This is a genomic window from Haloarcula salina (assembly GCF_010119195.1).
In the GTDB taxonomy this organism is placed as follows: Archaea; Halobacteriota; Halobacteria; order Halobacteriales; family Haloarculaceae; genus Haloarcula; species Haloarcula salina.
In genome coordinates this window covers 497594-552547 of record NZ_WRXL01000002.1, presented here as the reverse complement: position 1 = coordinate 552547, position 54954 = coordinate 497594, and the positions used below count along the sequence as shown (strand labels likewise).

The following is a 54954-nucleotide window of genomic DNA, read 5'->3' as shown; positions in this document are numbered from 1 at the left end:
GCCGCTGAAGGTCGAATCCCCCGAGCAGGACCAGACCGAGACGATGACGGTCACGTCGAACGTCGACGGGGCCGTCGTCACGATCGACAGAGAGCGCGTCGGGACGACGCCGTGGACCGGAGCGGTTCCGACCGACGTGGGTAGGGACGGCCCGGTCCGCGTCACGGTGGCCGACCGGGGCTATCTCCCGGAGACGCGCCGCATGGCCGAGCCACGTGACATCGATACACGACTGACGAAAATCGAACAACCGATAACGGTCCGCACCGCGGAGCCAGGCGCGACCGTCTTCGTCGATGGCGAAGTCGTTGGCGTGACGCCATGGAGCGGCGAGCGGTGGGTCGAGGGCACCTACGACGTGTTCATCAGTGCCGACGGGAAGGCTCCGAGTCAGTTCACCGATGTCAGAGCCGGTGATACCATCTCGACCGAACTGGTAAACGACAGCCTCATCACGAGTATCGGCGAGCCGTCGCTGGACGACGCGTCGCTCAACGGCTCCACTGATACCTCGTCGAGCGAGACCCCGGATGCCAGTGATTCCGAGTCGGAGCTCCTGCTCACGAACACGGACGTTACCGACGCTCAACTCGAAACGGATCTTCGCCAGATACAGGATGTCCAGCTCGTCGCCTCGCGCTTCGAGGCGAGCGAGACGACCGTTGGCGTCGGCGAACCGGTAACGCTGACGGCAGGGCAGTCCTACAGTCTCCTCGGGAGCATCACGGCCTACGAATGGTCCTTCGGAGACGGCAGCACGACGGGTCGGCTCACAACCGCCAGTCGGACACATACCTACACCAGTCCGGGGACGTATACTGTCGAGCTCACAGTCCGGGACGGGAATGGGAACACCGATACTGCGACGACGACGGTGACCGTCGAAGATAAGCCACCGCAAGCCGTCTTCGCCCCGAGCACGTTCGATGCACAGACGGGCGAGGCGGTGTCGTTCGACGCCCGTGGGTCGACCGATGCCGAAGGCCCCATCAATTCGTATCGCTGGACGTTCGGCGATGGGGCGAGTGCGACCGGAGCAATCCAGACCCACACGTACGCGAGTGGCGGGAGCTACACCGTTCGGCTGACCGTCACCGATGACCGCGGGAACACCGCCGTTCGCGAAAAGAGCATCGACGTTACTGTTCCGAACGCACGGCCGTCCGCCAAGTTTACCTCATCGGTCGACCGTGAAGCCGGTACCGTGACGCTCGACGCACGTGGGTCCACCGACGACGACGGGTCCATCACCCAGTACGTCTGGTCATTCGAGAACGGGACGGTGATGACGGGCGAGCGAGTTACCTACGACGCAGCGGGGACGGCTTCACGCGATGTCGAACTGCTGGTCGTCGACGACGCGGGTGGCTCTGCGACGGTAACCAAGACAGTCAGCGATACCGACGGACTACGAACCGAGACGGCGAAGACGGTTGCTCCCGGCAATGCCAGCGAGACGCCGGCCGAAGCGACTATCACGGAGACTGCGACCGTCTCTGAGGAGTCGGGCGACGGGATACTTGCTGCGCTGGGTGATCTTCTCCAGGGTATCTTCGACGTATTCGGATAGGACTCACTCTGAGCGCGCTCGTTCGACTACCGAACGAAAGCACGACTATTGCGTTCATAAGCTGTATTGACCCCTCGCTGCCTGGCGGTTTGCACGCCCAAAAGCCGCTACAGACGCTGTGGGATTTGAACCGGATGAAGACTCGCTTCGCTCGTCTTCCAGGGTTCAGATCCCGCAGCCGACGCTCCTCAGTGCTCACTGTCGTTCGCGCAGAAATCACGGGCGCTGAGGGATTTGAACCCCCGACGGTTTGGTCCGAAGCCAAGCACTCTGTCCAAGCTGAGCTAAGCGCCCTACGTCCTGTGATAAGTCGACGTTGTGGTTTAAACCATCCGGTTCGGTCCGGCAGTGTCACTGTCTCGGATGGGATCGAGTGTCTCACCAGAGCAGCCGATGGAACGGATAAAATCGTCGTCTATGCGTCGGTCTCGGTGCTCTGGTCGTCGGTTTCGGTCGTCACGTCCTCGACGATCGCCGCCGTGTCGATGTCCTGCTGCTCGGCCAGTGCCTCGATGAGCGCGCGCTGTTCGGCCAGTTCCCGGTCCATCCCGTCGACGCGGTCGTTGGTCGCTTCGACCGTGTCCCGAAGGGCCTCGAGCTGCGCCTTCAGTTCGTTGACCTTCGTGTAGAGTTCGTCGGCGATCTCGGCGACCTTCTGGATCTTTTTCGCGGTCGAGCCCAGTCCCATGTCCCGAGGGTACGGCGAGGCGACATTTCGTCGTTTCGCTCGAACGTCGGTGTTAAGACGCCGCCGGACGGAGCGCCGATATGGACGACTTGCGGCTCGCCCCGACCGTCGGTATCGTCGGCTGCGTTCTGTACCTCGCCGCGCTCGCCGTCCCGTTCGTACTCGTCGAGACGCCGAGCGCCGTCAGTGCCTACTACAACGCCGGGGCGTTCTCCCCGCTCATTCCCGGCGTGTTCGCCCTGGTCAGTATCATCGTCCTCGCGGCCGGTCGAGAGGGACGGTCGGACCCGAGCGTCGCCGCCGGGGCGAGCATCGGCATCGGCGTGTTCATCGTCGCGCTGAGCGCCGTCTGGGCGCTGACCGTGCCGGAGAGCCTCGTCCTCGGGCTGACCGAGTCGACGCTGATGGAACACCACCGCTGGGCGGTCGTCGCCGCCGGCTGTCCCATCCCGCTGGGGTCGGCGTGGTTCGCCCGCGCGCTCGGACTGCTCTGAGCGTCCGCGGGCCGTCACGTCGCGGACTGGCTCGTCGTCCCGCGGTCTGCTGGCGCTTCCGAAAGGCCCTTATGGGGCGGCGGCGGACCTTCAGGTGGACTAGGTCGGGGGGCTAGGCCCCCCTCCTCGCCCGCACTGTGGTCTTGAGCGGGGACCGAACATCGGGGGCGTCCGGTCAGACGGACGTGGACCCCGTGAGCCAACGTGGAAGCCTCGTCCCACGGGGACGGCGGTCCACGTGATCGCACCTGCAGGGGTGCGCTCGCGTGGTTAAACGGCGGCACTCCGTCAGGCACGGAAGTGAGCAGCGGACCGCCGAACACCCGTCGCTCGTGGGGTCGCGGGGTGGAGGAGGCAAACGGGATTACCCGCGCCCGAACGCCGGGCAATCCCGACTGTCCGTCCATTCATACCTCACCACCTTTTTCGACGGGAGGTTCGGCGAGCGCATCAGCGCTCGCCTCAACCCCCGCCCAAAAACCTGGACGAAAAAGAGCCGGACGCGAGCGAAGCGAGCGTCCGGTGAAACGCCTCGCTTCACTCGGCATACACCCCGTTTGGTTGGTTTTCTGTTATTCTAGAGAACGGCTGTCGGAGGAGAATCGGTTGTACCGCTCGCCGATGGCGAGCGGGTTCACCGGAATCGAGGTCGATGGCCAGGATTCCGGCCGTTTTTCCCCAGGTTTCTGCGAGGGGTGGTTCCCACAGGGCCGCCAGCGGCGGCCCGAGGAAACCCGACGAAGTAAAAAGTGGTTAGTCGTCGGCCGGTTCGACGAGGCCCTCGACGTTCGAGAGTTCGAGGCCGCCGCCGATGGTGCGGTTCGGGTAGGGGATGTTGATGTCCTCCTCGTCGAAGCGCTCCTTGACGGCTTTGACGTACTCGGCGCGGGTCTTGACGAAGTCGGCGCGGCTCGGGTCGGCGATCCAGATGCGCGACTGGAGACCGACCGAGGAGTCGCCGAGTTCGACGAGTCGCACGGACGGCGCGGGGTCGTCGAGGATCTCGGGGTGGGCGTCGGCCTCCTCGACGATGATCTCTGTCGCCGTGTCGATGTCGTCCTCGTAGCCGATGCCGAAGACGAACTTCAGGCGGAGCTGGTCCTTGGCGACGGGGTTCTTGATGACGCCGTCGGTCAGTTGCGAGTTCGGGACGGTCAGGAGTTCGTTGTCGAAGGTCCGGACGCGCGAGACGCGCAGGCTGATGTCCTCGACGATGCCGGCCTGGTCGTCCCACTCGATCCAGTCGCCGATCCGGAACGGCTTGTCGGTGTAGATGAACACGCCGGCGACGAAGTTCTTGACCACGTCCTGCATGGCGAAGCCGATGGCGAGCGTGGCCGCGGCGGCGACGGTCGCCAGCGACTGCAGGAAGTTCCCGAACCCGGCCATGCCGAACGCGACGGCGATCGCCGCGAAGACGACGAGGATGCTGACGAGTTTCTTCAGCGGCCTCCGGGCGTGCTCTTCGAGGTTTCTGGACTTGAGCGAGCGGTCGACGACGGGGAGGAGGATCGCCTTGCCGGCGATGTAGATGAGGACGAAGACCACGACGAAGATGGCGGCCGAGACGACCGCCGACGCGACGTTCCCGACCAGATTGGGGAACGGCCCGACCTGCATCATTTCTCGAACACCGCGGTGTGCCCGCGCACCTGTACCACGTCCGCGCCGACGAGGTCGGCGAGGTCGTCGGCCAGTTCCTCGGCCGTCGTGCCGCCGCGGGACGAGCGGAGGAACTTGACCTTCACGAGGTCGGTGTTCTCGAGCTGGGTGTCGAGTTCGTCGGCGACCGACTCGATACCGCTCTTTCCGACGCGCAGCGTCGCGTCGAGATCGTGTATCCGTTGCTGCCTAGAAGCGTCGCTCATACACACCGCGTAACGGCGTCGCGACCTTAAAACCAGCAGTCGTAAAGAAACGCCTACTCGTACGGATAGCGAGACTGTGCCCCGCAGTCGCAGGTGACGACGACGTGGCCAGACTGCGTCCGGGACCGGGCGTTGTACCCGTAGCGGAGGTAGGTGTCGCAGGCGTCGCACGTCGAGCGCTCGAAGGAGCGCGGGAGCCGCAGGCGGTGGCGCTCGGCGACCCGGCGGGCGCGGCGAACGTACGAGCGGGCGCGGTCCTCCTCGTCGGCCGCGACGGCCTCGCGAGCCAGCGACTCGAGGCGCTCGATCCGCTCGCGGGCGATCGTCTCCCCGTCGGCCATCGTCGACACTGGGTCGGCGGGGGGAAAATGCCTTCCGACCGAGCGCCGGGGGAAGTCGGTAGGGTTTTCGGCGCGGCCGGAGGAGCCACCGAACGTGCGCGTCCTGAACTACCTCGAACTGGAGTCCCGGCTGGACCGGTCGGGAATCGGCACGGCCGTCGACCACCAGCGGGCGGCGCTCGCCGACACGGCCGTCGAGGTGGAGACGACGCCGTGGCGCGACGGCCACCCGGGCTGGGCCGTCGGCGGCAACGTCGCCTTCGACGACCCGGTGTTCACCGACTTCGACGTGGCTCACTGCAACATGATCGGACCGGGGTCGGTCGCCGTCACCCGACACGCGGCCCGCGCGGACATCCCGCTTGTCCTCCACGCCCACGTCACGCGGGAGGACTTCCGGGGAAGCTTCCGCGGGTCGAACGTCGTCGCGCCGGCGCTCGGTCGCTACCTGCAGTGGTTCTACTCGCAGGCCGATCTCGTCCTCTGTCCATCCGAGTACACGAAGGGCGTCCTCGAATCGTACCCGGTCGACGCGCCGATCCGGCCGATGACCAACGGGGTCGACATCGACGCGCTCTCCGGCTTCGAGGAGACCCGCGAGGACTACCGCCGGCGCTACGACCTGGACGGCATGGTCGTCTTCGCCGTCGGGAACGTCTTCGAGCGAAAGGGACTGACGACGTTCTGCGAACTCGCACAGCGGACCGACTACGACTTCGCGTGGTTCGGCCCCTACGACGCCGGCCCGCAGGCCTCCAGGACCGTCACGCAGTGGGTGAACGACCCGCCGGAGAACGTCACCTTCACGGGCTGGATCGAGGACATCCGCGGCGCGTTCGGGGCCGGCGACGTGTACCTGTTCCCGACGAAGGCCGAGAACCAGGGCATCGCCGTCCTCGAGGCGATGGCCTGCGGGAAGGCCGTCGTCCTCTCGGACATCCCGGTCTTCCGGGAGTACTACGAGGACGGCCACGACTGCCTCATCTGCGAAGGCGAGGCAGAGTTCGAAGCGGCGCTGTCGCGACTGGCCGAGGACCCCGACCTCCGCGAGCGACTGGGCGAGAACGCCCGCGAGACGGCCCGCGAACACGGGCTGGACCGGGTCGGCCGACGGCTGGTCGAGACGTACGAGGAACTGGGATAGCGCCGGTTTCGCGGTCGAGTCTACTGGACCGAGAGCGATCCGTCGGCGAGCGACGCGGCCGCCGAGCGACGCCAGACGACTGCCACGAGTAGCGCGCCGACGAACACCAGCGCCCCGGCGACGGCGAAGGCGAGCAGGAAGTCGACGCCGCCGAGCCAACCGCCGAGGACGGCCCCGACGCCGTTCGCCAGGCCGGAGATAGCGGTGTAGAGCCCCAGTGCCTCGCCGCGGATGGCCGCGGGCGCGAGGCGCGTGACGAGGCTCGCGGCCGTGACGGCGATGACCGCCCAGGCCACGCCGATGAGGAGAAAGAGGAGGCCGTTGACGGCCGTTCCGGCGAGCGTGGCCGGGAGCCAGAGACCGGCGACGGCGACCGCCGGGTGCAGGCCGGCGCGGGCCAGCAGGCCGCCGACCTGCAGCCCGCTCGGGGAGTACCGCTCCGCGAGCGCGCCGGCGCGGTCGTAGAACAGCGCCGAGCCGACGCTGGAGACGAGGTAGAGCGCGAAGACGACGCCGGACTCGTAGCCGAGCGAACGGGAGAGATACAGCGGGAGCGGCCCCCAGAACACGCCGAAGCCGAGGAACACGGCGACGACGGCGGCAAAGTAGACGGCCAGATTCGGCGAGAACCGGGCCACCACCTCCCTCGGGTGCATCGACCGGGTGAGCCAGTACAGCCGGCCGGGGCCGACGGGGAACGTGGCGCTCCGGACGGGGAGCCGCCGCGAGCGTGCGACGGCCCGGGCGATTCGACTGCCCCGCGGACGGGCGGGTTCCGGCGGATCGGCCGGGAGCCACCCGCCGGCGAGCACCGCGGCCGCGCCGATCGCGAGCGCGCACACCCACAGGAGCGTCTGCTGCGCGAAGAGCGGCCCGAGCGGCCCCGAGAGGAGCGTGGTCCAGAGGAGGCCGAGGACGAGGCCGCCGGCCCAGCCCCACCCCTGATAGCGGTTCAGGAGGGCGAAGCGGGCCGGCCAGTCGCGCTCGACCGTGCCGACGGTCACGAGCAGCGTCAGGACCGGCGCGACGGCCCCAGAGGCGAACCAGAGCAGACCGTTGCCGGCGATGACGAGCCACGCTCGCTCCGTGAGCGAGACGAGGACGAGCGCTGCGGTGGCGAGTCCCAGCGCGAGCAAGACGAGCGATCGACGCTTGCCGGTGCGGTCGGCGACGCGACCGAAGACGAGTGCACCGGGCGCGCCCGCGGCGGCCGCCACGCCCGCGAGGACGCCCAGCATGAGCGTCTCGCCGCCGATAGCGACGAAGTACAGCGGGACGAGCAGCGATGCGGCCCCGAAGGCGACTGACGCGAGCGCCCAGGCGGACAGCCAGCGGGTTCCTGCCATTGTCGATCCCTCGCGCCAGCGCTCAAAAAGGGCCCCGACAGCGGATCGCCACGTTCGGCCTGTCGACGGCGCAATGGCAAGGGTTTACCCACTGGTCGTGTTACGCCGCGGCGATGGCACTGCCGCACGTCGCGACGTTCACCGACACCTACCTGCCGACGGTCAACGGCGTGACCTACACGGTCAAGACGTGGCGGGACCGCTGGCGCGACCGCGGCGGCCGCATGGACGTGGTCTACCCCGAGAGCGACCACGACCCCACCTCGGACGAATATCCCGTCCGGAGCCTCCCGTTCCCGTTCTACGAGGGGTTCCGGCTCGGAATGCCACAGATCCCGGCGGGCGTGCGAAACGCCGGCCTCGTCCACGCCCACACGCCGTTCAGTCTCGGGATGGCCGGCCAGCGCCTCGCCCGCAAGCTGGACGTGCCCCTCGTCGCCTCCTATCACACGCCGACGAGCGAGTACGCCGAGTACGTCTCGTTCAACGGGGCGGTCGAGTCGGCGGTCCGGTCGAGCGCCGAGCACTACGAGCGGTGGTTCCTGGGCCGGGCCGACACCGTCATCGCGCCAAGCGAGCGCGCGGCGACGCACCTCCGGAAATCGGTCGACCTCGACACCGCAGTCACGGTCATCCCGAACGGCGTCGACACGACCGTGTTCGAACCGGTCGACCCGTCGGACTTCCGGGAGCGCTACGACCTGCCCGAGGGCCCCATCGTCGGGTACACCGGTCGACACGGCTACGAGAAGTGCCTCGACGACGTCATCGCAGCCTGTGAGGGGCTCGACGTGACCGTCGTGTTCGGCGGCGACGGTCCGGCCCGCGAGGCGCTCGAACGGAAGGCCGAACACAGCGACGTGGACGTGCGCTTTCTCGGCTTTCTCGACCGCTCGGAGCTGCCAGAACTGTACTCGGCGATCGACGTGTTCGCATTCCCCAGCCCCGTGGAGACCCAGGGGCTCGTCGCACTGGAGGCGAACTGCTGTGGGACGCCCGTCGCCGGCGTCTCCGCGGGCGCGCTCAGCGATACGATCGACGACGGCGAGACGGGATACAGCTACGAGGAGGGCGACATCGACGGCTTCCGGCGGGCCATCGAGCGTGTCCTCGACGAGCACGCTGCGCTCAGAGACACCTGTCTGGCCCGCCGCGAGATAGTGAGCGTCGATCACGCCATCGACCGGCTGATCGACGTGTACGAGAACGTGTTGTAGGGCAGCCCGACACCCAGTCAGGCGCTTCGGAGAGCCATCAGCGAGGGATCGACGAGATTCGCGTCGGCGTCGTACTCCAGAACGCCGTTATCGGCCATCTTCGGGAGATGCGTGTGGTGGAGCGAGACAGCGATGGTCTGGACGGTGCTGTCGTCGTCCGGGTCGGCCTCCGGTTCGAGGGTCGCGACGGATCGGGCCAGGCTGTCGAGCGAGACCTGGCCGGAACGGTTCGCGAGTGCGTCGATCACCGTTCGCCGCCTGGCCGACGACAGCACCTCGTATCTGTTACTGTCGGTCAGTTCAGTCAGTTCGGCTAGCTCGCCCGCATATTCGATGGTCGCGTTGGACATGTGTTGTGGTTCCAGTTTGGCTCGTGGTCGCGTGTCGATACGACTGGCTCCGTCAGCGGCCAGTGTCTATTACGACGAAACGCACCAGCAGGGGTAAGCTACTTGCATAAAGAGTTAGGCACACCCGTCAGGTGCACGGCAACCCGTCCAACACCAGTTCAATTCGTTTAGATTATTTTGAATCCAATTACGTACCAATTCGTCTCGAATATCCCTCCCGGACCCACACTCCGCCGGCGGAGTCTTGATAGGGCTCGGCCGCCGAACGGGACCATGGCCCGCTCTTCGCTGACTGAGACGCTTCGTGAGACGCTCGCGGTCTTCGACGCGTCCGGGACGCCACTGACGACGAGCGAAGTCGCCGACCGGCTCGACCTTGGGCGGCGGAGCACCTACGACCGACTCCAGCGGCTGGCGGAGTACGACCAAGTGGCGACGAAGAAAGTCGGGGCGAGCGCCCGCGTGTGGTGGCGGCCCGCCGTCACGGCGCGAGACGTAGGGGGAGACGCCGCCGCGGCTGAGGGGCTCCTCGTCGCCGATCTGCTCGACGATGTCGGCGTCGTCGTCCTGGACGAAGACGACGCGGTCGTCTGGACGAACGACGCGCTGGAGCGGTTCTTCGGCCCGGCCGCGGCGCGGTCCGTCGGCAGTGGCCACCGCGATTTCCTCGACGCCGTCGTCGCGCCGGCGGTGGCCGACCCCGAGACGGTCGTCGCTGGAGTGCGTGCAGCGACGGCCGACGGGAGCGACGAGCGCGTCGTGTGTCACGTCGAGTGCGATGGCGAGCGCCGGGCCCGCTGGCTCGAACACCAGTGTAAGGCCGTCGATGGAGAGTCGGTCGCGGGCGGATCAGTCCACCTGTACCGCGACGTCACCGAGCATCGGCGGTCGGAACGCTCCAGTCAGACGTTCGATTCGTTCGTCGAGGCGGTCGAGGAGTACGCGATCTTCCGCCTCGACGCGGCGGGCCGGATCAGGACGTGGAACTCGGGCGCGCGAGAGATCAAGGGATACGACGCCGACGAGGCGACCGGCGCCCACGTCTCGCTGTTCTACACCGACGAGGACCGGGCGGCGGGGGTGCCCGACGCGAACCTGGCGACCGCGGCGAGCGACGGGGTCGTCCACACCGAGGGGTGGCGCGTTCGCGCCGACGGGTCGCGGTTCTGGGCGAACGTCACGCTGCGTGCGGTCTACGGGGACGACGGCGAGATACAGGGCTACATCAAGGTCACGCGTGACATGACCGACCAGCGGGCGCGGGAGCGCAAGCTCCGCCACGAGCGCGACCTCACCGAACTGTTCCTCGAAACCGCGCCGATCCGAATGGCGGTCTTTCGCCCGGATGGGACGGCCGATCGAATCAACTCGCGCGCCCGCGCTCAGCTCGGGATCGACGAATCGGCAGTCCCCGGATTTCACGTCTCGGAACTACCGATGCGAGACGAGTCGGGAGAGCCACTCGACCCGGGGGAACACCCAATCGAGACGGCGATCCGAACGGGCGAACCTGTCTCGGACCGGCTCCTCCAGCACGACGGACCGGACGGGGGACAGCACTGGGTACGGGTCAACGCGAGCCCCGTGACGGACGACGAGGGCCGTCTCGAATGCGTCGTCGCAACCGGAGAGGACGTGACCGAACTCCAGCGCAAGACTCGCGCCCTGGAGCGCCGGCGTAACGACCTCGAACGGGAGCTCGACGACGTGTTCGACCGGGTCGACGACGCGTTCTTCGCGCTCGACGACGGCTGGCGGTTCACGTACGTCAACGAGCAGGCGTCGAGTGCCCTGGATCGGTCGGTCGGCGACCTCGTCGGACAGTCCATCTGGGACGCGTTCCCCGAGGCTCGCGACACCACGTTCCAGGAGGAGTACGAGCGAGCGCTCCGGGAGCAGGAGACGGTGTCTTTCGAGGAGTACTTCGCGCCGCTGTCGACGTGGTTCGAAGTCACGGCGTACCCCTCCGAGAGCGGGCTCTCGGTGTACTTCCGCGGGATCAACGAGCGCAAGGAACGCGAGGAGCGACTCAGGCGCTACCGGACGGTCGTCGAGACGATCGACGACGGCGTCTATATCGTCGACGGCGAAAACCGGTTCGTCCTCGTCAACGAGGCGCTGACGGACCTGACCGGCTACGACCGCGAAGAACTGCTGGGGTCACACGCCTCGACGGTCACGACGGAGGACGACCTCAGCCGCGCCGAGGACCGGCGTGACGCCCTCGCGGCGTCGGACGCGACGGCGACGACCATCGAGACGGAACTGGTGACCAGCGGCGGGCAAACGGTCCCGATAGAGACGCGGTTCTCGCTCCTCGATCTCGGCGACGGCGACCCGGCTCGCGTCGGCGTCGTTCGCGACGTGGGCGATCGGAAAGAGCGACAGAAGCAGTTACAGCGCCGGATGCGCCAGCAGGAAGTGATAAGCGATCTCGGCCAGCAGGCGCTGGAGCGTCCCGACCTCGACGCGCTGTTCGCGGCGGCGACGCGACTCGTCGCCGACACGCTCGACATCGAGTACTGCAAGGTGCTCGATCTCGACGCGGACGGCGAATCCCTCCTGCTCCGGGAGGGCGTCGGCTGGCAGCAGGGGCTCGTCGGCGAGGCGACCGTCTCGGCGGTCGAAACGGACTCGCAGGCGGCGTACACGCTCACGGTCGACGAGCCGGTCGTCGTCACCGATCTCACGACGGAGTCGCGATTTAGCGGACCCGACCTGCTCAGGGACCACGACGTTCGCAGTGGAATCAGCACGATCATCGGTCCGCGGACGGAGCCGTGGGGGATCCTCGGTACCCACAGCACCGAGTCTCGGACGTTCTCCGAAGAAGACGCCCGGTTCGTGCAGTCGGTCGCGAACATCCTCGCGACGGCGATCAACCGCCGCGACTACGAGCGGAAACTGCTCGACCAGCGCGAGCAGCTCGCGGCGCTGAATAGCCTCAACGCCGTGATCCAGGAGACGACGAGCGCGGTCATCGAACAGCCGACCCGGGAGACGATCGAGTCGACTGTCTGCGAGTACATCGCCCACTCGCCGTCGTACCTCTTCGCCTGGATCGGCGACGTCGACCCCGAGACGGAGACGGTGAACCTCCGGACCGAGGCCGGTGTCGACGGCTACCTCGACGGAATCACCATCTCGGTCAATCCAGACGACGAGCGCAGCGACGGCCCGACGGGTCGTGCCATCCGGACAGGACGGGTCCAGACGACGCAGGACGTGACGGCCGACTCCAGGCACGACCCGTGGCGCGACCACATCGAGGGCCACGGCGTCCGGTCGTCCGCCGCGATTCCGCTCTCCTACGAGGGGACCACCTACGGCGTGTTGAACGTGTACTCCGACCGCCCGAACGCCTTCGAGGGGAACGAGGGAGACCTCCTCGGGCGGTTCGGCGAGGTCGTCGGCCACGCTATCGCGTCGACCGAGCGAAAACGGGCGCTCCTGAGCGACGAGGTGGTCGAACTGCAGTTCCGCATCGACGACGTGTTCGACAACTTCGGCGTCGAGGCCCGCGCCACCGGCCGGACGACGATGGACCACGTCGTCCCGATCGACGACGACCAGTTCCTCGTGTTCGGAACGGTCGACGCCGACGCCAGAGCTGACCTGGTCGCCCTCGTCGAGACCGTCCCGACCTGGGACAGCGTGTCGTTCCACGACGACGAGGGAGCGACGCGCTACGAGCTCCGCCTCACCGAGCCCCCGGTGCTCTCGGAACTGGCGAGCGTCGGGGGCCTCGTCGACGAAGCGGTCATCGAGGACGGCGACCTCTCGCTGACGATCCACCTCTCGCCGAGCACCGAGACCCGGCACGTCGTCGACGCGATCCAGGAGACCTATCCATCAGTAACGCTCTTGAAACGACGACAGCGATCGGCGACCACCGACGACGCCTGGGACCGGGACCCCCTCGAAGCGCTGACCGACCGCCAGCGGACGACGCTCAGGGCCGCCTACCACTCCGGGTTCTTCGAGTGGCCCCGGGCCGCGACGGGCGAATCTATCGCCGACAGCCTCGGCGTCTCTCCGCCGACGTACCACCAGCACCTCCGTGCGGCCGAGCGGAAGGTCTTCGACTCGCTGCTCGGCGGGAACGCCAACCGGATCGGCAATACCTAAATACCGCCATTTCCCGTTCCTGAGGTCCCTTCCCTGATATTTCCAGCCCGCGCAGCCACCAAACGTTTATCGGTGCAGTCGAAACGCTGACACATGGTCGATGAGCCTTCGTCAGACGACGAGTCGCCCAAGCGCTCGCTCATCAAGCGAGAGGTGGAGCCAGCAGAAGACGAAGCCAACTTCCGCGTCCTCGAAACGATCGCCGACGTGGAGGGCGTCGACGTCACGGCCCTCCCGCCGCTGTACGAGCGCATCGATCACATCCTGGACCACCTCTTCGACACCCCGCCCGCACCCGAGGCGCAGGTCGTCATCACCTTCTCGTATTACGGCTATCGCGTCAGAGTCGATCAGGAGGGGCACATCGAACTGACGCGGCTGAACGGCGCGCCCGAAAGCTGGAACGGGCAGTCGTGACGCGGTCGGTCGTTTGGCTCAGCCCCCTCGCGAGCGCGACCAGCCGATACCGAAGGCGACCCCGTTGATCGTCCCGAGCGCCAGCCCGAGGTAGAAGTCGCCGAGCGTCACCGCGAGCACCAGTCCCACGCCGACGCCAAGCGCCAGGCTCTTTGCCATCGTGGGCCAGTGGACCCAGTCGAGCCGACCGCTCGCTGCCGTCTCGTCGCTCATAACTGCCCTCTGGGGACCGCGGAGTAAACTGTTTCCGACCGTCACCGCGGGCCGCTGTCGGACCGCTCCATCGACGCCTGCTGTTCCCGAAGGGCGTCGATGCGGGCCTCGACGGACGGATGCGACCCGGGGAGGAGTCGCTCGCTCTCCACGCGCCAGCGGCGTGCGAGTCGGTCGCCGCGGGTCGACGGCGCGTCCTCGGTCGGTTCGATCGCGTTCGGAACCACGCACAGTTCGCGGACGCCGGTCTCCGCGGTTCGGATGTCCGTCTCCGGGCGGCGGTCCTCGGTGAGCGTCTCCAGCGCCCCGGCCAGCGCCGCGGGCGCGCCGCAGATGGCGACGCCGCCCGCGTCCGCCGCGTACTCGCGGATGCGCGAGAGCAGTCGATAGCACGCCGTACTGGCGAGGTACAGCGCCGCTGCGACGGGCATGGCGACGGCCGCGAACAGGACGACTGCGATGCTGACCTGTCCGTTTCCGGACCACGAACTGTCGTCGTCCGCGTCGAAGAACCACTGCAGCAGGATCGAACTGCGGACCGCCCGGCCGACCGCGCCGAGGAAGCGGGCGCTCACCGTCGGGAGGAACGCCGCCGCGGTCATCACGAACGCGTCGCCGTTCTTCAGGTGGGCGAGTTCGTGGGCGAGGACGGCGTCCAGTTCGTCGCCGTCGAGGCGCTCGACCAGCGCCGTCGTGGCGAACAGCGTCCGTTCGCCGGGGCGGCTGGCGACGAAGCTGTTGGGCGTCTCGGAGTCCAGCACGGTCACGTCCGGCGGCGTCATGTTCGCCGTGTGCGCCAGCCGGTCGACCCGGGCGCGCAGGCGCTGTGCGGTCTCGCTGCGCTCGATCTTCCCGCGCATCTCCGCGACGCTGTCGGGGTCGGATTCCAGGGTCTCCGCCGAAAGCGCGTCCCGGAGCGTCGTGCGGTAGCCGAAGACGGACTGGCCGACCAGGACCAGCGGCGTTCCGACGAGTATCACGGGCCACAGCGGGACGATATCGAAGCTCATCGACCAGAACAGATGCTCGTACTGGTACGCCATAAGGGGAGCGAGACCGGCGGCGACGTGGGCCAGCACGTAGGCGGCGGCGACGGCGACCGCGTCGAAGGCGACCAGCACCGCCACGAGGGCGACCAGCCGCACGCGACTGCGGGCAGAGGAGTGGAGGGCTGCCATAGTCGCCGCTTCGTCGCACAGTTCAAAAAGCGTGTTGGCGGTGTCAGATTCGCTCTCGTGGTCGGGCGGCAAGAACGGCCAAAGCGCTCACTCGCGTCCCTACGCCAGCGCGCTTCCCGCGCGGATGATCTCGCGCTCGCCGAAGGCCGGCCCGACGAGCTGGAGCCCGACGGGAAGCCCGTCGTCGGTCTCGCCGGCGGGCACCGAGATGGCCGGGAGGTTCGCGAGGTTCACGGGGGTCGTGTTGGCGTCCGCGAGGTACATCGTGAGCGGGTCGTCGAGGCTCTCGCCGCGCTTCATCGGCGGGACGGGCATCGTCGGCGACGCGAGCACGTCGGCGTCCGAAAGCGCCTCGTCGAAGTCCCGTTTGACCCACGCCCGAGCGTCCTGGGCCTTCTTGTAGTACTTGTCGTGGTAGCCGGCCGAGAGCGCGTACGTGCCGAGCAGGACGCGGCGCTTGACCTCCTCGCCGAAGCCCTCCTCGCGGGCGTTCGCGAAGGACTCGTTCCAGTTGCCGTCGTAGCCGCCGGACTTCCCGTATCGAACCCCGTCGAACCGGGCGAGGTTCGAGGACGCCTCGGACATGGCGATGACGTAGTACGCCTCGACGGCGTGCTCGACCGACGGGAGGTCGACCTCGTGGTAGCTCGCGCCCCGCGCTTCGAGGTCGTCCAGCGCCGCCCAGAACGTCTCGACGACGCTCTCGTCGGCCCCGTCGAGCAGTTCTGTCGGGACGCCGATCGAGAGTCCGTCCACGTCGCCGTCGGCGGCGTCGGCGTAGGACTCGTCGGCCTCGGGGGCCTCCTGCGTGGTCGCGTCGCGCTCGTCGGGGCCGGCGATGACCTCGAGGAGCTCGGCCGCCTCCTCGACGCTCGGCGCGATGGGACCGACCTGTTCGAGGCTGTTGGCGTAGGCGACGAGGCCGTATCGGGAGACCAGCCCGTAGGTGGGCTTGATGCCGACGACGCCGCAGAACGCGGCGGGACAGCGGATCGATCCGCCGGTGTCGGTCCCGAGCGCCATGTCGGCGTCGCCGGCGGCGACGACGGCCGCGGAGCCGCCGGAAGAACCGCCCGGCACGCGGCCCTCCGCGACGGGGTTCTCGACGGGGCCGTACGCCGAGGTCTCGGTGGTCGTCCCCATCCCGAACTCGTCCATGTTGGTCTTGCCGGGGATGGTCGCGCCGGCGGCCTTGAGGCGCTCGACGACCGTCGCGTCGTACGGCGGCACGTAGTCGTCGAGCATCGCCGACCCGCAGGTCGTCCGCACGCCCTCGGTCGAGATGTTGTCCTTGACCGCGACGGTCCGGCCGGCGAGGGGGCCGTCGGCCGCGCCCTCGATCTCCTCCTCGGTGACGTAGCCGTTGTACGCCGTCATCTCACGACACCTTCGGCCCCTTGAACTGGCCTTCTTCCGTGTCGCTGGCGTTCCGTAACGCTTCCTCCTGCGAGAGGCTCTCGCGGACCTCGTCGGGTCGCATGACGTTCGAGAGGTCGGCCTCTCGCTCGGTCTCGGGGACGTCGTCCAGCGCCTCGAAGGCGGCGAGTATCTCGCCGAACTGGTCGGTGAAGCGCTCGATCTCGTCGTCCCCGAGGTCCACACGGGCGAGATCGGCGACGTGACGGACCTCCTCGGGATCGACGGCGGGGTCGCTCATGTCCGGCCGGAGTGCTGGCGACGCGGTAAGCGTTTCGAATCCTCGGGACCGAAGCTATGGGGTGTGTTGACGAGCTATGAAGATCTGTAGGGACAGTCGGAAAGTCTCGTTTTGCTATCGGAAAGATAGACTTTCGAATTTGGCAAAAGTTTTAAGTCGGCGTGGACACAACAGTATACTACAATCACGTTTTTCGGGTACGATACCCGGCTGTCCCCCCAACAAAATGACCGATACCAGCATCCGCCGATACTCGAACGAGCGCGAAACAGAGACCGAGCAGACGGCCGACGAGGAGAGCGAGACACTCGTCTGTCCCGAGTGCGGTGGGTCGCTGCACTCCGACAGCGAGCGCGGCGAGACCGTGTGTGAGGACTGCGGCCTCGTCGTCGAGGAGGACGAGATCGACCCCGGGCCCGAGTGGCGCGCGTTCGATTCGAAGGAGAAGGACGAGAAGTCCCGCGTCGGCGCGCCGACGACGAACATGATGCACGACAAGGGCCTGTCCACCAACATCGGCTGGCAGGACAAGGACGCCTACGGCAACTCCCTGTCCTCGCGTCAGCGCGAGAAGATGCAGCGCCTGCGCACCTGGAACGAGCGGTTCCGCACGCGCGACTCCAAGGAGCGAAACCTCAAGCAGGCGCTGGGCGAGATCGACCGCATGGCGAGCGCCCTCGGCCTGCCCGAGAACGTCCGCGAGACCGCCAGCGTCATCTACCGCCGCGCGCTCGACGAGGACCTGCTTCCCGGCCGCTCGATCGAGGGCGTCTCGACCGCGTCGCTGTACGCCGCCGCGCGACAGGCCGGCACGCCCCGCTCGCTCGACGAGATCTCCGCCGTCTCGCGCGTCGAGAAGGACGAGATCGCGCGGACCTACCGCTACGTCGTCCGCGAACTGAGCCTGGAGATCCAGCCCGCCGACCCCGAGAGCTACGTGCCGCGGTTCGCGTCGGACCTCGACCTCTCCGAGGAGGTCGAACGGCGCGCCCGCCAGCTCCTCCAGAACGCCAAGGAAGAGGGCGTCCACTCCGGGAAGTCGCCGGTCGGCCTCGCCGCCGCCGCCGTCTACGCCGCCTCGCTGCTCACCAACGAGAAGGTGACCCAGAGCGAGGTCAGCGAGGTGGCCAACATCTCCGAGGTCACCATCCGCAACCGCTATCACGAACTGCTGGAAGCCGAAGACAACATCCACCCCTGAAGCGGACGCTCGTGCGACCCGTATCGTAACCTAGACGGCCGACGGCGCCCTCCGCGTCGGCATGGAGACCACCCGCCACTTCGTCGCCACAGTGTACGTCGTCAGCGACGGCGCCGTCGCCCTCCACGAACACGACAAGCTGGGTATGTGGCTGCCCGCCGGCGGCCACGTCGACCGCGACGAACTCCCCCACGCCGCCGCCCTGCGCGAGACGCGCGAGGAACTCGGTCTCGACGTGGATCTCGTCGCGCCGCGAGAGGCCATCGAGAGCGAGACCGTCCGGTCGATTCCCCAGCCCCAGCACTTCCTGCTCGAAGACATCAACGTCGACGCGAACGGCGAGGTGGGCCACCAGCACGTCGATTTCATCTTCTACGGCGAAGCGCCGAGTCGCGACATCGACCCGGAACCGGGCGAGCAGCCGGCCGCGGACTGGTCGTGGTTCACGCCCGCCGACCTCCGGGACCGTGCCGAGCAGTTCCCCGCCGACGTGGTCGAGATCGGACGACGGGCGATCGAGACCGTCAGCCGGCGGTAACGGCCGATTACCCGTCGCGTCGCGCTCGTTCGGATCGTCGGTCGGTCGCCCGTATCGCTCGGCTTTCGACCCCATATCTGCATGCTAACTATGCACATTCGTTCCGTACGCTAGCCGTATGTACGAGGTGTTACTCCCGGTCGATTCGAGCGAGGAGCGCGGCCGCGCACAGGTCGACGCCACGACGGCGCTGCCCCACGCCGAGGACTCGGTGAAAGCGACCGTCCTCCACGTCTTCGGCGACGAGGAGACGGCGGAGAAGACCTCGGTCGAGCAGACGCAGGCGGGGAAGGTCGTCGTCGAGGACCTGCGCGAGACGGGCGTCGCGATAGAGACGGAGACCCGTCACGGCGACCCGGAGGAAGTGATCGTGAAGGTCGCAGAGGAGCGGGACGTGGACATGCTCGTCCTCGGCGGCCGCAAGCGTTCGCCGCTGGGTGCCCTCGTCTTCGGGAGCGTCAGCCAGAGCGTCATCCTCGATTCGGAGCGCCCCGTGGCGGTGACCGGCAGCGGCCACGCCGCCGAGTGATCACTCGACCAGCGACTCGACGTACTGGGTGACGTGGTCGTCCATCCGGCGCTTGTAGCCGGCCTGCCGGGCGAGGCGGTCGAGTTCGCGGGCCGCCAGCGAGCCGTACTGCGCGGCCTTCTTGTCCCGGCCCCCGACGGCCTCGGGAAGCGAGTGCCGGGCGGCCGCCCGGAGCGCGACCTTCCGCGTCTCGCCGTCGACGAGCAGGTCGCCGTCCAGTCGCAGGGCGGCCGCGACGACGCGGTCGTGCAACAGCGGCGTCACCGGCTCGACGCCCGCCGCTCGCAACGCGAGCACGTCGCGCTCTAGCTGGTCCGGGAGCGTGGGGATCACCTCGCGCTGTGCGCCCCGGACCGTGTCTGCCTCGACTCGGGGGTCGTTCGGGGCCTTCGCGACCTTCGCGTAGCCGCCGAACAGCTCGTCGGCCCCTTGTCCGAGCGCGAGGCGGTCGAAGCCGTCCGCCGCCACGCGCTCGGCGGCCAGGTACAGCGGGAGCGCGATCTGCACGTCCATCGCGTTCGTCCGCCTCGTGGCGCGGGCGATTTCGGGCACCGCCCGCTCGATGGCGTCGTGAGTGAGTTCTACGACGCGCACGTCGGTCCCCAGCAGGTCCGCGGCCGACCGCGCGGCGTCCACGTCGTGGCTGTCCGGGAAGCCCGCGACGTACAGCGGAGCGTCGAGCCTGGTCGCGAGCAGCGCCGAGTCCACGCCGCCGGAGAAGGCGACGGCGAGGCCGTCGGTGTCCACGGCGTCTATGCTGGTCTCGACGGCGTCGCGGACAGCCTCGACCGCCGCCTCGCGGTCCGGGAACGGATCGGGCGACGGCAGCGTCCAGCGGCGTCTGCGCCCCGCCTCGTCGCGGACGTACCCGGCCGGGAACGACCGCGGGTCGGCCAGCGCCGTCGGGTCGCGGCTCCACTGGTCGGTGTCGAGTCGCTCGTCGTCAGAAGCGTCGCGCTCGACGAACAGCGGGTAGCGACCGAGCACGTCGCGAACGAGCGTCCCGTCGAGGTCGCCGGCGAAACCACCGGTCCCCGGGAGCGGATCACCGGTGTCCAGCGCATCGGCCACGACCGCCGGGTCGGCCCCCTGCATCACTGAAAGAAGTCGGCGATGCCGTTCTTCACGCGTCGCTTCGCCCCGCCGGCGGCCTGTCGGAAGCTGATGCGCCACGGCGTCCGCTTGCCCTCGACGGTGGTTCGACCCTCGCGGATCGCGTCGAGGATCGCCGCTGCCGAGCGCTCGTCCGTGTCGACGTTCGTGACCGCCTGACCGACCATCTCGGCGATGTGGGCGTCGCTCCCGGCTGTCATCGGCAGCCCCTCCCGGCGGGCGAAGCGCTCGGCCTGCCGGTTCGACCGCCCGGTCAGGAGCCGCGAGTTGTACACCTCGATGGCGTCGGCCGTGGCCAGTTCGGCCTTCGAGATGTGTTCTAACACGCCGTGGCGCGACTCCTGAAAGGGATGAGGGACGACGGCGAGGCCGCCCTGGTCGCGGATGCGGTCGAGCGTCTCCCCGAACGGGAGGCCCCGCGGGATCGCCTCGTCGATTCCCAGCGCGAGGACGTGTCCGGCGGCGCAGGTGACCTCCATGCCGGGGATGCCGACGAGGCCGTAGTCCGGGGCCAGTTCGACCGCCCGGAGGCTGGCGTCGATCTCGTCGTGGTCCGTCACCGCCAGCGCGTCGAGGCCGACGGCGCTGGCCTGCTCTAAGAGGAGTTCGACCGGGTCTCGGCCGTCGTGCGACAGCGACGAGTGCGTGTGGAGCTCGACCGACTGCACGGCGACGAATAGCGGGGGGCAGGGCAAAAGCGCCCCGATTCCGTCACCGCGGCTCCTCGTCACTCGAAACAGAGAACGGTTCGACCGCCTGTCCCCAGTGCGGTCGAACGCCCGAATATGCCACCTGTCTGTCCCACGAGACTGGAAGCGAGTCGTTTTCGAACGGCCGTCAGTCGACGGCCGCACGTGAACGGAGACGCCGGACGGGAATGAGCGCCAGCCCCCAGCGTGAGGGGCATTGAAGTGAGCTCAGTCCCGCGGTCGGCGACAGATCAGTCGGCCGACGTGGGCTCGTCGCCCGCGCCGAACGGCGTCGGCCCATCGATCTCGCTGTCCTCCAGGTAGCACTGCGGATCCGGGGCGAAGAGGTCGTCCTCGACGGTGAGCGCGCGCAACCGGGACGCGCCGCGACAGACCTCGGCGTAGCGGCAGTCGGCGCACTTCCCCGAGAGGTGGGCGTCGCGGTTCCGGAGCGCCCGAAGCAGCGGGTTCGACTCGTCTTCCCAGATGTCGCCGAAAGGCCGGTCGCGGACGTTGCCCAGCGAGTAGCCCTGCCAGAACTGCGTCAGGTGGACGTTGCCCTGGTAGTCCACGTCGGCGACGCGCTCACCCGTCGGGTCGCCGCCGTTGACCCGGAGGTACTCGTAGACGCGGCGGGCCTGGGCCTCTCCCACGTGCTCGCGGGCGTACTCCACGAGGTAGGCCGCGTCGGCGTAGTTCCCGACCAGCAGGGTCTCGATCTCCTCGCCCTCGTCGTGGTACTCGCGGGTCATGTCACAGACGCGCTTCACCGCGGTCCGGCGGTCCGCGGGCGTGAGGTCGGCGTCGACGATTTCGGTCCCGCGGCCGCCGTAATCCAGGTGATAGAAGCAGAAGCGGTCGACGCCCACGTCGGTCAGCAGGTCGACGACGCCCTCCAGGTCGGCCGCGTTGCGCTCGGTGATGGTGTAGCGGAGGCCGGTCTTGAGGCCCGCGTCGAGGCAGTTCTCGATGCCCCGGACCGCGCCCTCGAACGCGCCCTCCAGCCCGCGGAAGTCGTCGTTTCGCTCGGGCAGGCCGTCGACGGAGACCCCGGCGTACTTCAGCCCGGCGGCTTTCAGCGACTCGGCGCGTTCCGCGGTGATGAGCGTCCCGTTCGTCGAGAGCACGGGGCGGACGCCCACGTCGTTCGCGTAGGCGATCAGCTCTTCGAGGTCGTTGCGGACGAGCGGTTCGCCCCCGGAGAACAGCACGACCGGCGCGCCGTAGTCGGCCAGGTCGTCGAGCAGCGCCTTCCCCTCGGCCGTCGAGAGTTCGCCGTCGGCGATTTCCGTGTCGGCGGCCGCGTAGCAGTGGTCGCAGTAGAGGTTGCACTGTTTGGTGACGTTCCAGACGACCACGGGCCGTCGCTGCTTCTCGTCGCGGATCTGGCGCTTCGTCGACTCCCCCGCCGCGTCGTACCGGAGGCCGTCGCCCTCCGCGTCGAGGTCACAGAGCAGCTTCGAGACGGAGATCATCCGTCCTCACCCCGAAGCGTCTCCGACTGCATCTCCGCGACCGACATCGTCGCGTCCTCGCCCGCCGCGCCCGCGCCGAGCGTCGCCGCCTCGGCCTGATACCGGCGCGTTTCGTCGGCGGGACACAGCCACAGCGCGACGGCGGTCCGGCCGAACAGCGAGGCCGCCTGTTCGCGGGCCACGTCCGCCGAGGGCGCGCTCACGCTGCCGACGTGCGTGAGCGGGTCCGCGGTGGCTTCCCGGACGAACACCTCCCACTCGCGACTCGTCGCGCCGCGCGGGGCGTCTACTTCGTGGTCGAACTCTCCCATACGGGCTCATTAGTGGCCCCGAAAAAAACGGGTCCAGTGCGTTCTCAGTTGCTGGGAACCACGGCGAACTGAGCGGAGTGTGTCACCGAGACGTGGTTGAAGTATCGGTCAGCGAACGGCCTCACTTCTCAGGAATGGCTCCGCAGGGAGAGCGAATAGATGATGACCCCGATACCGACGATTTTGATGAGATTCCCGACTAACGGCGCGTAGAACGTATAGACGATAAGTTCGAATCCGAGGGGGATCCCGATAGACGGGACGAGGAGCGATACGAGCGGTGAGATGACGGTGATGAGTGCGAGTCCGATAGCGAGAAACAGCATCTGACGCCGGTCACTTCTACGGTATCCCTGGTACGCCTGGTAGACGAGAAACAGCCCCATCGCGGCAGCGAGTAACCCGACCAGGAGGAGAATGAGATAGTACGAGGGAATCAAAGCGGGGTTAAGTTGCATCAGAGTTCCCCCCACATGTTGGTGAAACGGTCCGCCATCTTCTCCGCTGGTCGTTCTTCGATGTCGATCGTGAGTTCATTGTTCTCCAGCTCGATTGTGAGTCGCTTGAGCCGCGCCTTGTAGACGCTGTGGTGGTGTCCCTCGTCTTCGAGTTTGGTTTGCTCTTCGAGGAGTCCGCAGTCGATGAGGCGCTCGGTGCGCCGGTAAATCGTCGGGAGCGACGCATTACACTCGTCACTGAGTTCCTTCGCGGATTTCGCAGTCGTCTCAGTCGACGTGAGGATAGCACGAGCGTATTCGTCGTCGAGGAGGGCGTAAATCTCGCTCGACTGGGTATCCTCACTCACACGTAGTCACTCTCGCAGGCACGCTTGGTATGATTGCTGATTTTCCGGCTCTGAAAAAGTGCTCACGCTATTTCCACACGCCCAGTAGCGACTTGCACAGCAGCCCTCAGTCGCGGTTCAGACACGGGCCTGATGCAGTACCGGCCGAGTGAGTTCGGATACCAGGCCCGACAGCAACGCAGTTTTTCTGGCGTGGAAAATCTGGATTCCCGTTTAATTCCTCACTCTCCATCTGTGCCCTCGTGATACGAGAACCGTTGCAGGACACGCTCTTCGGTCAACAACTACGAGTACGCTGTTTCTGCGGGCTGCGAGCCGGCTCACGGCCATCACAGTCGCACGGGGGGAGACGCAATGGAGCGTAGCAGTATCGCGAGCGTCCTCTTCGTCGCTGTCGTGGTGTCGGTTGCGAGTGGCACTGCCGTCGCCGCCGTGACCGGAAGTCCCGCCATCGAGGTTGGGCTCGCGGACAACACCGTTTCGCCGGGCGAGGAGACGACGCTCGACGTCGTGCTCTCGAACAGCGGTGAACTCGATTCCAGTTCCAGTGCGAACCCGAGTCTGAACAGCGAGGTGACCACCGCCCGTGGATTGACGGTCGACGTCAGGGCCAGCGACGCCCCGATATCGATAACGACCTCGCGGCAACTCACCGGTGATCTCGCCGCGGGCTCATCGCGGACAGTGTCGTTCGACATCAGCGTCGACGACGACGCCAAGTCCGGCTCCTACCGCGTCCCCGTCAGGCTGACGTACGACTACTACAGCTACATCTCCGAAGGGACGAGCGCTCGTGACTCCGAGAGCGGATCCCAAACGAAGTACGTCACCGTCCGAGTGAGCGATGACGCGACCTTCGACGTGGTCGACGTCGACTCCAGCGCGCGGGTCGGCTCGACGGGCGGCGTCGAACTCACCGTCCAGAACACCGGAGAATCCGCCGCCAGCGACGCCGCGGTGACGCTACTGAGCCAGAACAGCGAATTCACCGTCGGCGACGGCGAGCAGAGTTCCCGGTTCGTCGAATCGTGGGCGGTCGGCGAAAACCGCACCTTCCAGTACCGCATCGGCGCGAGCAGCGACGCCGAGCCCGAACCGTACAACTTCGAGCTCTCGGTGGCCTTCGACGACACCGACGGCGTCCGAACGGAGTCGGTCGGAAGCACGGTCGGTATCGCCCCCGCACCCGAACAGTCGTTCGCGGTCGTCAACACCTCCAGCGCGGTGGCCGTCGGCAACACCGGGGAGTACGAACTGACGCTTCGCAACGACGGGCCGGCCACCGTCGACGACGCGACGGTGACGGTCACCGCACAGAGCAGCGACATCACCTTCGGCGAAGCCAGTTCCACCTCGCAGTTCGTCGGGGAGTGGAGTCCCGGCGAGGCTCGAACCGTGACCGTCGACGCGACGGCGAGTTCGAACGCCGAGGCCCGCTCGTACGCGCTGTCGGCGTCGGTCCAGTACGACGACCCCGAGGGCGACGCGGGCACCGACGACACCCTCTCGCTGGGCATAGAGACCGAGCCGAAACAGGAGTTCTCGCTGTCGGACGTTTCCGGGACCCTGCAGGCAGGCGCGGACGGCACGCTCGAAGCCACCCTGGTCAACGACGGCCCCCGGACCGTCGAGAACGCCGTCGTCAACTGGGAGAGCGACCACGCCAGTCTCTCCCCGCAGGGAACGCAGTACGCCGTCGGCACCCTCAAACCCGGTGAATCGACGACCGTGGATTTCGGCGTCGACGCCTCTGATAGTGCCCGCCAGGGGGCGCGTCAGTTCGACTTTACCGTCAGCTACGCCGACGACAACGGCGACCAGCAGACGAGCGACACGCTGTCGGTCCAGTCCACCGTCGCCGAAAGCGAGGACGAGTTCGACCTCGCGGTGGAGGAACGAACGATTACCGTAGGGGGCTCACGGGTCGTCTCGGTCGAAGTGACGAACGACCTCGACGAGACGGTCACCGACATCGAGGCGCGGCTGTTCGCCGACGACCCGCTCAGCACCAGTGGACCGGACACCAGCTACATCGAGTCCCTAGAGCCCGGCGAGTCCAAGACGCTGGCGTTCGAAGTGTCGGCGGCGTCCGCCGCGGCAGCGGGAAGCTCGTATCCGATCTCGTTCGACTTCAGGTATACGGATACTGAGGGCAATACCCACCTATCGGATACGTTCAGGAAGCCACTCGATGCGACTCCCCAGAGCGGCGGGATGTCGCCGATCGCACTCATCCTCGGGCTGGGAGTAATTGTCGTCGGTGGTGTCGCAGTCGTCTACTGGAGGCGTAACTGATGTCACTGGCGGACGGGGTCGAAACGGCGACCGAACTCCTCAACACGACAATCGTGGATCGACCGCGAGCGGTTATCGTCGTATTTCTGCTTGTTACGGCCGTTTTCGTCGGCGGACTGGGGTCTGTACAAGTGAGCGCCGGCGGACTCGACGCGTTCACGGACGGGCTACCGGAACAGGAGGCCGAAGACGAAGTCACCCAAAACTTCGAGGGCCCGTTTCAGGCGGATACGCAGGACACGACACAACTCATTCGGACGGACGGCAACGTTCTGACCAAAGAAGCACTCGTCCGTGACGCGCGCCTTCTCGAACGCGTTGCGGACCGTGATGACCTGCGGATGGACTCTGCCAGTGGTCCGGCACCGATTATTGCCCAGCAGCTAAACCCGTCAGCGACAACGCCAGAAGACTATCGGCGAACGCTCGAACGCGCGCCCCGGTCCGCAATCAGACAGGCTGTTCGAGCGCTCGAGGATGAACCTCGGCTTACCGGGTCGCTATCGAACGATTTCAATCCCACTAGCGTCTCGGCGTCTGCATCAATCACGACGGTCTCTCACGATTTCCCCGCGAGTTTCGACGATCTGACCGCTGTCCAGACAGACATCCAGGCGGTTGCCGACGATACGCCCGGCGACGTTCGTGCGTTCGGATCGGGGACCACCGAAGCAGAGATACGGCAGTCTATGACGGATTCGCTTGGGATTGTGATGCCAGTGGTGATACTGTTGTTACTGTTCTTCCTGGTTGTCGCATATCGTGATCCAATCGACGTACTGCTGGGACTGATTTCGCTCGTGATGACGATCATCTGGACGTTCGGCTTCCTCGGGTACGCCCGGATTCCATTTAGCCAACAGATGATCTCGGTCCCGGTGTTACTGCTTGCTGTTGGCGTCGATTTCGGCATCCACATCATCAATCGCTATCGAGAAGAGACAGAGCGCGGATTCACAGCGGTCGAAGCGATGCGAGAAGCGAACAGCCAACTCATAATCGCGTTCGTCATCGTGACCGTGACCGCAGTGTTCGGATTCGGTGCGAACGTCATCTCTACCCTCGAGCCGATTCGGAACTTAGGCATCGCGTCAGCAGTTGGTATTCTGTTCACCTTCCTCCTCTTCGGGCTGTTCTTACCCTCTGCCAAGTTGGTGAGCGACGACCTACGCACGCGCCTCGGCGTTCCGGAGTTCAACGCCACCCCGATTGCGTCGGAGGAATCGGCCCTGGGGCGAGTGCTAGCGTTTCCGGCACAGGTGAGCCAGTACGCTCCAACGGTGATCGTCTTGGGATTACTCCTGTCTGGTGGCGTCATGGGTGCGTACGGGTCGGGCGTCGGCACCTCCTTCGAGAACGAGGACTTCCTTCCGCCCGAAGAGATTCCAGCCTACCTCACAGAGTTGCCCGAACCGTTCACTCCGAGCGAGTACACCGTCACGTCGACGATCAACTTGCTCGACGATAAATTTGGGAGCAGTCAGGGGAGTACCGTGACAGTATACGTCGAAGGGAACCCCAAGCAAGATCACGCGCTCGAAGCCCTCGCCGCTCCCAACGACAACCCGCCAGAGTCACTTGCAGTTGGCCCCGGTGGGCAGGCAGAGGCACAGAGCATCATCACCGTCATCAAATCTCACGCGAACCAAAACGAAGAATTCGCCGACTTAGTCGCCAGAAACGATCAGAACGACGACGGAATCCCCGACCAGAATCTCGAACGAATTTACGACGAACTGTTCGCGTCTTCGGCGAGTGAACGGGCCGGACAATACCTAACTGAGGATTACCGGTCCACGAAGGTCGAATATCGGACTGACCCAGATGCCACACAGACGGAAGTGACCGCTGGAGGGTCCGAATTAGCGGACAGGCTCCGATTCGACGCGACGGCCACGGGAAGCGTCGTCGTCCTCGCCGCGGTGATGGACCGTATCTTCCAGTCGGCGATTCAGGGACTCGTCATGGCAGTCGCACTGACTGCTGTATTCCTCGTGATTATCTACGGCGTCTTGGAACGCAAGCCGCTGCTCGGTGTGGTCAATATCTTCCCGATACTGGTTGCGATCGCGTTCTTGCTCGGGACGATGCGATACCTGAACATCACGCTAAATGCGCTGACAGCGACGATTCTCTCTATCTCGGTCGGGGTCGGAATCGCCTATTCGGTGCATACCACTCATCGGTTCATCGATGAATTCGATGCGACGACAGATGCCCACGAAGCAATGGTGGTAACGCTGACAGGGACCGGTGGCGCTCTGTTCGGAAGCATGCTGACGACCGCGTTGGGGACTGGCGCGCTCGCGCTAGCCATTACCCCGATTCTCGGCAACTTCGGGGTCTTGATTGGCCTGAGTGTCACCTATTCGTTCCTCGCGGCGGTGATCGCACTCCCACCCGCAGTGCTGCTCTGGGAACGAATGCATCAGTGGGACCTCGATATCGTGGCGCGTCTCCGTCCGGCAATACAATAGGACATCGGTGGGCTTTCGACTCGGACCATCTTCGTCGACAACCCGCACCGCCTCCAACGACACCAGACTGGTCTGTGACCTTCTACTCAGTCGGTTTTGATTTGCCGAACCCGTGTGTGCCGACGAGCCGAACATTCGATATAGCGCCCTTCGGTTTATGGCGAAAATCGGCGTCGATAGCACCCAAATCATGCCGACTGGGTCGGGCGACGAGGTAAGGACCTTTACCGACGGCGGGATACCACCTAGCATGGCCGAGGAAGCTATCGACGACGTGGACAAGGCGATCCTGTACGCCCTGCAGGAAGACGCTCGAAACATGTCGTCGGGCGACATCGCGGAGCGGACCGACACGTCAGACAGCACCGTACGCAAGCGCATCCAGCGCCTGGAGTCCGACGAGGTCATCAAGGGATACAGCGCCGAGGTCGACTATCAGCAGTCGGGCTACCCGCTCCGGATGTTGCTGTTCTGCACCGCGTCGATTCCCGAACGCGGGAAGATCGTCTCAGAGATACTGGCCATCGACGGCGTCGTCTCGGTACAGGAACTGGTGACGGGCGAACAGAATCTGCTCGTGACGGCCGTCGGTGAGACCGACGACGACATCACGCCGGTCGCACAGGAACTCCTCGAGATGGGGCTGGAAGTGGCCGACGAGGTCCTCGTCAGGAGCCACGAGACGACGCCCTTCGACGGATTCGACGGCAACCACACCGACGACGGGGCGTAGCGCTCCTGCGCACCCCGCGCGTGACCGACGAGGGGTGGCCGATCCAGGAATCGAGATCGCGACTCCGTGGGATCGGTCGTGCCTCAGGACCGGCGACCGACTCGTTCGCGTTCGGGTGACCCCATCGGCCCGCACTCGCGTTATTTTCTCCAGTCCCGTACCGAAATCGGCGACGAAACGACCCGGAGTACGACAGCTATAGTAGCCATTGAAAGTCAGTGCACACCCGATCGCACGACGGCAGTGTTATCGGTGTGTATATCGTTTCAATTGTTACTATAGACGGGCGCTTCTGGCCCGAACGAGGCCGATTTCTCGATCGGATCGTCGTCTCGATGGACCGTGTCAACAATAACCATAATGTTCTATAATTGGCGTCTTTTGGAACAAATTGGTAATTTAGACAGATTTAATAACCACTCTGTTCGTTATGGTGAGTGAAGACGACCGAAACCGGCTCCGGCCCGTCCGTGCGGGCCGGTCGCCGGTGATCGGTTGCAGAATGACCAACGATGACCGGACAAGAGCAGTCGACGACGGTGGGAGCGCTTCCGGAGCAGACGAACGAGGAATCGAGCGTGCCGAAAGCGCTGACACGACTCGTGTGGCTCCTGTGGGCCGCGAGCCTCGGGACGCTGGTCCTGCGAGGCCTGGGCAGCGGTCCCTGGGGCGTCGCCGACGTGGTACTGGTCGACGGACTGACGGCCGTGATGTGGGTCGCCGTCACCTTCTTCAGCGGCGTCGTCCACAGCTACTCGCGGCGCTACATGGCCGGGAGCCGGACGATGGATCGGTTCTTCGGCCGCGTGTTCGCGTTCACGCTCGCCGTGATGGTGCTGGTCGCGGCCGACCACCTCGCGCTCTTCGCGGCCGCCTGGCTCGCGATGGGGCTCGTGATGGCCGAACTGATCGGCCACGTCGACGGCTGGCCCCAGGCGCAGGCGGCGGGCTCGCTCGCCCGCCGGTACTTCCTCCTGAGCAGCGCGCTGCTGTCGGTCGGACTGGCGACGCTGTGGTGGACCACCGGCGCGACGACGGTCAGCGGCCTCGCGACCGCCATCGGAACGGTGTCCCCTTCGGTGGCGCTGGTCGCCGCGGGGGCGCTGTTGCTGGCCGCGATGGTCCAGTCGGCGCTGGTCCCCTTTCACACGTGGCTGCTCTCCTCGATGACGGCGCCCACGCCGGCCTCGGCGCTCATGCACGCGGGCTTCGTCAACGCCGGCGGCATCCTCCTGACGCGGTTCGCACCGGTCGTCACCGTCGAGTCGGAGTTCCTGCTGCTGGTCCTGGTCGTGGGCGCGGCCAGCGCGCTGACCGGGAAGCTCCTGAAGACCGTCCAGACCGACGTCAAGCGCAAGCTCGGGTGCTCGACGGTCGGCCAGATGGGGTTCATGATCATGCAGGCCGGCCTCGGGTTCTTCGGGGCCGCGGTCACCCACCTCATCCTGCACGGCTGCTACAAGGCGTACCAGTTCCTCTCGACCGGGGACCGTGTGGAACAGCGCGCGCCGACGGACGAGGGAGCGAGACGCTCGACGGGCGTCGTCGAAGTCGCCGTGACCGCCGTGACCGCCGTCTCGGGCGGTGCGGTGTTCGCCCTCCTCACCGGCAAGGGGACGGCGCTCGACGGCGGCCTCCTGCTCGCCGGCCTCGTCACGCTGACGACGCTGCACGCCGCACGCGAGACGGTTTCCCGCACCGCACTCCCGGCGACGGTCCGCTACGGGGCCGTCCCGCTGGTCTTCCTGCCGGCGATCGCGGCGTACGCGGTCGTCTACCGCGTCATCAGCGGCCTCCTGTACGGGCTCCCGGCCGTCGGGACCCACGCGGAACTGACCCCCGTTCACGGTCTCGTCGCCGCGGCGTTCCTCCTCGCGTACGTCGCCATCGAGACCGGCGTCTACCGGCACAGCCAGCGCCTGTACGTGGCGCTCCTGAACGCGACCCAACCCCCATCAGAGACCCTGCTGACCTCCACGGAGGACTACAATGAGTACTGAATCAGGTATCGAGGAGCGCATCGAATCGGCGGCTGAAGCGGTCGGCTCCGCCTGGCCGCTGCACTCGTTCGTAACGTCGAACCCGCTCGCCGGGTTCGAAGACCGCCCGTTCCACGAGGCGGTCGCGGAGGCGGAACGGCTGCTCGGCGGCGACGGGTATCCGAGCGCCGACGTCTTCCGCCGCGCCTGGGAGGCCGGCCGGATCGACGACGACGTGCTCGCGACGCACCTGGCCGACCACGGGTTCGACGTGGAACCCGAGACGGCCCTCGATCGCATGGCCGAGCCGACGACGGGTGCTTCGGCGGACGCCGAGACGACGGCGACGGACCGCGTGGACGCCGTCGTGACGAAGTGGCTCGCCGCCTTCCTCGATCAGGGGACGGCCGAGTGGCCCATGCCGAACCGCGACGAGGGGTTCTACGAGGCGTTCCGCACCGTCGCGCCCCACGACGGCGACATCCCGGACGGCGAGGCGGTCGCCTCGCTCCCCGAGCGCCCGGCCGACGCCATCCGCAAGTGTCTCGACGACTACCCCGCCGAGCGGTGGACGGACATCTTCGAGTTCCACTTCGCGGCGCTCCCGGGCTGGACCGGCTACCTCAAACAGCGCGCCGACGGCGGCGACGACTGGCAGTCGACGTACCCGATCTCCCTGTCGGGCTACCTGGCGGTGCGACTCGCGCTCGCCGACGTGTTCGACGCCCCCGTCACGCCCCCGGAGACAGCCGGGGAGCCGACCGCGGCGGACTGGAACGACGAGGTCCCGCTCCCAGAAGTCTGGCTGTCCGCCTGGGAAGCGACCTACCGCGAGGACCTGGTGGAGTCGCTCACCGACGCCAGCCGCTCCTTGGAAGAAGCCGAGGACGAGACCCGCCCCGACGCCCAGCTCGTCTTCTGCATCGACACGCGCTCGGAGGTCATCCGCCGCCACGTCGAGGCAGCCGGGAACTACGAGACCTACGGCTACGCCGGGTTCTTCGGCGTGCCGATGCGCTACGAGGGCTACGAGTCCGAGGTGGCCGTCGACGCGTGCCCGCCCATCGTCGACCCGCAACACCGCGTCGCGGCCCGTCCGGACGCGGACGCTGACGAGGACCCGACCGCCTACGACCGCTGGAACCGGGTGCTCGAAGCCGGGCGGTCGGCGGTCGAGAGCCTCGAATCGAACGCCGCGACCGCGTTCAGCTTCGTCGAGAGCACCGGCGTCGGCTACGGGGCCGCGCTAGCCGGCCGGACGCTGCTCCCCGCTCGCGTATACGACGCCGTCGAGGCGGCCGACGAGCGCACCCCCTCCGAACACGAGGTCTGCGAGCCCGAGGTCGACTACAACCCTGACGGCGTCCACGAGCTTCGCGCGGGCCTCACGCTCGAAGAGAAGGTGGAGTACGCGGCGACGGCCGTCGAACTGCTCGGCATCGAACAGTTCGGCCGCGTCGTCGCCTTCACCGGCCACGCCAGCCAGACCACGAACAATCCGTTCGATTCGAGCCTCGACTGCGGCGCCTGCGCCGGGAACCCCGGCGGCCCGAGCGCTCGCGTCCTCGCGGCCATCTGTAACGACGAAGCGGTCAGAGCGGAGCTCCGCGACCGCGGGATCGATGTACCCGAGGACACCGTGTTCGTCGCCGGCGAGCACAACACGACGACCGACGAGGTGGAACTGTTCGACCAGAATGTCCCCGAGAGTCACGAGGCGGACATCGAACAGCTCCGCAGCGATCTCGCCACCGCGCGTGCCGGGGCGGCCGCCGAACGGACGGCCGACGGCCCGGCGGACGCCGAGTCGGCGCTCCGCGAGACCGAGCGCCGCGCCGCCGACTGGGCGGAGACGCGCCCCGAGTGGGGACTGGCCGGGAACGCCGGGTTCGTCGTCGGCCCGCGCGAACTGACCGAAGGACTCGATCTCGACGGCCGGTCGTTCCTGCACACCTACGACTGGCGGACCGACTCCGAGGACGGCGACGCGCTCGAGGCCGTCATGACCGGTCCGCTCGTCGTCACCCAGTGGATCAACGCCCAGTATTACTTCGCGACGGTCGACACCGCGGTCTTCGGGAGCGGGTCGAAAGTGACGCACAACCCCGTCGGCAACGTCGGCGTGTACCAGGGCAACGGCGGCGACCTGATGACCGGGCTGCCGACGCAGTCGCTCAAGGCGACGGACGACGACCCGTACCACCAGCCGCTCCGCCTCTCGACCGTGATTCACGCGCCGGTCGAGCGCGTGACCGGTATCCTGGCCGACCACGAGGAGCTGACGGAACTGCTGGACAACGGCTGGCTGTCGCTGACGGTCGTCGACCCTGAGCAGGACCACCGCGCGTTCCGCTACGAGTCCGACCTCAGCTGGACGCCCGTCTCGGAACCCGAGGGCGCGAAGCCGTCGGAACCCGAAATCAAAGCGGCCGTCGCAGACGACTGAGCCGGGAGCCGTCGGTTCGATCGACTCGCTCTCAGCCCTCGTAGCCCGCGTACTCCATCAGCTGCTCGAAGATGTCGGTGTCCATCGCCTCCTTGTAGACGACGGCCGACACCATCCCGCCGGGGTAGGCGCTCCCGTTCATCACGTGGTTGACCTTGTGGCAGTGCATCAGATAGATACCTGGGTCGGCGTCGGCCTCGAACTCGAGCGTGTGCCGGCCCGCGGGCGGGACGCTGGTCACGTCCTGGTCGTGCCGGGCGGCCTCGGGGATGACGCCGCCGTCCTTCGCGACGACCTGGAAGCGGTGGTTGTGGATGTGCATCGGATGGTCCATGTAGCCGCCGTTGACCAGGTGGACGCGGACCGTGTCGCCCCGCTCGACGATGATGGGCGAACCGTCCTCGGGGTGGAGCGTGCGGGGCGCGGACTTGCCGTTGATAGTGAACGTGTCGGGATTGCGGTTGCGGGGGTCGTAGCTCGCGTCCATGCCCGCCATCTGGCGGTTCAGCCGGGAGTCCCACTCCTTCAGCGTCACGAAGTACTCCTTGTCGGCCGGCTCGTACCCCTTCGGATCGACGCGGAAGATGCCGTACATCCCCATGTCGAGGTGCCGGGGCGTCTGGTAGTGGCAGTGATAGAGGTGCGTGCCGGGGACGTTCGCCGGAATGGTGTACGTGTGCTTCTCGCCGGGGTCGACGCGGATGCCGGTGGTCGTGGGGACGCCGTCGTCCTCCCACTTCTTCTGGACGGCGTGGAAGTGCAGCGTGTGCGGGCGCATGCCGCCCGTGTTGTCCAGCGTGACCTCCATGTCTTCGCCCTCCGTCGTGCGGAGGATCGGACCGGGGACGCTCGGGTCGCCGTCGTCGGCCTTGAACGCCCATACCTGCGGGAGTTCCACGGGACCTCCCATCGACTCGCCGGGATGAGCGTCGTGACGGGCGGGGAGAGAGGAGATGGTGACTTCGCCGCCCTGCTCGTCGACGTCGACGACCTCCGGCGGGGACGTGGTCGGGAGGTCGCTGCTCTGGGCGGGCGTCGTGTCGGTGTTGCCCATCTGCTGCTCGGTCGAGGCGTCTCCGGGGGCGGTACAGCCCGCGAGCGCGAGCGTGCCGCCGAGGCCCGATGCCTTCACGAAGTCGCGACGAGAGATACCGGAGCCGGGTGCGCCGATCAGGGAATCGTCCATGTGCAAGTGGACCTAATGACCCGCAGTATAAACCCCCCGGAGGGGGTTCCCATGACTGCAGAACCGTTCTCACCGGCTGGGAACGCGAGTATACGTTCATCATAACGGCCCCGAATACTGCGGGCGTCGGTCCGATCTCAGGCCGTTAGACGCGGGCGCAGAGAAGCCGAGTCGGTTAGATTAAAGGTGTCCGGCGGGCAGTTCCGGACAAGGATGGTCCGGGACCCGTTCGCTGACGAGGAGACGCCGGAGTTGCAGACGGTTCTCGACGCGCTCGACGACGAGGACTGCCGGGCTATCGTCAGCGTGCTCGACGAGCCACTGACGGCGAGCGAGATCTCCGAGCAGAGCGGCGTACCGCTGTCGACGACCTACCGCAAGCTCGAACTGCTGACGGAGTCGTCCCTGCTGTACGAGGGCGTGGAGGTACGCTCGGACGGACAACACGCCAGCCGGTACGCCATCGACTTCGAAGAGGTCGTCATCGCGCTCGACGAGGAGCGCTCGCTCACCGTCGACATCTCGCACCGGGCCCGGACGCCGGACCAGCGACTCGAGAACCTCTGGTCGGAGGTTCGAAAGGAGACCTAATCATGCCACACATCATCAGTTCCCAGGTCGGTATCGTCGTCTCGAAGACGCTCATCCTCATCCTCGGTGGGTTGATCACCTACTACTCCTACCAGGCGTACAACCGGACGGGGAGCCCACAACACAAGTGGCTGACCTACGGCTTCGGCGTGGTGACGCTGGGGGCGGTCACCGGCGGCGTCCTCGACATCGCCGTCAGCCAGTTCGTCGGTCAGGACCTGCTCTCGGTCAGCGTCTTCACGTCCAGCGCGCTGACGGCGATCGGGCTGGGCATCATCCTCTACTCGCTGTACGTCCAGTGACCGTTCCCAGCGGCTGGTAACGCGCTTGTCCGTATATCCCGGTCCCGGTTCGATTCGCTGTATGCTGGGTGCGAACACGGTTCTGCTGGTCGCCGCAAAGACGGTCACACTGTGCTGTGGGGCAGTCCTGACGACGATGACGTATCGCGCCTACAGGCGGACGAACGCACCGGCGATGCGGGCGCTCTGGATCGGGATTGGACTTGTGACGGCCGGCGCGATACTCGCCGGGACGCTTCACCAGGTCATCGGCATCCCGGTGACGGTGAGCGTGACGATAGAGTCGCTGTTCACCGCGGCGGGCTTTCTGGTGCTGACGTACTCGCTGTACACCGAGGGACCAGAGGCGCAGTGACCGAACTACGGGTCCTCGGCGTCGGCCGACGGACCCCCGCGACCGAGTAGCAGCGACGGCAGCGACCGCGGGCCGTGTTCGACGAGGACGGCGACGAGGTTTCCGGCGAACAGCGCCACGCCGACGAGCGCCACCGCCCCGGCAGCCACCACGAGCGGGCGCCCGAGCGCGACCCGCTGTGCTGCGAGCAGGAGCGCGTACGCCAGCACGAGCGCCGTCCCGTCGGCGGCGGCGACGCGGCCGTCGTAGAGGTCGTCGATCATCGGAACCGCCTCGAATCCCAACCGGTCGCTGTAGCGGTGGACCCAGACAATGAACGGGACGACGTGATACAGCGTCCCGAGGACGACGAAACCGACGCCGCCGACGAGCAGGACGAGCGACGGCCGGCCGAACAGCCCGCCGTACGACAGCGGGTCGCGCCACCAGTGAACCGCCGTCAGCGCGGCCCAGGCGAGCAGCGACACGGCCGCGACGGCGTACCGGGTCAGCATCGGCGTCCAATCCACGCGCGCGCCGGCGAGTCGCCGTGCGAGGACGACCGCAACCACCGCGAGGCCAGCGACGACGACCACGCCGCCGGCGCGGGCGAGCAGTTCGTTCCCGAGGAGCCGGCCGCCCGCGAGCGCCAGTACGCCGAGCGGGTAGGCGACCGTCTCCGCCCGCTGGAGGCTCTCCTCGGATCGTCGGTCCTCGGCCTGCGTGAACATCGGAGCGAGCTGGGCCAGCGCGCCGGCGACGGTCGTCAGGACGACGCCGAACACCGCGAGCGTGGCGTGGGCGAGGAGGAGGCTGCCGCGAGAGAGCCCCGCGGCGGAGAGGATGCCGACGGCGCGGTCCAGCGCGAGTCCGAATCCCGCGGCGGTGACCAGCAGGAAGAACACGAGGGCCCAGCCGAAGTGAGCCGCCGTCACGTCCACGTCGACGCCGAGCAGCGTCCGCCCGACGTTGTACGCGAAGACCCACGCGCCGGCGAGTGCGAGCGTGCCCGCGACCGGGAGCAACAGCGGCCACCCCCCGAGGAACCCCGCCGCTAGACCGGCGAATCCGAGGGCCGCCAGCGGTAACTGGACGACCGCGAGCCGCCGCGAGTACAGCGCGACGCCGCCCCAGACCGGGACGAACTGCGTCATCGCGCCCATGATGGTGAGACAGACCCAGCCGGCGAGCAGGAGGTGGACCTGTGCGAGGTGACCCGCGCGGCCGTCGACCGCGCCGACGGCGACGCCGGCCACGAGGAACGCCAGTCCGACCACGAAGTGTCGCAGCGGGACGGTCATCGGCGGACCGCTCGACGCGTCGATGTCTCCGGGGATTCCGCTCATTACCGGAACGTACGCCGTCGAAATTGCTGGCAGTGTGGCCGAACGTGTTCGGGACAACGCTGGGCGCGCCCGAGTCCGAACCGCCTGTATGGCACCGACCCAGGGAGAGCCGGCCGACGTGGCACCCATTATCGCCGAGACCGACGCGCCAGCAGACGCTCCGACCGACCGACTCGACGTGCGGTCGCTGGGGCCGCCGGGACCGCTCAAAGAGACGCTCGAACGCCTCGCGGAACTCGACGGCGATACCGTCCTCGTCCAGTACAACGACCGCGCTCCCCAGCACCTCTATCCGAAGCTGGAGGACCGCGGCTACGCCTACGAGACCCTCGAAACCGACGACGCTACCGTCACCGTCATCTGGTCACGATGAGTGTGAACACCGAGCAGGTCGAGGCGCGGCCGGACGTGGAAGAAGCTATCGCCAGGATCGACGAGCGCGGTGCGGAGATCCGCGCCGAACAACTTGAACGGGCGCTGTCGCGCCTCGAAGCGACCGACGAACTGACGCCGGAACAGCGCGCGGCGGTCGAACGTCTCGGTGACCGACTGGTCGAGCAGTTGCTCGCAGTCCCCCACGAGAGCCTCCGCGACGCGGCGCGCCGGGGCGACGGCGAGGCCGTCGCGACAGCGCTGTCGCTGTTCGAGTGAGCCGGCGACCTACGCCGATGCGAGGACGAGTAGCGCCTCGCTGTCGGCCGTCGCCGCCGGCGAGATGTCCTGCTCCCCGTCGAATCGGACGACCTCGCCCGCGGTGAGCGAGAGCGTCTCGTCGCCGAGCGTCAGGTCGACCGCACCCGAGAGGAGGTGAAAGACGATGTCGCGGTCCGGGTGCTGGTGGCGGGGAATCGACTCACCGGCCTCGAGCGACAGGTGAACCGTCTTCGGTTCGCCCTCGAACAGCCGCGTCCGGCCGCCTTCGCCGTCAGAGAGCGACGCCCGCTCTGTGCCCGCAGACTGATCGCTCATCGTTTCGGGAGGTCGGCGACGTACTTCTGTGGCTCCTCCTGTCGACACTGGTAGTTCGCCGCGTCGAAGGCGTCGACCTCGGCCTGCATCTCGTAGAACAGCGGCTTCGGCTCGTGGTCGTTGACGATCTGGAGCGTCTCGCCGGATTCGAGCGCGTCGAACGCGCTGTGGATCATCGGGTGGCGCTCCGGCGGCGGGATCTCACGGAGGTCGAGTGTCGTCTCTGGCATCGTCTGACGATTCGACGGTGACGGTGGAGGGGATTGCGCCGAACACGTTCGCTACGCTGGATCGAACGTTCCCTCGCGGAGGCCGCGTCGCACGGGGTCGTGCTCAGCGTCCGTCGGTGGCGGCGCGGTCACGAGCGTGGCCTCCAGGCGCTCTCCCTCCGCGCGGATTCCCCGTGCCTCGCCGGTGGGGACGGCCACCACGTCACCCGGTCCCACGTCGTGTTCGTCGGACCCGTCGCGTACAGTTCCGGACCCGGAGACGACGGTGATCGCGACGGCGCTGTCCGGACTGTGGACGGGGATGAACTGTCCGGGCTCGAAGTAGCCGAGCACCACCTTCTGCTCGTCCGTCTCGTGGATCGTCTGTGCAGAGAACCGCTCGTCGTCGTACGTGCGCTCCGCGTCGAGGCTGGTCGCGACCATACCGTTCCGGTCGCCCGGCCCGGTGGAGCCGTTTGCTCCGAACACGTTCGGGGATACGCCCCCGTGGCTTGCCGACGAATCAAGAGACATGAGCTTCCTCTCCGGCCTGCGCGGCGGCACGGACGTCGGCTTCGATGGGTACGACGAGTTCGTTCCCGACCACCTTCCCGAACCGGGTCCCTTCCTCACCGACGCGGACGTGCTGACCGGGACCGACCACGCCGCGCTCCACCGGCTCACGATGGACCTGTTCGACGAGCGGGGCGTCTACGACATGACCTTCGGATACAACCTGGCGCAGTTGAACCTCGACCAGCGACACCCTGACTCCGGGTTCCGCTACGCCCGGGAGGCGGACGGCAAGGTACTGCGGGCGGCGTTCACGCCGACGACCGAGTTCTGCCCGCAGAGCGACACGCTCACCGTCGGCGCGTTCCGGGCCTGGAACGGACTGTCGGACCGACACGAGTACGACGTCGTGCGCGTCCGCGTTGACGCGATGCACCACCAGAGCGAGGCGATCAACGAGCGGCTCCGGGACCTCGAAGCCAGGTATCGGGAGACCGGCGCGGTCGACCCCGACGAGCACGAGACGGACGCCGTGGGAAGTGAGACCGGCGTCGACGCGACCGACGACGTGCCCTTCTGACGGCGGCGGCATCGCGTCGTATTCGCCAGTAATCGTCTCCTAACGTCGGGGATTGGACAGGCCAGTCGTAGATTCACGGTATCCGAAAAGTCCCGCAATCGGCCGTATCGGCAGCCGAAAAGCAATAAACACTTATACAGCAGACCACACTACGTTCAGTAGACCGAGCTTACTGGATGGGGGAATCCGATTGGGCTTGGTGGGCTGGTGGAGCCTCTCAATCTCCACGATGAGAGACATATGTCAGACAAGAATATCGCAGTGACGCGACGCAGAGTACTGGGTGGTATCGTTACGGTCGGTGCGGCGAGCGCGGCAGTGGGTGCCGGGACGTTCGCGTTCTTCAGCGACACGGAGACCAGCACGGACAACACGGTCCAGGCTGGGACGGTCGATCTTAACCAAGCGAGTGTTACCGGCAGTTCCTCTCTGGGCGATAATCTTGCGCCCGGCGATTCGTTCACACTCCAGATCGAGACGACCTATGACGGCTCCATCGACGGTGTCGACCTGAACCTCGACGCTCGACTGCAAGAGCCTTCGACTGATCCGGACAGTGGTGGCGAGGATAACCCCTCTAACACCGATCTCAGTGCGGCTCAGTTCGCGTCCGCACTGAGCGTCGACACCGCGTACGTACAAATCAATCCGGGCTCATCGGGGCCGCAGGACGATCTTTTGAGTGCGGACTCACCTGGTGGCGACATCAACACGGACATCGATCTCAGTTCAGCGACCGTTGACGATGGCGGCCAATACGAGGTCAGCGGTGTCGATCTGGACGATGTTATCGCTGACGGGCTGAGTGGCCAGAACGATTACGCGACGCTACAGGGCGGGGATACGGTTCGAGTCCACATTGCCGGGACGCTAGACGAGAACCTCGGGAACGCCGGCCAAGAGGACGGCGTTGACATTGAGGTGGCCTTCGGCGTCCAACAGAGCGACGCGACGAACCAGGGCCCGACCTTCTAAGTCGACGGGAAACACCGTCATGGGTCCGGTGAACCGGTCTCATGAATGCCCACGATGGTCGGCTCGCTACGGTCACCGTCTGGAATCGACCCCTCTACACACGGCCAAACACGTGGATAGAAAGAGTACGATCACGCGCAGGCGACTGCTCGGCGGTCTCGTTACCGCCGGGACCGCAAGCGCCGCCGCGGGGGCCGGGACGGCGGCGTACTTCACCGACACAGAAGCGAGCAGCGACAATCAGGTCTCGACGGGGACGCTCACTCTGGGCTTCGACGGAACCGCCGCCTTCGATTTCAGCGCGTCGCTCGCACCCGGTGAGACGACGCAAGGGACGGTCACGCTGGTAAACGCCGGTTCGCTCCCCGGGTCGCTCGACGTCGACGTCCAGTATACGAACAGCGACGCGAGAAACAACTCGAAGAAGACCGCGCGAGAGGTCGCGGAGCGACTGGACGTCACGACGCTCACCTACGGTGGGACGGACCGAACCGGCCAGATTACCGACGGCTCTCCGCCGACGTTGCACGACCTGGCCACGAACGACCGGAGTGGAGGCGAGACGACGCCGAACGACCTCATCGACCTCCCCGACCCGGCCAGCGGGGCGGACTTCACCGTCGGCTTCCAGTTGCAGAACGTCGGGAATCAGTTCAAAAAGGAAGGGGTGGCGATCACCGTTACCTTCCAGCTCAATCAGCATGACTCACAGTAGCGAGACGGGCATCGACTGGCGTCGAATCGGCAACTGGCTGGGCCTCTGTGTCCTGGTGCTCGTCGTCGGCGTGTTCGTCGTCGCGGCCGTCCCGCAAGCGGTGGGCGCAGACGAGAGCTACGTCGTCCTGTCGTCGAGCATGTCGCCGACGATCGACGCCGGAGCGGTCGTGTTCGTCAGCGGCGTCCCTGTCGACCAGATCGCAGAGGGCGACGTGATCACTTACGACCGTTCGCCCGGCGGGGAGAACACGCGAGTCACGCATCGAGTCGTCGACGTCGTCGAGCGAGACGGAGAACGGCGCTTCGAGACGCAGGGCGACGCGAACGAGGATCCGGACCCGTCGCTCGTCGCGCCGAACGAGGTCATCGGCGTCGTCACGTTCAGCGTGCCCTACATCGGCTACGTCATCTCGTTTTCCCAGACGAGACTGGGACTGCTGTCGCTGGTCATCGTCCCAGCCCTGTTGCTCGTCGTCCTCGAACTGCGCGACCTGCTTGCGGCGACGGACGGTGGCGACCCGTGATCGGACTCGACCCGGTCTCGCGGCTCGCCACCGGGGTCGTGCTCGGGGTCGTTTTGGCCGGTACGTCCGGCGGTGGCGGTTTGGAGGGCCACTGATGCGGGGGGAGATCATCCGGGACGACGACGGCAACTACAACAAACGGATACTGGCGTTCCTCGTCCTCCTCGTGCTCGTCATCATCGGTACGGGTGTCGGGACGCTCGGCCTGACGAGCGACGGGTCGGCACCACCGCCGACGCCGGACCAACCGGTCATCGAAGCGACACCGGAGGCGGTCGACGGGACACCGACCCCGACGCCCACACCGACGGAGTCCGGTGACGGATCGAGCGGGACAGAGACGAACGGGACCGACGAGCCCGACTCGCGGGAGTCGCCGACACCGACGCCGACACCCGAGGACTCCGACGAGGCAGCCGTCGATGCGGGACCAGACCCCTCTGGGGGTGGTGGCTCGGCAGGTGGTTCAACGGGCGGCGACGGCGGTCGCGGTGCGGACTCACTTGACCTCGCCGTTGACGGGCGTTCGGTGCTGATACGCGTCGCAGACCTCACGCCCGGCGACGGGTCGACCGGCTCGGTCGTCGTCCGAAATAGCGGCTCGATGTCTGGAACCCTCGGCGTTTCGAACGCGTCCGTGTCCGACGACGAGAACGGTCTGCAGGAACCCGAGCGAGCGGCCGGTGACACCAACGCGTCCGGAGAGCTGTCAGACCACCTCCGCGTCCGCCTGTGGGTCGAGTATCCCGACGGGACGCGCGAGTACCTGTTCGGGTCGGCGAACTCGACCGTCAGCGCGGCGTCGCTAGACGGGGCGTCGGTTCGAGGGGCCGAGACGCTCGACGCCGGGAGTCGGGCGACGGTCCAGATAGCCGTATCGCTCCCGGAATCGGCCGGAAACGAGGTTCAGAGCGACCGGATCGAATTCGCGGTTCCGATCGTCCTGCGGGAAGCGTAATTCAGGAGAACAGGAGCCCGAGGTTGAGCCAGGTAACGGCCAGGCCCATCGCGGTCAGGAGAGCCGGCGGCCCGTAGTACAGCAGCGGGTCTTCGTCGAGCACGCCGCCCCAGATGCTCACCCCGATACAGCAGTAGATGACGAGGAGCTTCAGCGCCAGGAACCCGCCGCCGCCGAAGGACTCGATCGCCCACCGGACCGCCGGGTTCGCCTCGGTGAACATCGGCACGAAGTAGACGATGGCGATGGTCGTGACGATGTCGCCGACGCCGTAGGTGCCCAGTGCGAGCAGCCACGCGCCCGAGAAGGACCGCTCCGAAAAGGAACTCCCCTCGAGCGTCAGCCAGTTCGCTTCGGCAGATGCCATTACCTGAAGGTCCGACCGGCGACCACATATATCTCTAGTATTCATTCTCGATTTTGATATTTTGGCAACTCAGAAACCGTCGAAGATTCCGACTGAGCCCGTTTCTCAGCCAGATACTACCCAACAAGCTGCTAAATCAGTAGGTTCGGAATTGATAGTAGTACTTGAAAACTACGGCCAGAGCGGTTCACGGAGCGATGCAGGACGTATCTGTGACTGATACAACGAGAGCGGCGCGCGGACGCGTTCGCGCAGCGAAAGGCGCATGGAAAGGGACTTATCCGGCCGGTGGCCAGGGGGAGGTAATGAGCCTGTCCGACGCGGACCACGAGATCGTGGTCGACGAGATCGGTCGGGAGCCGACGCGAGCGGAGGCCGCTCTCTTCGAGAACCTCTGGAGCGAACACTGCGCGTATCGCTCCTCGCGGCCGCTGCTCTCGGCGTTCGACTCCGACGGCGACCAGGTCGTCATCGGTCCCGGTGACGACGCCGCCGTCGTCTCCCTGCCGACTCACGGCGACGGCGAGGAGATGTACATCACGATGGGCGTCGAGTCCCACAACCACCCGTCCTACGTCGACCCGTTCGACGGGGCGGCCACGGGCGTCGGCGGCATCGTTCGCGACACTCTCTCGATGGGGGCGTACCCTATCGCACTCGCCGACAGCCTGTACTTCGGCGACTTCGAGCGCGAGCACTCTCGCTACCTCCTCGAAGGGGTCGTCGAGGGCATCTCGCACTACGGCAACTGCATCGGCGTCCCGACCGTCGCCGGCAGCGTGGCCTTCCACGAGGACTACGAGGGCAATCCGCTGGTGAACGTCTCCTGTATCGGCCTGCTGGAGCCCGAGCGGACTATCACCGCTGAGGCGCAGGAGCCGGGCAACAAACTCGTCCTCGTCGGCAACGCGACGGGCCGTGACGGCCTGGGCGGGGCCTCCTTCGCCAGCGAGGACCTCGCCGAGGACGCCGAGACCGAAGACCGACCGGCGGTCCAGGTCGGCGATCCCTACGCCGAGAAACTGCTCATCGAGTGCAACGAGGCGCTCCTGGACGAGGACCTCGTCGAGTCGGCCCGCGACCTCGGCGCGGCCGGCCTCGGCGGCGCGTCCTCCGAACTCGTCGCGAAGGGCGGCCTCGGCGCGCGCATCGAACTCGACCGCGTCCACGAGCGCGAGCCCAACATGAACGCCATGGAGTACCTGCTCGCCGAGAGCCAGGAGCGGATGGTGTACGAGGTCGCGCCGGAGAACGTCGACCGCGTGGCCGCCCTCGCAGAGCGATTCGACCTGGGCTGTTCGGTCATCGGCGAACTCACCGAGGCCGGGACGAACTACGTCTGCACGTTCGAGGGCGAGACCGTCGTCAACGTGGACGCGGCGTTCCTCGGCGACGGCGCGCCGATGAACGACCTCCCGAGCGAAGAGCCCCGAGAGCAGGAGCGCGACCTCCCGACGGTCGCGCTGGAGGAGGCCTTCGAGCGGATCGTCGGCAGTCCGAACTGCGCCTCGAAGCGATGGGTGTACCGCCAGTACGACCACGAGGTGCAGGTCCGGACCAGCGTCCTGCCCGGGGACGACGCGGCGCTGCTCGCCGTCCGCGAAGCCGGGACCGGACTCGCCTTCTCGGCCGGCGCGGACCCCAACTGGACCGACGCCGCCCCGTACGAGGGCGCTCGCGCCGTCGCGCTCGAAAACGCCACGAACGTCGCGGCGAAGGGCGCGACGCCCCACGCGGCCGTGGACTGTCTGAACGGCGGGAACCCCGAGAAGCCCGACGTGTACGGCGGCTTCAAGGGTATCGTCGACGGGCTGGCCGACATGTGCGGCGACCTCGACGTGCCGGTCGTCGGCGGCAACGTCTCGCTGTACAACGACTCCCAGACGGGACCGATCCCGCCCACGCCGACGCTCGCGCTCGTCGGCGTCAAGGAGGGCTACGACGCGCCGCCGATGTCGCTCTCCGGCGAGGGGACGCTCGTCGTCGTCGGCGACAGCGCGCTCGAAGGCGAGTCCGACCCGCGGCTCGGCGGCTCCGAGTACACCGCCCAGTTCGGCGGCACGGACCGCTTCCCGGAGCTTCCGGCCGACTCGACTGGACTCGTCGAGACCGTCGCCGAGGTGGCCGACGCCGACCACGTCCTCGCCAGCCACGACGTGAGCCACGGCGGCCTCGCGGTGACACTCGCCGAGATGGTCCACGAGGACGCCGGCGCGACCGTCGAGATCGAGACGGTCGACCGCGGGACCAGAAAGCGCCTCCTGTTCAACGAACGCCCCGGCCGTGTGGTGTTCGAGACGACCGACCCGTCGGCCGTCCGCGAGGCCTTCGACGGCGTCGCGCCGGTGACCGAACTCGGCGAGGCCAACGGCTCGAACCACCTGGACGTCACCGTCAACGACGAGCGACTGCAGTACCACGCGGAGGAGATCGCCGAGCTGCGGTCGGTCATCGACGACGAACTGGCCTGATTACCAGCGGATATCGAACCGCGCACCGCCCATCTCGCTCTCGGAGACTGTGACCGACCAGCCGTGGGCCTCGGCGATGCTCTGGACGATGGAGAGGCCGAAACCCGTCCCATCGGAGTCCGTCGAGTACCCGTGTTCGAACACCCGCTCCTGGTTGTCCGGCGGTATCCCGGGGCCGTCGTCGGCGACGGAAAAACCGTTCTGCCCGGCCGGCTCGGCGTCGGCGACGACCACCTCGCAGGCCGAGCCGGCGTGCTCGACGCTGTTCCGGTAGAGGTTCTCGAACAGCTGCTGGAGGCGGTCGGGGTCTGCCTCGATGGTCGCGTCGGTCTCGACCGAGAGCGTCGCCTCGGCGGTCTCGACCTGCCGCCAGGCGTCCGTCGCGACCGTCGCGAGGTCGACCGTCGTCGGCTCGCCGACGACCCGGCCCTGGCGGGCGAGCGTCAGCAGGTCGTCGAGCAGTCGCGCCATCCGTTCGTGCGCGTCGGAAATCGCTTCGAGTCCCTCGCGGACCGCCTCGTCCTCGGCAGTGCCGAGCAGCAGTTCGGCGCGCCCCGAGGCGACGCTCAGCGGGTTCCGCAGGTCGTGGCTGACGATGCTGACGAACTCGTCGAGGCGTTCGTTCTGGTGTTCGAGTTGCTGCTCGCGGCGCTTGCGGTCGGTGATGTCGGTGTAGATCCCGTACCCCTCCACGTCGCCGGTGTCGCGGCTGACGATGACGCTCCGGAACAGGTAGGTCCGCGCCTCGCCCGTGGCGGTCACTCGCGTCACCTCCGTCTCTGCGTTCCCGGAGTCCCGGAGCCAGTCGGCCGCGACGTCGCCCGGTTCGTAGTCGGTCGGCGCGACGAGCGCCAGGAGAGATTCGCCGACCGCGTCGCTCCGATCGTAGCCGAAGGCCGCTTCGAAGGCCTCGTTGACGGACGTGACCCGGGGGTCGCGCTGATCGAACTCGACGACGACCGCCGGGTTCGGGATGTTTTCGAGCAGCGCGTCGAAGCGTTCCTCGGCCGCCAGCCGGACGCGGAGCTCGCTCGCGACGAGCGCGATGTAGCCCTCGCTATCGTGCTGGATGACCTCACAGACGTCCCGGGCGTCCGTGTCTGTCAGCGACGCCTCGTTCGCGATGCCGATGTCGGACATGGCCTCGTCGACGAGTGCCGTCGCCTTCTCGACCCCGACCGTCTCCGCGAACTTCGAGACGAGTTCTGTCCGGTCCATGGTCACTCGGGGAACGCAAACAGCACCGTCGAAGTGTTGTGAAAGCCGCTCAACTGTCCCATCTGCATACACAGTTCGCCGTAGGTCTCGAACCCGGCGAAGGGGGCCGAGAGCCCGTCGTCGATGGCGTCGACCGCCTCGGAGAAGGCGTCCTGAAGGACGAACTCGCGGCACGCGCAGTCGTAGACGAACCCCCCGGCGAGGTCGCTGTCGCTCAGTTCGACCGCCTCACGCGCGGCCCGACCGGCCGACTCGATCTGGTCCGCCCGGCTTCCGTACATCACGCGGAGGACGGTCCCCTCGGGGATGTCGACGGCGAACTTGAGCGCACCTTCCTCAGCGACGGAGGCACGTGGCCACCGTATCTTGTACGCGTCGCCCTGGTCGATGCCGAACTCGTACGCGCCGAGCAGCATGTACAGTTCGTCGGAGCCGGGGTCGAGCGAGTCGACGGAGACGTCGAACCGCTCCGCGATAGAATCGCGGACGGCGTCCTTCCAGACCTCGAACGCCGGCCGGCCGTCGAGTTCGCGGACGACGTTTCCCGATACGTCGGTCACTACCCGCGGCCCCGAGACGGGCTCGTGACCGTGGTCCATCGAGATGACGGCCCGCTGTTCGCCAGAAACGAGCACCAGCGCGAGGGCGTCGTCGGCGACCGTGTCGTCGCAGAACACCGGCGTCGACTCCATCTGGTAGTCGTCAGAGGCCGCACCGCCCGCGAACCCGACGTGGGGACCCAATCGCCGCTGAATCGCTAGCGCCAGTCGCTCGCCGATGCCGGACAGCCCGTCGTGGAGCGCGATGGCCGACTGGTAGGGGTAGTCCACGTCGTCCGGGAGCGCGCGGACCGCGTCCCGCACCGCCCCCTGGACGTTCTCGCTCAGGCCGGTCGCCATGGCGGCGTCGAAGCGAAACGAGTCGCTGGTGACGAGCGCGACGGCGACGCCGTCGTCCATCGTCCGCTCCTCGGTGAACGTTCCGGTCGCCGAACAGCCCACGACGGTCGTCTCCGCGTCGACGACTTCGCGGACGGCCGCGAGGACCGCCTCGGCGTCGAGCGCCGAGGCGGCGAACACCTGACAGAAGTCCACTCGCTCGGCGTCCAGCCGGTCACGAGCAGTTCTGGTCGCCTCCCGGCCAGCGCGTCGACCAGCGGTCGCCACTGACGTTCCCGTTGCGACCCCCGTACTCGCGCCTGACTGGGGCGACATTGTACAACAGTTATTCGCGTGGAACCGTATATACTCTCTCCAGAGATATCAGAATTGATACTCGTGCCGGCCGACGTGGTCGGACCGACCTGCTCAGGCCAGCGCCAGCGCGATGCCGAACGTCAGCGCCAGTCCCACGAGCGTCACGACGATGCCGGTCCCGACCTGCGACATCGTGAAGTCGCTCTGGGGGGCCGTCGAGCGAAGTGGCGGCTCCTTCGCGGGGAGTTCGACGTGTTCGGGGTCGTAGTCCGGACGCTCCTCCTCGTGGTGGTCGTCTGCCATGCGCGAGGCTTTTCGAGCGACCTACCTGTAGCTGTCGGATTTCGCCCGCGCGGCGAGGCGGTCGCCGCGCTCGCGCCGGCCGCTTGCGCCAGCCGAAACCGTCAAACGGCCCTGTGTCGAACCCACCGATAACAGATGACCCTCACCAAGCGAATCATCCCCTGCATCGACGTGGACGTGGACGAGAACGGGGACGCGGCCGTCTACACCGGCGTCAACTTCGAAGACCTGGAGTACACCGGCGACCCGGTCGAGATGGCCAAAGCCTACAACGAGTCGGGAGCGGACGAGTTCGTCTTCCTCGACATCACCGCCTCCGCCGAGGGCCGCGAGACGATGCTGGACACCGTCTCCGCCGTCGCCGACGAGGTGTTCATCCCGCTGACCGTCGGCGGCGGCATCCGCACCCGCGACGACATCAAGGAGACGCTGCGGGCCGGCGCGGACAAGGTCTCGATCAACTCCGGGGCCATCGCCGAACCCGAACTCATCGACGAGGGCGCGGCCGCCTTCGGCAGCCAGTGCATCGTCATCTCCGTGGACGCCCGCCGCCGCTTCGACGACGAAGGCGAGTACTACGCCGAGGTCGACGGGGAATCCTGCTGGTTCGAGTGCACAGTGAAGGGCGGTCGCGAGGGGACCGGCCTCGACGTTGTCGAGTGGGCCACCGAGGCCGAGGAGCGCGGCGCGGGCGAGCTGTTCGTCAACTCCATCGACGCCGACGGGACCAAGGACGGCTACGACATCCCGCTGATGAAAGCCGTCTGTGACACCGTCTCGACGCCGGTCATCGCCTCCTCCGGCTGTGGCAGCCCCGCTGACATGGAGGAGGTGTTCGTCGACGCCGGCGCGGACGCCGGCCTCGCGGCCTCGATCTTCCACTTCGGCGAGTACTCCATCGAGGAGACGAAGGAGTACCTGGACAGCAAGGGGATTCCGGTGCGGTTGTAACCGAGGCGACTCGTCGCCACCAACATTTAGGGCCGGTCGTGTCGATGATCGTGTATGAAGCAGTCTACCTATCGCTATCTCGGCCTCTTCGACCTGACCCTCCTCGCCGCGTTTCTCGCCTTCTTCGGCGTCGGCGCGCTCGTCGTGAGTCCGGTCCTGGTCGGGATGCTCGTCGCCGGCGGCGGCCTCCTCCTGGCCGGGACCCTCGCGGCCGTGTCGGTCGGTCCAGTGACGGTCACCTGGCGTCTGTTCGTCAGCGTCTCGTACGCGGTGTTCGCCCTCGCCTGGCCGGCGATGTACGGCCCGGCGGTGGTCGCCGGGACCGCGACGCAGACCGAGGTCGTCATGTTCGTCGCGATGACCGTCGGGTCGCTCTCGCTGCTGGCGTACGGCTACGACGTGTTCCGCGACGGGCGGCACTTCGACGTGGACGCCGACGTCACGCGAACCGTGGAGGTGTGACCGTGGCGGGGACGGCATCGGACAGGCTTTGTGTCCGCGTCGCCGAGTTATCGCAATGAAATGGCGGTGCGAGTGGTGCGGCAAACCACACGAGGAGAACGACCCGCCGTGTGACAACTGCGGCCACGGGACCTTCGAGGAGGCGGTCACGCAGGTCAACCACGAGGTCGTCGAGGGCGGCCCGCGGTGGGTCTGTCTCGACTGCGGTCGCCAGCACCAGAAGAACTCGCCGCCGTGCAACCGCTGTGGCGGCAGCAACTTCGAACGGCGGACCGGCCCGCCCGAGGAGGATCCCCTGGACGAGATCAAGACCGGCTGGCTCGACGTGCTCGAAGCCAAGTACGTCGTCGGCTACGTCACCGTGGCGCTGGTCATCGGCATCCTCCTCCTCGGACTCGTGGCCGGCGTGCCGCTCCCGGGCTTCGCGCCCGAGACGTCCGCCGGCCCGCCGCCGATTCCCGACGCCCCCGGTCAGGGCGATTCCGTCGGCTCGCTCTCGCTCGCCGAGGTCGAGGACGCCTACGTCGACGTGTACAACGTCAGGCGGGCCACTATCAGCGGCGGGACCGTGACCCGGAACGGGACAGCCGACGACGCCGCGGCCTACTACAACAAGGGCCGCGTCGGCGTCCGCTACGAGAACGCGGAGCCGCCCACCCGGGAGGGCGTCTCGCGGTTCGCGCTGGCCTGTGAGCGGCCGTCGGTCGTCCACTACGAGGTCGCGTACGACCGGCCGCCGCGGTCCGTCGAGCAGTTCGGAAACGAGACCGCGCTCGCGACGGCACTCGTCGATAGCTACTTCGAGCGCGGGCACCCGGTGCGCCCCGCCGAGGTCGGGACGATCGGCGTCGACGTCCACGTCGGCCCGGACGGACGCGTGTTCGTCACGTACGTGCTGTGCTGAAGAAAGACCGAGAGGGCGGGAGAACAGACGGCTTACGCGGCCGACTCGAAGGCCGCTGAGAAGCTGTCGGCCTTCTCGATGACGCGGTCGGTGCCGTCTTCGAGCGCGTCCAGCGCGTCGACGTGTTCCTCGGTCTTGATCGTCAGTACCGGGTCCGTCTGGCCGCCGGACTGCTCCGGGTTCACGTCGTAGGTCGCCGCCGTGACGCCGTCGGTCTCCAGCAGCGCCCCCTTGATGACGTTCATGAACGTGTGGTCCTCGCCGGCGATCTCGATAGAGAGTTCCGTGTCAGACTTGTCGATGACGCGAAGGTCCATACCCACTGTTTGGTCGCCTGCGCTCCATCAACGTGTCGCTTCCGGGGCGCGGGGACGGCGGGCGCCCTCAGACGAGCGCATAGACCATCAGGAGGCCGAAGTAGAGCAAGACGAGCGCGCCGAGCGCCCGCAGTCGGAAGGTGGTGAGCGCGTCTTCTTCGGCCTCGTAGGCGGTTCGGAACGCCTCGACCTCGTCGTCGTCGAGGTCGCCGGGGTGGTCGAGACCGCGGTGGAGCGCGAGCCGGGTCTCGTCGGTGAACGGCCGACCGCAGTACCGGCAGTCGTACGTCTCCGCACCGGGTGGCACATCGTACCGGTCGTCTCCCGTCGCGTCGCTCGCGGACGGGGCTTCTCGCTTTCCGTCGTCCGTCGTAGGGTCGGTGTCTGTCATAGGTGTGGCAGTGGCACCTCCGGACGGGAGACGACCCAGAGGCTCGTCATCGTGTAGAACACCATGACGGCGATGAACGGGTACTGCGAGCGCACGGCCTGCAAACGCTCGGGAAAGAGGTCGTAGGCGGCGGCGTGGGCGACCCAGATGGCGATCAGGTGGCCGACGATCACCGACGCGAGCGCGACCCCGCCGAACCAGCCCGGGAGGTCGACGACGGGGACCGTCGCGGGACTCGAAAACGGCGCGGAGAGCGCGACGGCGAGCGACGGCGCGAGGACGAGGAAGTAGCCCAGGTAGTGCGCGAAGTGGTAGCCGACGGCGATGGCGATCAGCGGCGGTGCGAACCGCCGGGCGAGCACCGACGGGGCGAAAAACGTCTCGGCGGCCTCGCGCGACCGTCGGACCGCGAGCCGGTACACGCCGAGGAACGCGGCGAAGCCGACGGCGAGCGCGACCGGGTACAGGAGGTGCGGCGGAACGCCCGCGTTCACGAGCGGCGTGGTCAGGTCTCGCCAGGCCGGCGTCGTGACGAGGCCGTCGTAGGTCGTGACCCACAGCAGGGCGACCACGAACGCCACCTCGTCCGGGCCGTCGACGAGCCGCGGCGTCGAGAGGTCCATCCCCGGGAGGCGGAGCCGGAGCCCGTCCTCGGTCCGGCCGATCGGTGCGAAGCGGCCGTAGTAGCGAAAGACCCGCTCGACGGGGTCAGCGCGGTCGAACCACGCGTCCGGGCCGAACACGACCGCGCCGGCCAGCGTCAGGACCGAGTAGCCGAGGACCGCCGACGCGAGCAGTCGCGGCTCGTCGGCCAGCGGGCTGACGACTTCGAGCCAGACCAGGGCGAGCAGACCGCCGACCGCCGGCCACGCTCCGACGCGGTCTGGGTAGGGTCGGTCGAGGGTGGGAAGCAGTCGGGCCAGCGTCTTCAGCGGATTGAGCGTCGCCCAGGCGTTACCGACGAGGTACGTCGTCATCGCCAGCCCGGCCCACCAGCCGACCCAGACGAGCAGGATGGCCAGGTTGGTTCGGGCGGTCGTCGGGCCGGCGAAGCCGACGACGAAGACCGCGGCGAGGCCGGCGAGGCCGAGCAGGCGGCCGGCCAGCGCGAGTGCGCCGGTGCCGTCCTCCACCAGCGGTGTTCCCCAGTCGTGGACGCGCTCGACGAAGGCCCGGTCGGTGACGAACGAGGCCAGCAGGAACGACGCGCCGACGGCCGCACCGCCGGTCGAGAGGAATAGCCACGTCGGAATCGTCAGCGACTCGCGGCCGCCACCGGCCAGGCTGCCGCCGTGGGCACTTGCGGTCCCCGTCATCGCGATCCAGACCAGCGCGCCCAGCGCCAACGCGGCCCCGCGGCGTCTCCCGGATGTCATCGTCGGAGCTTAGGACTTCGCCCCCGTGTAGCTTCCGGGATCGGTCGACGGACGAGCCCGCGGCCCCGCGACGAATTGGATGGGCTTTTAGTATTCGACTCGTAATCCTGCTGTATGAGTCTCTCCGACGAACACGCGGACGACGGGCACGGGGAACATCACCTCCCGGCGACGGAGGACTGGCCCCACGGGTTCGGCGAGGCCAGCTGGTGGCCGTTCGTCACAGCAATCGGTGCCTCGGGAATCTACGTCAGCATGGCGCTGTTCGTCCTCTCGATGGGCGAAAGCGCGCTCGTCAGCCAGACCATCGGCGCGGGGGCGCTGGTCGGCAGCGTCGGCATCTTCCTCGCCGGGCTGTACGGCTGGCTGTACCACGCCTTCGTCTCCGACTTCTGGGAGCGGGGTACCGACCACCACTCGGGCAAAACGCTGAAGTTCGCCATGCTGCTGTTCCTCGGGACCGAGCTCGCGACCTTCGGGGCCGGGTTCGTCTACTACTTCATCGTCCGCGGCGGCGAGGTCTGGACGCAGGCGTCCATCCCGCACGTCTTCGGCTCGCTCGTGATCGTCAACACGATCATCCTCGTCATCAGTTCCGTGACGCTGCACATGAGCCACGCCGCGCTCCGAAACGGCGACCGCGGCCGCTTCATGCAGTGGCTCGCCGCGACGCTGCTGCTCGGTATCGTCTTCATCGGGGGCCAGGTCTACGAGTACTACGAGTTCATCGTCCACGAGGGCTTCACCATCACCGGGGGCATCTACGGCTCGGCCTTCTACGGCCTGACCGGACTCCACGGCCTGCACGTCACCATGGGCGCGGTCCTGCTCGGCATCGTCTTCGTGCGCGGCTACTACGGCCAGTACTCCGCCGAGCGCCACACCTCCGTCTCGACCGCCTCGATGTACTGGCACTTCGTCGACGTCGTCTGGATCTTCCTCGTCGTCGTCCTCTACATGGGCGCGAATCTCGTCTGAAACCGGCCGACGATTTTTACCCCACCGGCGTCCTGTGGCTCCTATGGAACGGCTCGACGCGAGCGGGCGCTTCGACGTCCACGAGTACCGACACGGGCTCAAGCTGCTGAAAGACGACCGCGAGACGATGACGCTGTCGAACCGGAAGGGGTTCGCCTGCCCGGCCTGTGGAGACGAGTTCGACACGCTCCTCGTCAGCGAGAAGCGCACCAACACGTTCGGGAACCCCGGTACGCCGTTCTGTCTCGTCCGTACCGACGACCAGCTCCTTGTGCTGACGCACTGAATCGACCCACCGGTGATAACAAAGCTTATTGCAACCAGTCGGCGCGTAATACTAATGACGCGCACACTGCCGGCGGTGGCCATCGCCGCCCTGATCGTCCTCTCGGGCTGTATGACCGCGTCCGTCGACGCGACGGTCGGCGGAGACGGGACCGTCTCGTCGTACGACCTCTCCCTCCAGATGTCGCCGACGGTGTACGACGGACTCCAGGCTCAGGCCGAAGACAGCGATTACGACTCCGTCGAGGGGTACCTGCTTTCCGACGTGAACACGAGTCGGATGGCGAATCACACCTACGAGCAGTCGCTGGACGGCGACAACGTCACGATCAACGTCTCCTTTACCGACTGGAATCCCGGTCCCGAGAGCGCCGTCTCGACGAACGTCTCCGGCGGTAACGTCACGTTCGAGGACCGCACGTTCGTCACCGTACAGGAGAACGACGGCGCGGCCCTCGGGGACGGCGTCGCCGTCAGATACGAACTGACGATGCCGGCCGACATCAGCGAGTCGAACGCCGACCTCGTCCGGAACGACACCGCCGTCTGGGAGTACACTGCGGACGAACCCGTCGAGGAACCGATGCGCGCGACGAGCCCCGCACCGTCCGGCGCGTTCGGACCCGGATTCGGCGTGACCGCGGCCGTCCTCGCGCTCCTCTCGATGGGCGCTCTCGCCCGCCGGTCGTAACCGTCGACGCGCCGAGTCTTTTTGTCGCAGTGTCAGTTACTAGCACGGGATGCGCGCAGCCAGACTCCACGAGTACACGCACGACATGGCGAACGGGCTCTCGATCGACGAGGTGGACGCGCCACAGGTCGTTTCGGACAGCGACGTGGTCGTCGAGGTCGAGGGCGCCGGGTGGTGCCAGACGGACAACCACATCATCGAGGGGATGTGGACGGAGTACGTCGACCAGGACCTGCCGCTGACGCTCGGCCACGAGAACGCCGGGACCGTCGTCGAGACGGGGGCGGAGGTAGACGTGGTCTCGGAGGGCGACCAAGTCATCTGTCATCCCGTCCAGACCTGCGGGACCTGCCGGCCCTGTCGGCAGGGCGAGACGATGTACTGCGAGAACGACGCGTTCAACGGCCTCACGACCGACGGCGGCTTCGCCGACCAGTTGCTGACCAGCGAGCGCGCGGTCGTCCCGCTGCCCGACGGCGTCGATCCGGTCGACATCGCGCCCCACGCCGACGCCGGCATCACCGCCTACCACGCGGCCAAGCGAGCCGTCGACGGGCTCAACCCCGGTGACACCGCCGTCGTCATCGGCGTCGGCGGCCTCGGTCACATCGGACTCCAGTGCCTCGACGCGATGTGCG

60 protein-coding genes, 1 tRNA gene and 1 other RNA gene (2 of these 62 only partly in view) are annotated in these 54954 nt (G+C 67.2%); 33 read left to right on the top strand and 29 right to left on the bottom strand.

Going from position 1 to position 54954, the window contains the following annotated elements:
* Window positions 1-1570, top strand: partial view of a PKD domain-containing protein gene (locus tag GM656_RS07865; protein WP_162413107.1) — the 3' portion only. The gene continues 758 nt to the left of window position 1, outside the view; the window shows 1570 of its 2328 coding nt (coding positions 759-2328); the start codon falls outside the window, past its left edge; the stop codon is at window positions 1568-1570.
* A 219-nt stretch (window positions 1571-1789) separates the two neighbouring features.
* Here the strand turns inward: GM656_RS07865 and GM656_RS07860 are convergent.
* Window positions 1790-1864, bottom strand: a tRNA-Arg gene (locus GM656_RS07860).
* 121 nt (window positions 1865-1985) lie between these two features.
* Entirely contained in the window at window positions 1986-2258 is a 273-nt protein-coding gene (locus GM656_RS07855; protein ID WP_162413106.1) for a DUF5798 family protein, read from the bottom strand.
* 80 nt (window positions 2259-2338) lie between these two features.
* Between GM656_RS07855 and GM656_RS07850 the strand changes: the two genes are divergently transcribed.
* Window positions 2339-2752: a DUF7548 family protein gene (locus GM656_RS07850; protein WP_162413105.1), complete on the top strand. Its 414-nt coding sequence runs from the start codon at window positions 2339-2341 to the stop codon at window positions 2750-2752.
* 92 nt (window positions 2753-2844) lie between these two features.
* An RNA gene (gene ffs / locus GM656_RS07845) (signal recognition particle sRNA) lies at window positions 2845-3157 on the top strand.
* Window positions 3158-3505: 348 nt separating this feature from the next.
* On the opposite strand, the gene GM656_RS07840 is transcribed toward ffs, so the two are convergent.
* Genes GM656_RS07840 through GM656_RS07830 form a run of 3 tightly spaced genes read right to left on the bottom strand, consistent with a single transcriptional unit; the run spans window position 3506 to window position 4961 of the window.
* On the bottom strand, window positions 3506-4372 hold the full coding sequence (locus tag GM656_RS07840; RefSeq protein ID WP_162413222.1) for a mechanosensitive ion channel family protein: 867 nt from the start codon (window positions 4370-4372) through the stop codon (window positions 3506-3508).
* Entirely contained in the window at window positions 4372-4620 is a 249-nt protein-coding gene (locus tag GM656_RS07835) for a YhbY family RNA-binding protein (protein WP_162413104.1), read from the bottom strand. Before GM656_RS07835 ends, GM656_RS07840 begins: the two co-directional genes overlap by 1 nt.
* A 53-nt stretch (window positions 4621-4673) precedes the next feature.
* A complete protein-coding gene (locus GM656_RS07830; protein ID WP_162413103.1) occupies window positions 4674-4961 on the bottom strand; it encodes a ribonuclease P protein component 4 in 288 nt (95 codons plus the stop codon).
* Window positions 4962-5055: 94 nt separating this feature from the next.
* Here GM656_RS07830 and GM656_RS07825 point away from each other — a divergent pair, with 94 nt between their 5' ends.
* Window positions 5056-6105 carry a glycosyltransferase family 4 protein gene (locus tag GM656_RS07825; protein WP_162413102.1) on the top strand — a complete coding sequence of 350 codons (1050 nt, stop codon included), beginning with the start codon at window positions 5056-5058 and terminating at the stop codon, window positions 6103-6105.
* A gap of 20 nt (window positions 6106-6125) precedes the next feature.
* Here GM656_RS07825 and GM656_RS07820 read toward each other — a convergent pair whose 3' ends face one another.
* Entirely contained in the window at window positions 6126-7451 is a 1326-nt protein-coding gene (locus GM656_RS07820; protein ID WP_162413101.1) for an MFS transporter, read from the bottom strand.
* Between the two features lie 113 nt (window positions 7452-7564).
* Between GM656_RS07820 and GM656_RS07815 the strand changes: the two genes are divergently transcribed.
* Window positions 7565-8668, top strand: coding sequence for a glycosyltransferase (locus GM656_RS07815; RefSeq protein ID WP_162413100.1), 1104 nt, complete (start codon window positions 7565-7567; stop codon window positions 8666-8668).
* A 17-nt stretch (window positions 8669-8685) separates the two neighbouring features.
* Here GM656_RS07815 and GM656_RS07810 read toward each other — a convergent pair whose 3' ends face one another.
* On the bottom strand, window positions 8686-9018 hold the full coding sequence (locus tag GM656_RS07810; RefSeq protein ID WP_162413099.1) for a DUF7344 domain-containing protein: 333 nt from the start codon (window positions 9016-9018) through the stop codon (window positions 8686-8688).
* Window positions 9019-9291: 273 nt separating this feature from the next.
* On the opposite strand from GM656_RS07810, the gene GM656_RS07805 reads away from it, so the two are divergent.
* Both GM656_RS07805 and GM656_RS07800 read left to right on the top strand, forming a co-directional pair.
* A complete protein-coding gene (locus GM656_RS07805) occupies window positions 9292-13146 on the top strand; it encodes a PAS domain S-box protein (protein ID WP_162413098.1) in 3855 nt (1284 codons plus the stop codon).
* 93 nt (window positions 13147-13239) lie between these two features.
* Window positions 13240-13563: a HalOD1 output domain-containing protein gene (locus GM656_RS07800; protein ID WP_162413097.1), complete on the top strand. Its 324-nt coding sequence runs from the start codon at window positions 13240-13242 to the stop codon at window positions 13561-13563.
* Between the two features lie 18 nt (window positions 13564-13581).
* On the opposite strand, the gene GM656_RS07795 is transcribed toward GM656_RS07800, so the two are convergent.
* The 4 genes from GM656_RS07795 to gatC all read right to left on the bottom strand — a co-directional run bounded on the left by GM656_RS07795 (window position 13582) and on the right by gatC (window position 16611).
* The gene (locus GM656_RS07795; protein WP_162413096.1) at window positions 13582-13776 is read right to left on the bottom strand and encodes a hypothetical protein; all 195 of its coding nucleotides are present in this window, start codon (window positions 13774-13776) and stop codon (window positions 13582-13584) included.
* Window positions 13777-13817: 41 nt separating this feature from the next.
* Entirely contained in the window at window positions 13818-14954 is a 1137-nt protein-coding gene (locus GM656_RS07790; protein WP_162413095.1) for a M48 family metallopeptidase, read from the bottom strand.
* 99 nt (window positions 14955-15053) lie between these two features.
* Complete coding sequence (gatA, locus tag GM656_RS07785; protein WP_162413094.1) at window positions 15054-16331, bottom strand: Asp-tRNA(Asn)/Glu-tRNA(Gln) amidotransferase subunit GatA; 1278 nt, start codon at window positions 16329-16331, stop codon at window positions 15054-15056.
* Between the two features lies 1 nt (window position 16332).
* Window positions 16333-16611: an Asp-tRNA(Asn)/Glu-tRNA(Gln) amidotransferase subunit GatC gene (gatC, locus tag GM656_RS07780; RefSeq protein WP_162413093.1), complete on the bottom strand. Its 279-nt coding sequence runs from the start codon at window positions 16609-16611 to the stop codon at window positions 16333-16335.
* A 226-nt stretch (window positions 16612-16837) separates the two neighbouring features.
* Here gatC and GM656_RS07775 point away from each other — a divergent pair, with 226 nt between their 5' ends.
* The 3 genes from GM656_RS07775 (at window position 16838) to GM656_RS07765 (ending at window position 18879) form a co-directional block, all read left to right on the top strand.
* Window positions 16838-17812, top strand: a complete 975-nt coding sequence (locus tag GM656_RS07775) for a transcription initiation factor IIB (protein ID WP_162413092.1) — start codon at window positions 16838-16840, stop codon at window positions 17810-17812.
* A 61-nt stretch (window positions 17813-17873) separates the two neighbouring features.
* Window positions 17874-18350, top strand: a complete 477-nt coding sequence (locus GM656_RS07770) for an NUDIX hydrolase (RefSeq protein WP_162413091.1) — start codon at window positions 17874-17876, stop codon at window positions 18348-18350.
* 118 nt (window positions 18351-18468) lie between these two features.
* A complete protein-coding gene (locus GM656_RS07765; RefSeq protein WP_162413090.1) occupies window positions 18469-18879 on the top strand; it encodes a universal stress protein in 411 nt (136 codons plus the stop codon).
* Here the strand turns inward: GM656_RS07765 and GM656_RS07760 are convergent, their stop codons facing one another.
* The 6 genes from GM656_RS07760 to GM656_RS07735 all read right to left on the bottom strand — a co-directional run bounded on the left by GM656_RS07760 (window position 18880) and on the right by GM656_RS07735 (window position 23272).
* Window positions 18880-19974: an asparagine synthase C-terminal domain-containing protein gene (locus GM656_RS07760; RefSeq protein ID WP_162413089.1), complete on the bottom strand. Its 1095-nt coding sequence runs from the start codon at window positions 19972-19974 to the stop codon at window positions 18880-18882.
* Window positions 19974-20660: a PHP domain-containing protein gene (locus GM656_RS07755; protein ID WP_162413088.1), complete on the bottom strand. Its 687-nt coding sequence runs from the start codon at window positions 20658-20660 to the stop codon at window positions 19974-19976. Before GM656_RS07755 ends, GM656_RS07760 begins: the two co-directional genes overlap by 1 nt.
* Window positions 20661-20932: 272 nt before the next feature.
* Window positions 20933-22156 carry a TIGR04347 family pseudo-SAM/SPASM protein gene (locus GM656_RS07750; protein WP_162413087.1) on the bottom strand — a complete coding sequence of 408 codons (1224 nt, stop codon included), beginning with the start codon at window positions 22154-22156 and terminating at the stop codon, window positions 20933-20935.
* Window positions 22153-22467, bottom strand: a complete 315-nt coding sequence (locus tag GM656_RS07745) for an Htur_1727 family rSAM-partnered candidate RiPP (protein ID WP_162413086.1) — start codon at window positions 22465-22467, stop codon at window positions 22153-22155. Before GM656_RS07745 ends, GM656_RS07750 begins: the two co-directional genes overlap by 4 nt.
* Before the next feature lie 128 nt (window positions 22468-22595).
* Window positions 22596-22925, bottom strand: a complete 330-nt coding sequence (locus GM656_RS07740; protein WP_162413085.1) for a DUF7521 family protein — start codon at window positions 22923-22925, stop codon at window positions 22596-22598.
* Window positions 22925-23272, bottom strand: a complete 348-nt coding sequence (locus GM656_RS07735) for a helix-turn-helix domain-containing protein (protein ID WP_162413084.1) — start codon at window positions 23270-23272, stop codon at window positions 22925-22927. Before GM656_RS07735 ends, GM656_RS07740 begins: the two co-directional genes overlap by 1 nt.
* Window positions 23273-23626: 354 nt before the next feature.
* On the opposite strand from GM656_RS07735, the gene GM656_RS07730 reads away from it, so the two are divergent.
* The 5 genes from GM656_RS07730 (at window position 23627) to GM656_RS07710 (ending at window position 33202) form a co-directional block, all read left to right on the top strand.
* Window positions 23627-25567, top strand: a complete 1941-nt coding sequence (locus tag GM656_RS07730; RefSeq protein WP_162413083.1) for a COG1361 S-layer family protein — start codon at window positions 23627-23629, stop codon at window positions 25565-25567.
* Window positions 25567-28044 carry an efflux RND transporter permease subunit gene (locus GM656_RS07725; protein WP_162413082.1) on the top strand — a complete coding sequence of 826 codons (2478 nt, stop codon included), beginning with the start codon at window positions 25567-25569 and terminating at the stop codon, window positions 28042-28044. The genes GM656_RS07730 and GM656_RS07725 overlap by 1 nt, the downstream gene beginning before the upstream one ends.
* A 250-nt stretch (window positions 28045-28294) precedes the next feature.
* Entirely contained in the window at window positions 28295-28777 is a 483-nt protein-coding gene (locus GM656_RS07720) for an Lrp/AsnC family transcriptional regulator (protein WP_162413081.1), read from the top strand.
* Between the two features lie 512 nt (window positions 28778-29289).
* Window positions 29290-30777 (top strand): proton-conducting transporter transmembrane domain-containing protein, encoded by a 1488-nt coding sequence (locus tag GM656_RS07715; protein ID WP_162413080.1) that lies wholly within the window; start codon window positions 29290-29292, stop codon window positions 30775-30777.
* A complete protein-coding gene (locus GM656_RS07710; RefSeq protein ID WP_162413079.1) occupies window positions 30767-33202 on the top strand; it encodes a DUF2309 domain-containing protein in 2436 nt (811 codons plus the stop codon). The genes GM656_RS07715 and GM656_RS07710 overlap by 11 nt, the downstream gene beginning before the upstream one ends.
* A gap of 31 nt (window positions 33203-33233) precedes the next feature.
* On the opposite strand, the gene GM656_RS07705 is transcribed toward GM656_RS07710, so the two are convergent.
* Window positions 33234-34388: a multicopper oxidase domain-containing protein gene (locus GM656_RS07705; RefSeq protein WP_162413078.1), complete on the bottom strand. Its 1155-nt coding sequence runs from the start codon at window positions 34386-34388 to the stop codon at window positions 33234-33236.
* Window positions 34389-34601: 213 nt separating this feature from the next.
* Between GM656_RS07705 and GM656_RS07700 the strand changes: the two genes are divergently transcribed.
* The 3 genes from GM656_RS07700 (at window position 34602) to GM656_RS07690 (ending at window position 35636) form a co-directional block, all read left to right on the top strand.
* A complete protein-coding gene (locus GM656_RS07700) occupies window positions 34602-34979 on the top strand; it encodes a helix-turn-helix domain-containing protein (protein WP_162413077.1) in 378 nt (125 codons plus the stop codon).
* 2 nt (window positions 34980-34981) lie between these two features.
* Entirely contained in the window at window positions 34982-35281 is a 300-nt protein-coding gene (locus tag GM656_RS07695) for a DUF7521 family protein (RefSeq protein ID WP_162413076.1), read from the top strand.
* A gap of 61 nt (window positions 35282-35342) precedes the next feature.
* The gene (locus tag GM656_RS07690; RefSeq protein ID WP_162413075.1) at window positions 35343-35636 is read left to right on the top strand and encodes a DUF7521 family protein; all 294 of its coding nucleotides are present in this window, start codon (window positions 35343-35345) and stop codon (window positions 35634-35636) included.
* A 5-nt stretch (window positions 35637-35641) separates the two neighbouring features.
* Here GM656_RS07690 and GM656_RS07685 read toward each other — a convergent pair whose 3' ends face one another.
* Entirely contained in the window at window positions 35642-36961 is a 1320-nt protein-coding gene (locus GM656_RS07685) for a hypothetical protein (RefSeq protein ID WP_162413074.1), read from the bottom strand.
* An 88-nt stretch (window positions 36962-37049) separates the two neighbouring features.
* Between GM656_RS07685 and GM656_RS07680 the strand changes: the two genes are divergently transcribed.
* Window positions 37050-37334 (top strand): DUF2249 domain-containing protein, encoded by a 285-nt coding sequence (locus tag GM656_RS07680; RefSeq protein ID WP_162413073.1) that lies wholly within the window; start codon window positions 37050-37052, stop codon window positions 37332-37334.
* Entirely contained in the window at window positions 37331-37612 is a 282-nt protein-coding gene (locus GM656_RS07675; protein ID WP_162413072.1) for a glutamyl-tRNA reductase, read from the top strand. The genes GM656_RS07680 and GM656_RS07675 overlap by 4 nt, the downstream gene beginning before the upstream one ends.
* A 9-nt stretch (window positions 37613-37621) precedes the next feature.
* On the opposite strand, the gene GM656_RS07670 is transcribed toward GM656_RS07675, so the two are convergent.
* From GM656_RS07670 to GM656_RS07660, 3 genes are read right to left on the bottom strand one after another with little or no spacing between them, the layout of a single operon-like run.
* On the bottom strand, window positions 37622-37930 hold the full coding sequence (locus GM656_RS07670) for a cupin domain-containing protein (protein ID WP_162413071.1): 309 nt from the start codon (window positions 37928-37930) through the stop codon (window positions 37622-37624).
* Window positions 37927-38160: a DUF2249 domain-containing protein gene (locus GM656_RS07665; RefSeq protein WP_162413070.1), complete on the bottom strand. Its 234-nt coding sequence runs from the start codon at window positions 38158-38160 to the stop codon at window positions 37927-37929. Before GM656_RS07665 ends, GM656_RS07670 begins: the two co-directional genes overlap by 4 nt.
* 51 nt (window positions 38161-38211) lie before the next feature.
* Window positions 38212-38583 (bottom strand): cupin domain-containing protein, encoded by a 372-nt coding sequence (locus GM656_RS07660; RefSeq protein ID WP_162413069.1) that lies wholly within the window; start codon window positions 38581-38583, stop codon window positions 38212-38214.
* A gap of 88 nt (window positions 38584-38671) precedes the next feature.
* Between GM656_RS07660 and GM656_RS07655 the strand changes: the two genes are divergently transcribed.
* From GM656_RS07655 to GM656_RS19210, 5 genes are all read left to right on the top strand, one after another.
* Window positions 38672-39232: a hypothetical protein gene (locus tag GM656_RS07655; RefSeq protein WP_162413068.1), complete on the top strand. Its 561-nt coding sequence runs from the start codon at window positions 38672-38674 to the stop codon at window positions 39230-39232.
* 207 nt (window positions 39233-39439) lie between these two features.
* On the top strand, window positions 39440-40207 hold the full coding sequence (locus tag GM656_RS07650; protein WP_162413067.1) for a TasA family protein: 768 nt from the start codon (window positions 39440-39442) through the stop codon (window positions 40205-40207).
* Window positions 40208-40319: 112 nt separating this feature from the next.
* On the top strand, window positions 40320-40922 hold the full coding sequence (locus GM656_RS07645) for a TasA family protein (RefSeq protein ID WP_162413066.1): 603 nt from the start codon (window positions 40320-40322) through the stop codon (window positions 40920-40922).
* Window positions 40909-41448 (top strand): signal peptidase I, encoded by a 540-nt coding sequence (locus GM656_RS07640; RefSeq protein ID WP_162413065.1) that lies wholly within the window; start codon window positions 40909-40911, stop codon window positions 41446-41448. Before GM656_RS07645 ends, GM656_RS07640 begins: the two co-directional genes overlap by 14 nt.
* 94 nt (window positions 41449-41542) lie before the next feature.
* Window positions 41543-42406: a hypothetical protein gene (locus tag GM656_RS19210; protein ID WP_194242950.1), complete on the top strand. Its 864-nt coding sequence runs from the start codon at window positions 41543-41545 to the stop codon at window positions 42404-42406.
* Between the two features lies 1 nt (window position 42407).
* Here GM656_RS19210 and GM656_RS07630 read toward each other — a convergent pair whose 3' ends face one another.
* On the bottom strand, window positions 42408-42773 hold the full coding sequence (locus tag GM656_RS07630; RefSeq protein ID WP_162413064.1) for a hypothetical protein: 366 nt from the start codon (window positions 42771-42773) through the stop codon (window positions 42408-42410).
* A gap of 305 nt (window positions 42774-43078) precedes the next feature.
* On the opposite strand from GM656_RS07630, the gene purL reads away from it, so the two are divergent.
* Window positions 43079-45244, top strand: a complete 2166-nt coding sequence (gene purL / locus GM656_RS07625; RefSeq protein WP_162413063.1) for a phosphoribosylformylglycinamidine synthase subunit PurL — start codon at window positions 43079-43081, stop codon at window positions 45242-45244.
* Here purL and GM656_RS07620 read toward each other — a convergent pair whose 3' ends face one another.
* The 3 genes from GM656_RS07620 to GM656_RS07610 all read right to left on the bottom strand — a co-directional run bounded on the left by GM656_RS07620 (window position 45245) and on the right by GM656_RS07610 (window position 47961).
* A complete protein-coding gene (locus GM656_RS07620) occupies window positions 45245-46462 on the bottom strand; it encodes a two-component system sensor histidine kinase NtrB (RefSeq protein ID WP_162413062.1) in 1218 nt (405 codons plus the stop codon). It lies immediately after the preceding gene.
* A gap of 2 nt (window positions 46463-46464) precedes the next feature.
* Window positions 46465-47676 (bottom strand): FIST signal transduction protein, encoded by a 1212-nt coding sequence (locus GM656_RS07615; RefSeq protein WP_162413061.1) that lies wholly within the window; start codon window positions 47674-47676, stop codon window positions 46465-46467.
* A 93-nt stretch (window positions 47677-47769) separates the two neighbouring features.
* Complete coding sequence (locus tag GM656_RS07610; RefSeq protein WP_162413060.1) at window positions 47770-47961, bottom strand: DUF7550 family protein; 192 nt, start codon at window positions 47959-47961, stop codon at window positions 47770-47772.
* 135 nt (window positions 47962-48096) lie between these two features.
* Between GM656_RS07610 and hisF the strand changes: the two genes are divergently transcribed.
* From hisF to GM656_RS07595, 3 genes are read left to right on the top strand one after another with little or no spacing between them, the layout of a single operon-like run.
* The gene (gene hisF / locus GM656_RS07605) at window positions 48097-48912 is read left to right on the top strand and encodes an imidazole glycerol phosphate synthase subunit HisF (protein WP_162413059.1); all 816 of its coding nucleotides are present in this window, start codon (window positions 48097-48099) and stop codon (window positions 48910-48912) included.
* 54 nt (window positions 48913-48966) lie between these two features.
* Window positions 48967-49374 carry a hypothetical protein gene (locus tag GM656_RS07600; protein ID WP_162413058.1) on the top strand — a complete coding sequence of 136 codons (408 nt, stop codon included), beginning with the start codon at window positions 48967-48969 and terminating at the stop codon, window positions 49372-49374.
* A 55-nt stretch (window positions 49375-49429) separates the two neighbouring features.
* Window positions 49430-50278 (top strand): toprim domain-containing protein, encoded by an 849-nt coding sequence (locus GM656_RS07595; RefSeq protein WP_162413057.1) that lies wholly within the window; start codon window positions 49430-49432, stop codon window positions 50276-50278.
* A gap of 32 nt (window positions 50279-50310) precedes the next feature.
* On the opposite strand, the gene GM656_RS07590 is transcribed toward GM656_RS07595, so the two are convergent.
* From GM656_RS07590 to GM656_RS07580, 3 genes are all read right to left on the bottom strand, one after another.
* On the bottom strand, window positions 50311-50595 hold the full coding sequence (locus GM656_RS07590) for a DNA-directed RNA polymerase subunit L (protein WP_162413056.1): 285 nt from the start codon (window positions 50593-50595) through the stop codon (window positions 50311-50313).
* Between the two features lie 67 nt (window positions 50596-50662).
* Window positions 50663-50986, bottom strand: a complete 324-nt coding sequence (locus GM656_RS07585) for a C2H2-type zinc finger protein (protein WP_174242946.1) — start codon at window positions 50984-50986, stop codon at window positions 50663-50665.
* Window positions 50983-52362, bottom strand: a complete 1380-nt coding sequence (locus GM656_RS07580) for a hypothetical protein (protein ID WP_162413055.1) — start codon at window positions 52360-52362, stop codon at window positions 50983-50985. Before GM656_RS07580 ends, GM656_RS07585 begins: the two co-directional genes overlap by 4 nt.
* A 114-nt stretch (window positions 52363-52476) precedes the next feature.
* On the opposite strand from GM656_RS07580, the gene GM656_RS07575 reads away from it, so the two are divergent.
* The 4 genes in view from GM656_RS07575 to GM656_RS07560 are tightly spaced (at most 54 nt apart) and all read left to right on the top strand, a layout consistent with a single transcriptional unit that may run on beyond the window.
* On the top strand, window positions 52477-53340 hold the full coding sequence (locus GM656_RS07575; protein WP_162413054.1) for a cytochrome c oxidase subunit 3: 864 nt from the start codon (window positions 52477-52479) through the stop codon (window positions 53338-53340).
* Between the two features lie 43 nt (window positions 53341-53383).
* Window positions 53384-53626 (top strand): DUF7385 family protein, encoded by a 243-nt coding sequence (locus tag GM656_RS07570; protein WP_162413053.1) that lies wholly within the window; start codon window positions 53384-53386, stop codon window positions 53624-53626.
* A gap of 54 nt (window positions 53627-53680) precedes the next feature.
* On the top strand, window positions 53681-54316 hold the full coding sequence (locus GM656_RS07565) for a PGF-CTERM sorting domain-containing protein (RefSeq protein ID WP_162413052.1): 636 nt from the start codon (window positions 53681-53683) through the stop codon (window positions 54314-54316).
* A 49-nt stretch (window positions 54317-54365) separates the two neighbouring features.
* Window positions 54366-54954: the 5' portion of an NAD(P)-dependent alcohol dehydrogenase gene (locus GM656_RS07560; RefSeq protein ID WP_162413051.1), read on the top strand. 452 nt of this gene lie beyond the right edge of the window; 589 of the gene's 1041 nt are visible here — the first part of the coding sequence; the start codon lies at window positions 54366-54368; its stop codon lies off the right edge, out of view.

Bases quoted from the DNA above. Each gene is read 5' to 3' on its own strand.
- GM656_RS07670 (WP_162413071.1), bottom strand. From the start codon at position 37,930: ATGAGCGATCAGTCTGCGGGCACAGAGCGGGCGTCGCTCTCTGACGGC.
- GM656_RS07855 (WP_162413106.1), bottom strand. From the start codon at position 2,258: ATGGGACTGGGCTCGACCGCGAAAAAGATCCAGAAGGTCGCCGAGATC.
- GM656_RS07750 (WP_162413087.1), bottom strand. From the start codon at position 22,156: ATGATCTCCGTCTCGAAGCTGCTCTGTGACCTCGACGCGGAGGGCGAC.
- GM656_RS07570 (WP_162413053.1), top strand. From the start codon at position 53,384: ATGGAACGGCTCGACGCGAGCGGGCGCTTCGACGTCCACGAGTACCGA.
- GM656_RS07705 (WP_162413078.1), bottom strand. From the start codon at position 34,388: ATGGACGATTCCCTGATCGGCGCACCCGGCTCCGGTATCTCTCGTCGC.
- GM656_RS07585 (WP_174242946.1), bottom strand. From the start codon at position 50,986: ATGACAGACACCGACCCTACGACGGACGACGGAAAGCGAGAAGCCCCG.
- gatC (WP_162413093.1), bottom strand. From the start codon at position 16,611: ATGAGCGACCCCGCCGTCGATCCCGAGGAGGTCCGTCACGTCGCCGAT.
- GM656_RS07690 (WP_162413075.1), top strand. From the start codon at position 35,343: ATGCTGGGTGCGAACACGGTTCTGCTGGTCGCCGCAAAGACGGTCACA.
- GM656_RS07805 (WP_162413098.1), top strand. From the start codon at position 9,292: ATGGCCCGCTCTTCGCTGACTGAGACGCTTCGTGAGACGCTCGCGGTC.
- GM656_RS07595 (WP_162413057.1), top strand. From the start codon at position 49,430: ATGAAATGGCGGTGCGAGTGGTGCGGCAAACCACACGAGGAGAACGAC.
- GM656_RS07630 (WP_162413064.1), bottom strand. From the start codon at position 42,773: ATGGCATCTGCCGAAGCGAACTGGCTGACGCTCGAGGGGAGTTCCTTT.
- GM656_RS07800 (WP_162413097.1), top strand. From the start codon at position 13,240: ATGGTCGATGAGCCTTCGTCAGACGACGAGTCGCCCAAGCGCTCGCTC.
- GM656_RS07710 (WP_162413079.1), top strand. From the start codon at position 30,767: ATGAGTACTGAATCAGGTATCGAGGAGCGCATCGAATCGGCGGCTGAA.
- GM656_RS07740 (WP_162413085.1), bottom strand. From the start codon at position 22,925: ATGCAACTTAACCCCGCTTTGATTCCCTCGTACTATCTCATTCTCCTC.
- GM656_RS07765 (WP_162413090.1), top strand. From the start codon at position 18,469: ATGTACGAGGTGTTACTCCCGGTCGATTCGAGCGAGGAGCGCGGCCGC.
- GM656_RS07600 (WP_162413058.1), top strand. From the start codon at position 48,967: ATGAAGCAGTCTACCTATCGCTATCTCGGCCTCTTCGACCTGACCCTC.
- GM656_RS07850 (WP_162413105.1), top strand. From the start codon at position 2,339: ATGGACGACTTGCGGCTCGCCCCGACCGTCGGTATCGTCGGCTGCGTT.
- GM656_RS07745 (WP_162413086.1), bottom strand. From the start codon at position 22,467: ATGGGAGAGTTCGACCACGAAGTAGACGCCCCGCGCGGCGCGACGAGT.
- GM656_RS07685 (WP_162413074.1), bottom strand. From the start codon at position 36,961: ATGAGCGGAATCCCCGGAGACATCGACGCGTCGAGCGGTCCGCCGATG.
- GM656_RS07580 (WP_162413055.1), bottom strand. From the start codon at position 52,362: ATGACATCCGGGAGACGCCGCGGGGCCGCGTTGGCGCTGGGCGCGCTG.
- GM656_RS07730 (WP_162413083.1), top strand. From the start codon at position 23,627: ATGGAGCGTAGCAGTATCGCGAGCGTCCTCTTCGTCGCTGTCGTGGTG.
- GM656_RS07835 (WP_162413104.1), bottom strand. From the start codon at position 4,620: ATGAGCGACGCTTCTAGGCAGCAACGGATACACGATCTCGACGCGACG.
- GM656_RS07775 (WP_162413092.1), top strand. From the start codon at position 16,838: ATGACCGATACCAGCATCCGCCGATACTCGAACGAGCGCGAAACAGAG.
- GM656_RS07820 (WP_162413101.1), bottom strand. From the start codon at position 7,451: ATGGCAGGAACCCGCTGGCTGTCCGCCTGGGCGCTCGCGTCAGTCGCC.
- hisF (WP_162413059.1), top strand. From the start codon at position 48,097: ATGACCCTCACCAAGCGAATCATCCCCTGCATCGACGTGGACGTGGAC.
- GM656_RS07665 (WP_162413070.1), bottom strand. From the start codon at position 38,160: ATGCCAGAGACGACACTCGACCTCCGTGAGATCCCGCCGCCGGAGCGC.
- GM656_RS07660 (WP_162413069.1), bottom strand. From the start codon at position 38,583: ATGGTCGCGACCAGCCTCGACGCGGAGCGCACGTACGACGACGAGCGG.
- GM656_RS07815 (WP_162413100.1), top strand. From the start codon at position 7,565: ATGGCACTGCCGCACGTCGCGACGTTCACCGACACCTACCTGCCGACG.
- GM656_RS07790 (WP_162413095.1), bottom strand. From the start codon at position 14,954: ATGGCAGCCCTCCACTCCTCTGCCCGCAGTCGCGTGCGGCTGGTCGCC.
- purL (WP_162413063.1), top strand. From the start codon at position 43,079: ATGAGCCTGTCCGACGCGGACCACGAGATCGTGGTCGACGAGATCGGT.
- GM656_RS07575 (WP_162413054.1), top strand. From the start codon at position 52,477: ATGAGTCTCTCCGACGAACACGCGGACGACGGGCACGGGGAACATCAC.
- GM656_RS07810 (WP_162413099.1), bottom strand. From the start codon at position 9,018: ATGTCCAACGCGACCATCGAATATGCGGGCGAGCTAGCCGAACTGACT.
- GM656_RS07700 (WP_162413077.1), top strand. From the start codon at position 34,602: ATGGTCCGGGACCCGTTCGCTGACGAGGAGACGCCGGAGTTGCAGACG.
- GM656_RS07610 (WP_162413060.1), bottom strand. From the start codon at position 47,961: ATGGCAGACGACCACCACGAGGAGGAGCGTCCGGACTACGACCCCGAA.
- GM656_RS07715 (WP_162413080.1), top strand. From the start codon at position 29,290: ATGACCGGACAAGAGCAGTCGACGACGGTGGGAGCGCTTCCGGAGCAG.
- GM656_RS07720 (WP_162413081.1), top strand. From the start codon at position 28,295: ATGGCCGAGGAAGCTATCGACGACGTGGACAAGGCGATCCTGTACGCC.
- GM656_RS07675 (WP_162413072.1), top strand. From the start codon at position 37,331: ATGAGTGTGAACACCGAGCAGGTCGAGGCGCGGCCGGACGTGGAAGAA.
- gatA (WP_162413094.1), bottom strand. From the start codon at position 16,331: ATGACGGCGTACAACGGCTACGTCACCGAGGAGGAGATCGAGGGCGCG.
- GM656_RS07590 (WP_162413056.1), bottom strand. From the start codon at position 50,595: ATGGACCTTCGCGTCATCGACAAGTCTGACACGGAACTCTCTATCGAG.
- GM656_RS07620 (WP_162413062.1), bottom strand. From the start codon at position 46,462: ATGGACCGGACAGAACTCGTCTCGAAGTTCGCGGAGACGGTCGGGGTC.
- GM656_RS07725 (WP_162413082.1), top strand. From the start codon at position 25,567: ATGTCACTGGCGGACGGGGTCGAAACGGCGACCGAACTCCTCAACACG.
- GM656_RS07565 (WP_162413052.1), top strand. From the start codon at position 53,681: ATGACGCGCACACTGCCGGCGGTGGCCATCGCCGCCCTGATCGTCCTC.
- GM656_RS07655 (WP_162413068.1), top strand. From the start codon at position 38,672: ATGAGCTTCCTCTCCGGCCTGCGCGGCGGCACGGACGTCGGCTTCGAT.
- GM656_RS07640 (WP_162413065.1), top strand. From the start codon at position 40,909: ATGACTCACAGTAGCGAGACGGGCATCGACTGGCGTCGAATCGGCAAC.
- GM656_RS07830 (WP_162413103.1), bottom strand. From the start codon at position 4,961: ATGGCCGACGGGGAGACGATCGCCCGCGAGCGGATCGAGCGCCTCGAG.
- GM656_RS07795 (WP_162413096.1), bottom strand. From the start codon at position 13,776: ATGAGCGACGAGACGGCAGCGAGCGGTCGGCTCGACTGGGTCCACTGG.
- GM656_RS07615 (WP_162413061.1), bottom strand. From the start codon at position 47,676: ATGTCGCCCCAGTCAGGCGCGAGTACGGGGGTCGCAACGGGAACGTCA.
- GM656_RS07760 (WP_162413089.1), bottom strand. From the start codon at position 19,974: ATGCAGGGGGCCGACCCGGCGGTCGTGGCCGATGCGCTGGACACCGGT.
- GM656_RS07680 (WP_162413073.1), top strand. From the start codon at position 37,050: ATGGCACCGACCCAGGGAGAGCCGGCCGACGTGGCACCCATTATCGCC.
- GM656_RS07770 (WP_162413091.1), top strand. From the start codon at position 17,874: ATGGAGACCACCCGCCACTTCGTCGCCACAGTGTACGTCGTCAGCGAC.
- GM656_RS19210 (WP_194242950.1), top strand. From the start codon at position 41,543: ATGCGGGGGGAGATCATCCGGGACGACGACGGCAACTACAACAAACGG.
- GM656_RS07840 (WP_162413222.1), bottom strand. From the start codon at position 4,372: ATGCAGGTCGGGCCGTTCCCCAATCTGGTCGGGAACGTCGCGTCGGCG.
- GM656_RS07695 (WP_162413076.1), top strand. From the start codon at position 34,982: ATGCCACACATCATCAGTTCCCAGGTCGGTATCGTCGTCTCGAAGACG.